This is a genomic window from Leptospira bourretii (genome assembly GCF_004770145.1).
Lineage (GTDB): Bacteria > Spirochaetota > Leptospiria > Leptospirales > Leptospiraceae > Leptospira_A > Leptospira_A bourretii.
This window is the reverse complement of the sequence record NZ_RQFW01000015.1, coordinates 1-57671: the sequence shown is the minus strand read 5'-3', so window position 1 is coordinate 57671 and position 57671 is coordinate 1. Positions and strand designations below refer to the sequence as shown.

Sequence of the window (57671 nt, the reverse complement as noted above, 5' to 3'; positions counted from 1 at the left end):
TCGATCTAACAATGATTGAAAATCATCCCTAGACTTTAACTCAATTCCAATCAAGGCAGGACCAGATTCTTTATTATTCTTTTGAATGAATTCAAATCGGACAATGTCATCGTTTGGACCAAGTATCTCATTTACAAATTGTTTTAAGGCGCCAGGTCTTTGTGCAAAACGAACAATAAAATAATGTTTTAAACCTTCGTAAAGCAGTGACCTTTCTTTGATTTCCTGCATTCGATCAATGTCGTTATTTCCACCGCTTAAGATACAAACTACTTTTTTTCCACGAATTTGATCGGCATACTGGTCCAATGCAGAAATACTCAAAGCTCCTGCCGGTTCTGCCACGATAGCATCTTCATTGTATAATTTCAAAAGAGTGGAACAAACTTTTCCTTCCTTGACGAGTAATAAATCAGAAAGAATATCTTTGCAAATGGGAAACGTGAGATCCCCTACTTTTTTTACTGCCGCACCATCTACAAATTTGTCAATTTTATCAAGTAAAACTGGTTTCCCTTGTTTGAGAGCTTCCTTCATCGAAGGTGCACCAAATGGTTCCACTCCGATGATTTTGGTGTGCGGAGATTTTTCTTTAAAATAACTACCCACTCCAGCGCATAATCCGCCTCCGCCAATAGGAACAAAAACATAATCGATTTCAGACTCTTCTTCTAAAATTTCTTTCGCAACAGTACCTTGTCCTTCCATAATTTTTATATGGTCAAAAGGAGGAACAAAGACCATTTGATGAGTTTTAGCATATTCTAAAGCAAAGGTTTGGCATTCATCGAATGTATCACCCACCAAAACAATTTCGATCTCATTGCCACCAAACATTTTAACTTGATTGATTTTCTGTTTGGGTGTGATGGCAGGCATATAAATCACACCACGCAGATTTAAAATTTTGCAGGAATAGGCGACACCTTGTGCATGGTTACCAGCACTTGCACAAACAACACCACGCTCTCTTTCCTCTAAGGTTAAACTTTGGATTAGGTTGTATGCTCCTCTAATTTTATAGGATCGAACCAATTGCAGGTCCTCTCGTTTGATAAAAATTTTAGCACCAAAACTCTCAGATAATTTGGCATGGAATTGCAATGGAGTTTTAAATACTATCGAATGGATTACATTGTATGCTGTTTCAATATCTAATTTCATCAAAGAGGACTCACCCATATATTCTAAAATACCTATTCTGTTTTTTTAGAGAATGAATTTAAATAAAAAATATAAAAAACTCAATGAAATTGGTTCAAACTGGAAAACTAGGATCATGGAAAGATTAATAAATCAACTTAGAATTGAATTTTATCTGAGAATCGAACAATCGCTGAGAGGAAGAAACTTTTTGTGAAATGTACAATTCGAGGGAGTAAAAAAGATAAAATGTTTATATTAAGTGAAGGTTTTTGAAAGGGAGAGATCGTAAAATTAAAAAAAGAATCTTAAGAAAATCGAGAAACCAAAGACGGGGCCCCAACCACCCTGCCCGGCCTTTAGTTTCTCTTATCCTATTACTGGAGCAATCTCATCACTGACTGAGACTTCATGTTTGCTTGCGCAAGCATTGATGTAGCAGCCTGAGTTAAGATTTGGTATCTCGTGAAGCTGGTCATTTGTTCAGCCATGTCAGTATCACGGATACGAGACTCAGAAGCTTGTGTGTTTTCATAAGCATTCATAAGTCCTTTCGCAGCATGCTCCATACGGTTGTAATAAGCACCAAGGTCAGCTCTTTGTTTAGAGATCACTCTTAGGGCATCATCACAAAGTCCGATTACGGAGTTTGCTTTACCTGCAGTCGAAAGAGAGATGAAAGTAAGAACCGTAGGGTTTCTTAATCCCAATGCCGCAGTGTTCATTGTTTCAATGTACACGCGCTCTCTTTGGTGCATGTTAGCTCCAATATGGAACCACATACTAGCAGTTGGGTTGAGACGAGCAAATGCTCCTGTAAGCAGTTTCATTTTGTTGAATTCTGCTTGAGAAGCAATACGATCGATCTCGTCCACTAGCTGTGAAACCTCGACTTGGATCTGTTGTCTATCTTCTTCCGAGTAGATACCGTTCGCAGCTTGCACCGCGAGTACACGAACACGTTGAACGATTTCGTGTGTTTCTTGAAGATATCCTTCCGCCGTTTGAATGAGGGACATACCATCTTCAGTATTCTGTTCTGCACGTCGAAGACCAGCAATCTGAGTTCTCATTTTCTCAGACACTGCAAGTCCAGATGCGTCATCTCCGGCTTTGTTAATACGCATACCAGAAGACAACTTTTCGATATCTTTGCTCAGGTTCGCGTCGTTAGACTTCAAAGTTCTGTGTGCAAAGATCGCACTTACGTTGTGGTTGATAATCATCCGGGTTCCTCCTTGAATCCGTTCCCTCGCCACTTAAGGTTTTCACCGAAAGCCCGAGAAATTGATGAATTTTCGAAGAGGCCATCCTTGGCCTTTTCAAGATAAGGATCGGTCATTCTGGGAGGGAGGATAATAGGGAAAATGAAATAAAAATTGAATAAAAATAGAACTTCCCCTTTTCTAAAATATGTCCTGGAAATTCTATGGAGTTGGATTGAAAGAAAAGGCAGGCCTAATTCAGTGTTAGAGACAATATATTTAGCGAACCCTCGGGGATTTTGTGCGGGAGTGAAGTATGCCATTTCCTATGTGGAAACCGCATTCCAGGAAAACCCAGAAACCCCTCTTTATGTTCGCAAGGAAATCGTCCACAACCAACGAGTTGTTGAGGAAATGAAGAAAAAAGGCATTCAATTCATCAATGAACTGAAAGAAGTTCCCGATGGTGCCACGGTTGTATTTTCTGCCCACGGAGTTTCCCCGGAAGTTGTAAAAGAAGCCACTGAACGAAAGATGAAAATTGGAGATGCCACCTGTCCCCTTGTCACTCGGGTCCATAAAAAAGCACGAAATATCAAAGATTCTCACCAAATCATCTATATTGGTCATAGGGGCCATGATGAGGCAATAGGAACCATGGGAGAGGCACAGATGTTTCTTGTGGAATCTCCAGAAGATGTGGAAAATTTACGGAACAAAATCACAAAAGACAAACCACTTACCTATCTCATGCAAACCACCCTTTCCGTGGCTGATACAAAAAACATTGTCAAAAAAATTGAAGAAGTATTTCCTTACGTAGAACATCCGCAAAAAGATGATATCTGTTATGCGACAACAGAACGCCAGGAAGCAGTTAGGTCAATGTTAGAATCAGTAGATGCAATGCTTGTGATCGGTGCAGAAAATTCTTCTAACTCTGTTAGATTATGCCAATTGGCCAAAAAAACAAGACCTGCCAGTTTCCAAATCTCACGGAAAGAAGATGTAAACCCCGATCATATTAAAAATTCGGGGATAAAAACCCTTGGTATCACCGCTGGTGCCTCAAGCCCACAAATCCTTGTGGACGAAATTGTAGGAGAGATTTTAAAATATTTTCCCGATGCCAAGGTATCTCTTTTTCCGGAAAGCAGAGAAGATACCATGAGTTTTAGATTACCGAAAGAACTGCTCAAACAGTATTAGTATGGATCTGGATCCCTGGTCATTGCTAAAGGCCTCTTTAGAGGGTGATGACTCGGGAACCGCCATTCTTTCCATTGATAGGTCGTCTAAAAAATCTGAGATCCTAATTAAAAATCAAATATTTGCATCATTAGAACCAGCCTTCGATTTAAACACCTTTCTTTGCAAAAAAATTGAGAACTCTGACTTTTCCACAGAACTCATTTATATCACAAACGGAACCATTCTGGAAACTTCCTTTGGAAAGTTTCAATTTCCAGAAGGAAAAAAAAACAAAGAATACACAAAATTCTTTATAAAAGATATTACCACCAAACAAAGACAAGAAGAAGAAATAGCCTGGAGACTTCGGTTTGAATTAGGGGTAGCCTCCTCAATTCAAATACTCATCCAACAACCTTCCATTCGAGAAGGCCTACCACATGCAATCTATCAGTTGTTATACTTTACAGAAATGGATTCTGTTTTTTTTCTCAAATATGAAACGGTAGGAAAAAAAGATTTTTTTAAAATTTGGGCCAACGAACGAAAGACTACCAAATACCCTCTATTGCCAGAACAGTGCCAAACTGAAGATTGGTATGATTTGGGTCTTGGTCGTTGGGTTCATAAACTAAAAAAAGGAAAAACCATTTATTTAGTCCCAAACAAAGCCTTACCAAGAGAAAAATGGTTCTTCGAACAAACCAAAGCTGAAACGATACTACTCATTCCTGTTCGTTTTGAAAATCGCTTTTTGGGAGTTATGGGTTTTTTCAAATACAAACAGAATTCTCCGATTGAACATGAAAATCTTTTGATTTACCAAACGGTGAGTCGATGGATGGGACTTTTTGTCCAAAGGGATTTGGACCTTACAGAACTGAATCGCTACAAATCGACATTAGAATCTTTAGTTTTAGAAAGAACTGTAGCCCTCACCAAAACGAAAGAAGAATTGGAACGTGCCTACCGAGCTAAAACCGAATTTTTAGCCCATATGAGTCACGAACTGAGAACACCCTTAAATTCCATCATTGGATTTTCGAAACTGATTCAGTTACCAGATTCAGATGAAACCGGAAAGGAATACTTAAACTATATTTATACTGGTGGAACAAGGCTCCTAAATATGATCAACGAAATCCTAAATTTGATGAAAATCGAATCGGGACAAATTCAAATCCAGTTAACATCGTTTAAACCAGAAGACATATGTCGCCAAACATTGGATTTAATCCAACCTCAAGCCAATGCAAAGGGAATGGAAATTCGATTTCGACCACCTTTACAATCAAAGGTGGTCCACTCGGACGGTGGAAAAATCCAACAAATTCTACTCAACCTACTTTCAAACGCTATCAAATACGCAAATCATCCCTATATCGAATTGGATTGTGAATGGGCTGAGGGAAATTTAGAGATTTCTGTCCGTGATTTTGGACCAGGGATCTCAGAAGAGGATCAAAACCGTATATTTCATACCTTCACCCGGTTAAACGACGATGGAAAAATCGAAGGAACGGGACTCGGTCTTTCGATTTCTCAAGGTTTGGCGAACAGACTCGGAGGTTCACTAGAACTTAAATCTCAATTAGGGCAAGGTTCCATTTTTAAACTCAAGTTACCCGAAATAATAAAATAAAGGAATTGAACCCTATAGAATTCTCCCGTAGGATTTCCGATAATCTATATGGTGGAATCGAACGTAAATCAAAGTCAGTCCTCCCAGGCTCGGGCAAAGGAACACCTAAGGCGTCCCAAAGAACCAATCCTGATCATTGAGGATAAAAAAGAAAACCAAGTCCTACTAGAAGCCATCTGCAAGCGGATTGGTATGGACGCAGATGTAGCCGAAGATGGGAAGATAGCCCTTGAGATGGCTGCAAAACGCCCATATAGTCTATATTTGGTGGATTTAATGATGCCCGTTTTGGACGGAAAATCATTCATCCGTGAACAAAAAAAATTAGAACCAAATGCCGTTTTTATGATTCAAACCGCCATCGACCAAATCGATGAAATCATAGAAATCATGAAAATGGGCGTGTATGATTATCTTTTAAAGCCTCTCCATGTCGAAATTGTTGCTGATCGTTTAGAAAAAGCATTAGAATACGTCTACTTAAAGCGAATGGAATCACTTCTCGTTGATGAAGAATCAAAAGAATTAAAGAGCCAATTGGAATGGCTAAATTACAAAGAATCACATAGAAAAACCAATGAGGTAAATTCGGAACTACACTCGATTTTAAATTTAAAAACTACTTTGATGCAAGGTTCAGGCCTTGGTGCCATCTCAACAATCATTGATTCCATCCAACAAATGAAAGTGGATCTTGGCAAAGATTATTCAATCAACAAAGAGTTTTGGGATCTTTTGTATGAAAATCACGAACACAATATTGCTATGATGAGTGGATTAGATTTGGCTGTAGACCTAATCCAAAACAATACAAATTTAGTGAGAACAAAAAGTGAAGATCTACTTGGTTTACTACCCTCTCTTGTCGAAACATTTCGAGATGAAATTATCGAACGTGAATTAAAGGTAAACTTACCAGTTGTAAAACAATCTGTTTTCCTTGACCTTGATTTAGAATCAATGAAAGTGGCCATTCATGAAATATTTACCAATGGGCTTAAATATTCCAAAAGAAAATCTCATTTTGATGTTTTTGTTACCTTTGTGGATGGTTACTTTTGTCTCTCAGCTAAAAACAACATCATCGATGATGAATATGCCAAACAACTGGCTCAGTCTGAAAAAAAACTGATCGAACCTTTTTTCAGAATCCACCCACCCGTTGAAAGTTTTTATTCAAAAGAAAAATTCAGTTTGGGATTGGGGTTAACTATGGTTGATTTTATCCTACATAGACACAATGGAATGTTTTTCATTCGAAATGCCATCGACCATACTACGGAAGTCAAAGCAGACTGCATCATTGCAGAAGTATTTTTACCAATCCAAAACGACAAATAAGGAAACAAACCATGAATAGAAAGATTTTGATCATCGATGACTCAGCAGTATTCAGAAAGATTATCTCTGTACATCTAAAGAATGCAAACTTCGATCTTATTGAAGCAGGTGATGGATTAGAAGGTTTAAAACAATTAGAAGCGAACGAAGTGGATTTGATCGTTTCAGATATGAATATGCCAAACATGGATGGGATAAGTTTTATCAAAAAAGTGAAAGAGAATCCGAAATACAAATTCACTCCCATCATCATGTTAACAACAGAATCCCAACCAGAAAAAAAACAACAAGGGATGGATGCTGGTGCCAAAGCATGGTTAACTAAACCATTTTCCCCAGAAGAATTGTTGGATACAATCTCCAAACTAGTAACGTAAAATGGAACCCGTCCAAAACCTGAAAAAAACAAACATAGGCTTTGATATCACTTGGGAAGGGTATTTAACTGTACCCTTTGTTAAGGATTGGAAAATACTATCAGAAGTTTGGACAAGCGCAAAAGGACAAGTATATTTATTGGACTTAAGTGGAATTCAACGAGTGGATTCAGCAGGGATTCAATTCTTAATGTATCTTAAAACTTTAAGTCTAAAAAATCACTTTTCCCTAAAATTAGAAAACCACTCACTACCTGTTTTGAAAGTTTTAGACCTATTGGGACTCGTTAGTTTTTTTGGTGATCGAGTGAAGGTAAAAAAAGAACACTCGAACGAAGTAGAATTTAGATATGGTACGAGGAAAACCAACTAATGGATTTAACAGAGGTTATAGATGCCTATTTAGTTGAATCCGATGAATTCCTTCGGGATATGGAGGCAATTCTCTTACGTACGGAAACATCTACCCCTAGTGATGAAGATTTGAATGCCATCTTTCGAGCGGTTCATACAATCAAAGGGACAGCAGGAATGTTTGGATTTGAATCCACAGTGAAGTTTACCCATGTTGTGGAAAACCTACTAGATCGATTGCGTTCTCATGAAATCAAATTCCAAGCTGAATTAACGGAAATTCTACTCAAAGCAAAAGACCACCTTTCCTATTTAGTCGCAGAAGAAACCAAAGGCAAAATCCCAGAGTCAAAAATCATGCAGGGAAATTCAATTTTGGATTTAATGAAACCCTTCCAAGGTTCTGAAATTGTTACCGCAGAAGAAAAACAAAACCAGAATGAAAACGAAATTGTTTTAGATAAAAAATCGAAACATTTGGTTTCTGCAGAAAATCAAACTCAAACCATCCAAAATCATAAGGATTCAATCCCTGGATATCTGATTTCATTTCGACCCAACCGTAACGTTTTTTCCCAAGGATTAGATCCTATCTCGTTTATTGGATATTTAAAAAAAATCGGGAAAATTCAATCGGTGAAAATCATTTCAGAAACCATTCCAAACACTATGGATTTTGATCCAGAATCTTGTTACTTGGGCTTTGAAATCCACTTGGATTCTGACGCCGGTTTGGATGCGGTTAGAAAAGTTTTTAACTTTATTGAAGCCGATTCTTTTTTACACATTCTTCCTCCTGATGCGAATATTGAAGATTTAGCAGACCTATCCTTCCAACTCCCAGAAGAAGAAATTTTACTTGGAAACATTTGGAGAGAAATCCAAATATTAACAGATGCTAGTCTTATTGATTATTTTGAAGAACTAAAAAAAAGAAAAACAGGGATCAGCACGAACTCAGAAGAAAATCCATCTTCCCCTCTTTCCAACTTATCTTCAGATGAGTTACGCGAAGATAAAACGCCCACCAATCAAAAACAAGACCAAAATAAATCAGCAACCATCAAGGTAGATTCAAAACGAATTGATAAATTGATCAATCGTGTGGGAGAACTTGTAGTTTCCTGTGCAAATATGAATCAACTCATTGGTTCCATAGAAGATTCCAACTTACAAGAGTCGTCTATGCTTGCGATGCGTCTTCTAAACGAAGTAAGAGAAATTTCGTTAAAACTAAGGATGGTTCCAATCGGAGATACCTTCCAGAAATATACAAGGACTGTTCGCGATTTAGGGAAAGAACTTGGAAAGGATATCAAACTTATCACCGAAGGAAACGAAACGGAACTCGACCGCAATATTGTTGATAAGTTAGGTGACCCACTCACACACTTAGTTAGAAACGCTTGTGACCACGGATTAGAAACTTCCGCAGAAAGGGAAAAAAAAGGAAAACCAAAGCAAGGTATCATCAAACTAAATGCCTTCCATGAAGCAGGAAGTGTTGTGATAGAAATCACTGATGACGGAAACGGAATTCAAAAAGAAAAGGTTTGGCAAAAGGGAATTGATAAAGGCCTTGTGTCTGGGCCACTACCCGATTCGGAAGATGAAATTTTTAAACTTCTTTTTCATCCTGGCCTATCAACAGCCTCACAAATCACCAATGTTTCCGGAAGAGGTGTGGGACTTGATGTAGTTTTACAAAATATTGAATCCCTCAGAGGTTCCATAACCGTAAAATCCACACCAAACCAAGGAAGTCGATTTATCATTCGGCTCCCACTCACACTTGCCATCATCGATGGATTTTTGGTAGAGGTTGGGAAAAACCAATTCATCATACCGATGGATATGGTATTAGAATGTTTACATTTTACAGATGATAACAAAGTAGATTCCAATCAATTCTTTGCCCTTCGAGGAAATTTAATTCCATTTCTTCGTCTGAAAGATTATTACCCGTGTGAATCGAGTGGAGAAAACTCCAGAGAAAATATCGTCATTGTTAGAAATGGAGAAAAAAAAGCAGGAATCGTAGTAGAACGACTTCTGGGCGAATACCAAACAGTCATCAAACCAATGGGATCCGTATTTCGCCATGTAAAAGGTGTTAGTGGGTCAAGCATTCTCGGAGATGGGAACGTGGCCTTGATCATTGACATCCCGTCCCTATTTGAAAGAACCATTGCAGTAGAAAACGAAAGATTATATAAATGAAGAGGATGATATGAAAAATATAAAGATAAGCACTAAGCTAATAGGCTTTTTTCTTACAGGTCTAATTTTTGTAATTTGGACTTCTGCTTATTCTTGGGGAATACTTACAGATGTAAGTCATTCGGAAGAAACAACACGGATTCATCTGCAAAAAACGGAAAACCTAACATCCATTTGGAACCTAAGTCAATCAATCCAATCCGATCTCTTCACTGTTCTCCAGTCGCAAGAAGTTGACAAAACCTATGTTGCCAAAATTAAATATGACTTAGAAAAACTGAATTCAGCTTGGGAACAAATTGTATCTCTTCCAAAATCTTCAGAAGAATCGACAATCATAAAAACAACTATCTCCCAAAAGGATGATTATTTAAACATAATAAAATCCTATGTTAACGAACCAGAGGATCTCACAAAAAAAGAAAATTTAAAGTCAAATCTTTCGGAATATTGGAAACCCTACTCTAGTTCTATCTCCAAATGGAATTCCCAACTCACAAAAGAAAGTATTTCAGAAATTTCAAAAGGTATGGTGACTCCAAAGGAAAAACTATTCCCGGTTTATATCTCAGGAATTATTTTTCTTCTCATCACTGCTAGCCTGCTATTTTTACTACTCAAACAAGTTGGGAAACCACTAAGAGATGCAATTCAGATCAAAACAGCCTTAGATTGCGTCTCTACAAACGTTATGATTGCCGACTTAGATTTGAAAGTTGTCTACATGAACAAATCAATTCACAATATGTTTGACAAATCGGAAGCAGACATCAAAACCCAAATTCGAAATTTTTCACTCAAAGATCTAATGGGAAGTAATATTGATAGTTACCATAAAGACCCAAGTCACCAACGTAGGCTTCTTGGAACCTTCACATCCGAACACAAAACTAGTATTAAAATAGGAAACAGAGAGTTTAATTTAATTGCTAACCCTATCATTACAAATTCTGGCGAACGTTTGGGCAGTGTAGTGGAATGGGCGGATGTTACGGAAGCCAATGCGAATTCGAAAGCCATTGAAAGATCACAAGCAACCATTGAATTCAGTATGGATGGAACGATCACAACAGCAAATGAAAAGTTCCTCAATTTAATGGATTACAGTCTAACTGAAATCAAAGGCCAACACCATAGAATTTTCCTCGAGTCACAAGAAGCGAATTCTGAAGCCTATCGCCAATTTTGGGCCGCTCTCAATCGAGGGGAATACCAATCATCCGAATTCAAACGGCTTGGGAAAAATGGAAAAGAAATTTGGTTACAAGCCACTTACACACCAATTCTTGATGCGAATGGTCGACCATACAAAGTCATTAAATTTGCTACCGATATCACAGAAAACAAAAAACTAGTAAGAGAATTTATTGGCCAAATCGAAGCAATTAACAAAGCACAAGCGACAATTGAATTCAACATGGACGGAACAATCATCACTGCAAATGATATCTTTTTAAAAACAATGGGTTATGGATTACAAGAAATTGTGGGCAAACACCATAGAATGTTTGTGGAACCAGCTATGGTCAACTCAGAAGAATACAGACAGTTCTGGGCAGCGCTCAACCGAAGCGAATACCAAACAGCTGAATACCGAAGGATAGGAAAAGATGGAAAAGCAGTTTGGTTGCAAGCCACCTACAATCCAATTCTTGATTTGAACGGAAAACCATATAAGGTCATTAAATTTGCCACCGACATCACAGAACAAAAGAATCTTGCAATCGAAACGGCACGTATTGTAGATGATCTCGTTGTTGGACTCTCTGCATTAGAAAAAGGTGATCTCACACAATTGATCACTAGCGAATACGAGGGAGGATTTGCTAAACTTAGAGATTCTTTCAATAATACCTCTAAAAAATTAGTTGATATCATCAACGATGTAAGAACAAACACTGATGCGCTTGTCAACGCTGCAGACGAAGTGGCATCCACTGCCAGTACACTCTCCCAAGGTGCCAGTGAACAAGCAGCTTCTGTAGAAGAAACATCAGCTTCCTTGGAAGAGATGGGAGCCTCCATTGACCAAAATGCTGAAAATGCAAAACAGACAGATACCATTGCCACAAAATCTGCTAGAGATGCAAAACAAGGTGGAGAAGCAGTCAGAAATACAGTCTCCGCAATGAAAGAGATTGCAGATAAAATTTCCATTATTGAAGACATTGCTTACCAAACCAACTTACTTGCATTAAATGCTGCAATCGAAGCAGCAAGAGCAGGAGAACATGGAAAAGGCTTTGCAGTTGTAGCCTCAGAAGTGAGAAAATTGGCAGAACGGTCACAAAAATCGGCCAATGAAATTGGAAGTTTAGCTGGAAGTTCTGTTCAAATTGCAGAGTCTGCAGGAAAACTCATTGAAGAAATTGTTCCAGCCATCAATAAAACAGCAGACCTTGTGCAAGAAATTACGGCAGCAAGTCAGGAACAATCTTCCGGAGTGAATGAAGTGAATAAAGCCATGGGTCAACTAGACCAGGTTTCCCAACAATCAGCAAGTGCATCGGAAGAACTCGCAGCCATTGCGGAGGAGTTACAAGCACAAGCAGAGAAACTACTTTCTTCTATTAGTTTTTTCAAATTGGGAAAACAATCAACACTCCAATCTGCCTTAGATTCAAAACACTCAAAACCAATGTCCAAAACTGCCACTCGACTACAAACACCAAACCCAAGAAAGGTGGACTCGTCAGATGATAATAACAAGTTCCAAAAATATTAAAAGATTAAAGTAGGATATCGATATGCAGGAACTTCAATACCTAACTTTTTTAATTTCGGAAGAACTCTTTGGGCTAGGAATTTTATATATCAAAGAGATCATTGAATTCGAATCTGTGACCCATGTGCCGATGATGCCAGAGTATATACCTGGTGTCATTAACCTAAGGGGGAATGTGGTTCCCGTGATAGATCTCAATATGAGATTTTATAGAAAAAAAACCGAAACCAACCGTAAAACTTGTATCATCATTACTGAAATCAAACTGGAAAATGAAATCATTGATGTTGGTTTACTAGTGGATGCAGTCAACGAAGTGGTAGATATTACGCCAGAGTCCATTGAAGAACCACCTAGTTTTGGTTCAAAAATCCGTTTGGATTTTATCCAAGGCCTAGGAAAATTAGAGAATAAATTTGTCATTATCCTAAAAGTAAACCAAATTCTGGAGCTTTCGGAGTTACAATCCATCCAAGAATCATCGTCCAATGTTGTGTGATGGATTCACCAAATGTAGTAACTGACCGGTTTCTAAACCCTGGAGAAATTTTCTTCGGAGGACCCGAATTTAGAGTGAGAACCTTACTTGGTTCTTGTGTTTCCATTGTCTTGTGGCATCCGGACAAACACATCGGGGGAATGTGTCATTACCTACTTCCAAGCCAAACGGATCAACATCTCGAAAAAACTCATAAATATGGAACCGATGCTATTTTGTTTTTTTTGACAGAAATAAAAAAACACCACACAAAACCTAACGAATTTTATGCAAAAATCTTCGGAGGATCCAATATGTTTTTACATGAAGAAAGGGAAATACTAAAGGACAATTCCACTTCGAACGTGGGTTCACGAAATGCTGAATTTGCAAAAAAGATTTTAAAGGAAAATGAAATTAAAATCATTTCCGAAGATACAGGCGGAACTTTATCCAGAAAAATATATTTTACTGTCTGGGACGGCGAAGTTTGGGTAGAGAAAAAATAAATTTATGAAAAAAATCAAGGTGTTTGTAATCGATGATTCAGCTGTCGTAAGACAAGTGTTAACTGAAATATTCAAATCGGATCCAACCTTTGAATTTCTGGGCAGTGCCTCCGATCCGATTTTTGCTATGGACAAAATGAATAGTCATTGGCCCGACGTGATTGTATTAGATATCGAAATGCCAAGGATGGACGGACTGTCTTTCTTGAAAAAAATTATGACAGAACGACCCACTCCTGTTGTGATTTGTTCCACTTTAACGACAGAAGGTTCCGACACAGCATTGATTGCCATGAGCTTAGGTGCCTGCGAAATCATCACAAAACCAAAAATTGGATTAAAAGATTTTTTACATGAATCCACAATAGAATTGACCGATGCAGTGATTGCAGCTGCATCCGTTTCCTTAAAAGCTCTACCCAATCCAAAAGAAAGAAAAGAATTTTCAATCAAAACGGAAAAAAACCAAGATATTTCTCAGCTACAAGCCACAGAAAAAATTGTCGCCATTGGAACTTCCACAGGAGGAACCATTGCCCTCGAAGAAGTTCTCACAAAACTCGCAAGAGACAAAACTCCAGGGATTGTGATTGTACAACACATGCCTGAAAAGTTCACTGAAACTTTTGCCAAACGATTGGATTCTATCTGCGATATTAGCGTCAGGGAAGCAAAAGATGGAGACCGAGTTGTGAGAGGGCTTGCGCTCATCGCACCAGGGAACCGCCATATGACAGTTCGGCGATCTGGCGCCCAGTATTTTGTGGATGTTGCAGATGGTCCTTTAGTGAATCGACACAAACCTTCTGTGGATGTATTATTTCGTTCTGTCGCAAGACAAGCGGGACAAAATTCCAAAGGCATCATTATGACAGGGATGGGTGATGATGGGGCATCTGGACTTTTGGAAATGAAGGAAGCTGGGGCTGATACAATTGCCCAAAATGAAGAAACATCTGTTGTTTTTGGAATGCCGAAAGAGGCAATCAAAAGAGGAGGTGTGAATCACATCCTCCCCCTCACTGAAATTTACAAAACAATTGTGGGTTACGGTTAGTTAGCCGAGACCCAATTCCTTTGTTACTTTTACTTTTCTAGAACGAATATCTTCAGGAGATTCTTCCTTTAGAATTTCATCCGGTTTGATTTTAAAGATGGGTTGTGCTTTTGTCACGATCTTTCCGTCTGAATCCACCATTAAGTTTTTCACAATGGTTCCACTGACAGGTGCCAAAATTTTGTTAAACATCTTCATCACTTCAATGATAAAGAGAGGTTGGCCCGCTTGGAAATGGTCCCCTTCATTGATGAGCATAGGAAGATTTGGTGCTTCTTTTGAGTAGAACATTCCACCCATAGGAGCCACAATTTCATCCCCAGACATTTTTGGAGGAGGGTTCAGTGTTTTGATAAACGCATCCCGTGTGTCTTTGTTTTTGAATTCATCTGGCACTACCCCATCCAAATCCGCATTCACATCCAAACCAAAGAAGTTGGATTTGATACCAATTTTTGGTAGGAGTAAAAGCGTTTCAAGACCAGCTTGGAAACCGTTATGACTTGCCACCGAAGCATTCCAAAGATCATCAGAAAGTGACTTAGATGGATTTTTACCTTTTGCAAGTGCATCCGATAGATCCTTCCAAGAACTAAGCCCTGTTCGTTTGGATAGTTCGGAATAAAATGCTTTGGCTTCGTTTAATAACGTAGCGTCATGATCCCAAATCTTTTCAGAGCTTGGCTTTTCTTCCGTTGTATCCAAATTCAAATAGTAATACAAAGAATCCAAAAATTGGATCGGGTTTTCATTGAACGCAAGATTGTTCCCATTACGAGTCCAAAGTTTTCCATCGAAATACCCAAGGAATCCACCGAGTAAATGTGGATTTGCTAGGAGACGTTCCAAAGGACGAATCACAAGGGTCATCTTTTTGTTTAGGACTTTTTTCAAATCTGGATCTGCAGCCTTGGTTTTTTCTGACCAAAGATATTCCAAATCCAAATCGTTGATGATGGATTGTAAGGAACCGATTCCAGCCAAGTAGGAAATCATAAACGCAGTGGATGGTTTGAACATCGCATCCTTACCCAAAATCCACTGGATGAGTCCATAGTGAACGAGTAAGTTGGTTTCGAGGTTTTGCCCTCTAAGTTCTGTTTTGCGAAGGATATTACCTAAAATTTCTAAGTTTTCCGTTCTTGAATTTCCATAAGAAACAAGAAGAGCCACGTTTGAGTCATAAGCTCCAGCAAGGTTGTAATGAACAAAGGCACCTGTATCGGGGTTACGAGTACAAATCCCTTGGTCATCACGAATTTCTTCAGGAAGAGCATTCGACCAGTTTTGGATGATCCCACCTGCGTGAGGTTGGAGTGCACGGTTTGTCGCATTGATCCGAACTTCTGCACCAGATACGTTTCTGACAATTCGTTCCGGCTTTGGAACTCTTGGACCGTGGATGGAAAGAACCGCCATCGCTTCCACAAGAGAGTCAATGTAGAAAAAATCATTCGGATCATTCGGGTTGGTGAACTTCATTTTGTACACCATCTCAGTCACACGGTGTTCCACCTGAATCCTTGTGTTTACTTCCATGAAGAAGAAACTATTACCTTCAACAATACATTCAAACGTAGAAACAGAATTCAAACGAATTGCCTTTCCAAACACTTCTGCTTGGTGTTCCATATCTTTTAAAGTTTGAACATCTTTGTCGAGGATGGTAGCTTTTTTGGCGTTAGAAGATCGAACAAGATCAGCTTCTTTTTGGAGTAACTCAACCGTTTGCGAAATTTCCAAAAGTTTTTGTTCGTGCATTTGCAAAGAACAATCACGACCACCAAGAGACAAGGACCATTCTCCGTTACCGATGAGCTGGATTTCGTTATGGCGTGTGTTTTCGATGTTAAGTTCAATTAAGAAGTTTCTGTTGGAACCAACGGCCGTCACTTTAGATTCCGCAAGGATTTCCATAACAGCAGCATCAATTTCTGATTTTTCACTGATGACACGTTGTCCCTTTCCACCACCACCACCGATGTATTTGAATCGGATTCGTTTGCCTGGATACTTTTTCCAAATATCTTCACAAAGGATGGAAGACTCTTTTTGTAAATCAGGGATAGAAGTGATGTCTATGGTTTTTTCATAAGAAAGTTGGAGTAAGTCTTCCGCATTGTCTTCCAATGCTTTGGAATCATTAAAAGAAAAGTTTAAGTTATTTTCTTTTGCAACTTTGAGAAGTCCATCTTTGGAATTTCCCGTTTTACGAAGTAAAGCAAGGGCAGTGATATTATCAACACCAGGAGTTACCGATACATTTAGACTTCTTGCGAGTTTTTTTGCTTCGTCTTTGGCGCCAGCACCTTTTGCCACATGGGAACTTGGTCCCATAAACGTGATCCCTGCTTTTTCAATGGCTTCAATGAATTCTGCATCTTCTGCCATAAATCCGTAACCAGCAAAGATATGAGTGTATCCATTGTCTTTGGTGATTCCAATGATTTGGTGGATGCGTTGTTCTTTCTCTTCTTTCCCAGCTCCCATATAATCGGGAACTCGGTGGATATTTTCTGGGAATCGGAAGTTACGAAGTTCCGGTGCAAGGGCCTTTGGGTAAACGATGGAGTCTTTTTCGGAAAGTAAAATTCCGTATTCCTTCACACCAATCGCATCGAAAACATCCATCGTTTCTTTACGAACAGGGCCACGGCAAACAATCAGACATTTGATCGATTCCACAGTAAAGGAACGAATCCATGCCGATTCGGATTCTTGGAACTGAATGCGTTTTAAATTCTTATCTAACATGAAAATTATTCAAACTCCCTTTGAGGACCGGACATTTCCGCCGGTTTGTATTTGGACATGAGGAAATTCAAGTTTTTCGATAATACGTTTCTTGTATAACCCGGTAAAATGATGGAGGAAACAGAACCAAGAGAAAGTGCTTCTTTTGGATTCATCAGTTCTTTTTCGTATCTTTGCCCGATTTCGAAAAGTTTTGCATCACGAGTGGCGGCTGCTTCTTTTTCACTCATTCCTTTTTTCACATTGACCAAAAATTCTTTTTGGATGGTTGTGATTTCATCTTTGTAGACGTATTCTTTTCCTGCAGGACCCATCACCGCAATCCTTGCCGTCGGAAGTGCAAACACCATCGATGCTCCCGTAAAATAGGAGTTAAATGTTGCATACGCTCCACCAAACGCGTTACGAATGATAAGAGTGAGTCTTGGAGTTCTAAGATCAATAATGGAATCCAGGAGTTTTCTACCTTCGAGAACAATCCCATTGTGTTCTTGGTCGCGTCCTGGTAAAAATCCAGTTGTATCTTCTACAAATACCATAGGGATATTGTATAAGTTACAGAATCTTACAAAACGAGTTCCTTTGCGAGAAGCTCCAATATCTATCTGACCAGAAGAGACTGCCGAGTTATTGGCAAGAAACCCCACCACGTGACCACCGATACGACCAAAAGCTGTTACAATGTTTCTTGCTCTTTGTGGTTGTAATTCAAAGAACTCACCGTGATCACAGATTTGTTGTAAGTAAAGTGTGATATCAAAAGGTGTGTTCATTCCTGTTGGGGAATTAAACGTCTTTCTAAAAAGAATGTCTTCTTCGTAAATGAACCTGTCTACTGGATCCGAAGTCGGATAGAACGGCGCAAAACTATGGTTATTGTCTGGTAAATAAGAAAGAAGACGGATGGCTGTTCGAAGCGATCCTAATTCATCGCCTGTGACTAAATCGACCACACCTGACTGGCCATGTACTTTTGGCCCACCTAAGTCTTCGGCAGAAATGTCTTCCCCAAGAACGGATTTTACCACCCCAGGTCCAGTGAGACCAAAGAAGGTTCCATCACATTGGATCATAAACGATCCTTGGCGTGGGAGGTAAGCTCCACCACCCGCATTGAAACCAAACATTAACATAACGGAAGGAACCACACCGCTGATTTTGCGAAGTGCCGTAAATGCTTCCGAATAACCGTCGAGTCCACCCACTCCCGCAGGAACATAGGCACCTGCCGAGTCGTTCATCCCGATGAGCGGGATTCCGTGGGTCCCTGCCATTTGGATGAGACGAGCGAGTTTACTTCCATTCGTGGCATCCATTGAACCCGCACGAAGGGTGAAGTCGTGTCCGTAGACTGCCACATCACGGCCTTTGATATTTAAAATTCCAGTCACAATAGAGGCACCGTCTAAGTTCGGTCCCCAGTTTTGGTAGGTGATATTTGGTTCTTCGTCAGTAAGGACTTTGATTCTCTCCCAAACCGTCATACGGTTTTTGGAGTGTTGGACGCGGATTCTATCTTCTCCGCCCCCTAGGATCGGTTTCTCAATGAGTTCCTTTCCAAGTTTGAGAGCATCATCATAAATTCCGGTTTGGGTTTCCGGAGCCTTGGATTCTTTGAACGGGTTGTTTAGGGAATACTGCTTGGTTTCCATAAGTTTTTTTCCAATGTTTTGTTTAGGATCACTTAGAAAAGTGATTTTTACTGTAGAGCAGAGTCTAAATCAGGATAAATTGTAAATAGCTGCTGCATTCCAATGATATCGAAAACTTTCTCCACTGCGGGTTGCAATCCACAGATAGAAATGCTGATTTTTTGTTCCTGGCAAAGGCGAAGTGTTGTGACGAGCAAACGTAGTCCGGCAGAAGAGATAAAGGGAACATCACTCAAATTGAAAACAACAGGTTTTCTTGCGGCATTTACGAGAGCCATCAAATCCTTTTCAATTTTATGTGTGTTGTGTACGTCCAAATTGCCTTGGACATGAACAACTACCTTGTCCCCAACCGCTTCCGAATGGATTCCAATTTTATCTTCGTTCATACAATAGTTTTCTCCAAATAGGTTATATTTTGTTTCCCGTTGAAGTCGTAGGACACTTTGTCCATCAGAGTCTCCATCAGATAAACGCCGAATCCTCCCTTCCTTTCGCCTTTTAAATTGGCCTCTACGGAAGGTTTAGGAACTTTTTTTCTATCGAAGGGTTTTCCTTCATCAATGAGTACAACTTTTAGATTGTCGCCAATCAATTCCAACTTACATTCGAAACTAGGGTGAGTTAGTTCCGTATTCTTGTAACTATGCATGACTATATTGGTCGCTGCTTCATCCAAAGATATCAGAATATCGTCGAAGGCAAAAGGTTTTGTGATTTTGCCCTCTAAATGTTCAGAAATAAAATCTCTTAAGTGAGGGATTTCATCTGGATGTGCGGGAAAAACTTTCGAAATTTCAAAGCTAGTCACTTCTGCAAATTTTAAGATCATCACAGTAAAGTCGTCATACTGTTCATCGGAACGAGAAAACTTTCGGATGTCATCGTACACAGCCTCTACGATACTTTGAGAAGACTCTAAGCGTCTTTCGATGATAAATGCAACAAATCTGTCGAGACCATACTCTTCTTCGTCTGGATTTTTTTCCTCAATGGCCCCATCCGTATAAAAAACCAAAATGTCACCAGGTTCGATTTGGATTTCGCCGCCCTGGTAATTGGTTTGGGGAACAACTCCAAGAGGAGCTCCTTTTCCTTTCAGAAGTTCAAAACTTCCATCACTACGAATCCAAATTTGGTCATTGTGTCCTGCGGACGCAAATTTTAAGGTTCTGGTTCGCCGTTGGTAGTTGACGAGAAATAATGTCACAAACATTCCCGACTGAGAATCTTCATAAATCAATTGGTTGGCGCGAAACAACAGCTCAGAAGGAGAAAGGTCAGTGGTTCTGGAAAGTGTACGAATAATGGAACTAGACATAGCCATAAATATGGCGGCTGGCAAACTTTTCCCCGATACATCTGCCACTAAAAACGAGAACTGATCTTCTCCGAAAGAATGGAAATCATAAAAATCACCTGACACTTCTTTGGCGGCAACAGACATCACCCCCAAATCAAAAAGTGGGGATTGTAACAACGAATTTGGTAAAATATTATTTTGGATTTTTCTTGTGATTTCGATTTCTTTTTCAATCGACTTCTTGGTAATGATTTCTTGGCTGAGGCGTAGGTTTTCATAGGCCTTTGCGAGTGGCGAAGAAAGAGTTTTTAACATCCGGAGGTCTGTTTCGTTAAACGAATGAGCCGATTGTTTTCCGCTGACATAAAGTGCCGCACGTAAGTTCCCTCCTCTTGGCGCAATAGGTAGGATTAGAAAGTTTTTCTTTAAAGTATAAAATTCTAATTCTAAAAAGGATTCCTCTAGTTGTGAGGAAACAACAGCCATCCTAGGATTTCCTGATTCCATGAGGCTTAAAAAAAGCCGGCTTTCTTGCATCGGAAAAAAAGATTCCCTGACAATCCCGAGTTGCCTTGCATAGACCTGAATTCGATTTTTATTTTTTTCCTCGATAATGACCATTCCCGCATCTTCGCATGACAATTCTTTGGTGAGAATGCTCAATGTTTTGGACATTAACCCCAGTTCATCATGGGATTCAAGGACTGCTTGACCCAAATCGAAAATGGATTCAAGTGTGCTTAATTTTTGTTTGAGTTCAAGGTTTGTGACATTGAGATTATCTAGTAGCCTAGTTTTTTGGATGGCAACAGCACAAGCACTAGAAAAAGACAAAAATGTATCAATATCATCCTGGCTAAAATTATTTCTGTCAATGGTGTTAATGGCCTCGATGACACCAATCACTTCATCTCCAACAATCAGTGGACTTGCCAAAATATTTCTAGTAATAAAATTAGAAGCTTTGTCTACATCCCGAAAGACACGGTTGTCATTTTGAGCATCATTGATGATCATGGGTTGTTTGGTAATCGCAACAGTTCCGGCAATCCCTTGGCCCACAGGTACTTTGATTTTTGATACCTCTTCTCTTTTTTCACCGGTGACCGTATGAAAAACAAGATATTCCTTTTTATCATCTAACAATAACAAGGAGCTGGCTTCCGTTCGAAATACTAATTTTGCGGATTCCATTACCATCACAAGAACATGTTCCAAATCGACACTGGTATTAATTAGAACAGCAACACGAATGATTTCTTCTAAAAAATACTGAAGGCGATTGTTATTGTTATGAATATTGGCGTTATCGATAAGAAGAAGAATGGACGTTGTGAGAGAATTAAAAAACTCGGGTTCTGATTCCGAAAGTACAGTGTCTTTTAATAGTGCATTTAAGTTTGCGCTAAAATAGTTGATTAAGTCCAAATCTTGTTCGGAAAAATTTTGGAAATGTTTAATTCCCTCAAGCACCAAAACTCCTAGTGCCATATCCCCTATTTCATCACCCACATAACAGGCAATATATGACTCGGATACGGGACCGTCCGAATCCTTTAAGTGAGAACCCTTTTTAATAAGAATACTTTTTCGGGTTTTAAAAACATGTTTAGCAATGGAACCTGCTGTGGATTTATCATTTATCAATCCAAACCGGCTGAGGTTTCCTCGTTGGTTTTTAAAATAAAATGCTGCTGATTTCGCCGAGACGAGTCGTTTCGCTTGACCCAGAATAAAATGATACAGGTCATCCAGTTCGGAGGAAGAAGAAAGATAGAACCCGCCTTCTTCGTTTTTTCGGATGATCGGCGGAAGAGAGCTTGGTTTCAATTGTTTAATCTTTGTTAAATTTTAATGATTCTTCTCTTAATTTTCGATTGGCATCTTCCAAAGACTTAATTTTGTCAAAGGCTGACATGAGTTCGTCCCGACTGAGATTGGAAACCATCGAACTGGCTTGCACCGTTTCCTTTGCTTCCCTGAGTTCCATCCGAGAGTAATCGATGATTTGTTCGTACATACGGATGATTTCGTCGGCGTTGGCTAATTCTTGTTCATTGAGTCTAAGAACTTTTTCATAGCCTTTGATGATATCCGATTGGATTTTCAGTTTTTTAGTCAGTTCTTCTACCGTATCTTGTCCCATAACATCTCTGGTTCCTTAGCCATTTTAGGATTCTGTTGACAGACAAACGCGGTCACCCACCTTGGATTAGCACAAGGGGACGTAGCTCAGTTGGGAGAGCGTTTGAATGGCATTCAAAAGGTCGGGGGTTCGATTCCCCTCGTCTCCAAAATCCCTCCCGGAATTTCACAGTTCAAAGCCTCCCCTGTCAAATTCTTTTTCATTTGGATAGGAGATCACTTGATCAATCAGTGACCTTTTTCAATCTATTCCATATTAGATTATGGCTGTTAGAAAAATCCTCAAGATTGGCAATCCCTTACTCCGTCAAACGAGCGAAGACGTAACTGAATCCGAAATCCAAACCAAGGATTTTAAAAAACTGATTCGAGATATGTTTGAAACCATGCGTCATGCAGAAGGTGTAGGCCTTGCTGCCCCCCAAATTGGTGTCATGAAAAAGTTGGTTGTGGTCGGCCAGGATGATGACAATGGAAGGTATCCTGGAACTCCTGAAGTTCCGAACCAAATCATTTTAAATCCAGAGATCACTCCACTCTCACCTCCGGGTGAAGGTTTTTGGGAAGGTTGTTTATCTGTTCCTGGAATGCGTGGATACGTAGAAAGACCGGATAAAATTCGAATGAAATGGCGAGATGAAAACTTTGAGGAACACGAAGAAATCATTAGTGGTTACCGTGCCATCGTATTACAACATGAATGTGACCATTTGTTCGGTGTTCTTTATGTGGATCGCCTCAAAAGTACAAAGTTATTCGGTTATAACGAAGACATCGATACTGCAGGTAAATTGTTAGATTAATTAGTTTTTTTCTCCTAAAGGAGTTTTATGGGTACATCCATCGTTCAGTATTTTCTTTCCAAGAGTTTATTCGTAAACCTTCTTACCTTTCTGATCATTCTTGTCGGTGGATTTACTGCTGCCACAATGAACCGAGAAGCATTCCCCAATATCAACTTTGATATTGTCAGTGTCACAACGGTTTATCCTGGTGCCGCACCTGCCGATGTAGAAAAATTGGTCACCAAACCTTTAGAAGATGCCATCAAAGAAGTGGATGGAATCAAAGAATTCAGATCAGCTTCTTTGGAAAACAGATCAGGTATCATCATCACCATTGATCCAAATACTAAAAACACACAAAAGGTTGTCGATGATTTAAAGTCTGCTATTGACCGCATCCAGGATCTACCAGAAGATGTGGATGATCCCATTGTTACTGAAATCACAACTGCAAGACAACCTGTGATCGAAATTCATTTATCTTCTACATCCAAAGATGGTAAACCTCTGTTAAATGCAAAAGAGCTCAGAGACCAGGCAAAAATTTTAGAAGAAAAACTAAAAGACCTACCTTCTGTTGCAAGAATTACCAAACGAGGTTGGCGAGAAAGGGAAATGAAAGTGGACCTTGATCCGGACAAACTGAGAGCCCTTTCTCTTTCCTCCACTCATGTACTCAATGCCCTTCGCTTACGAAACATCAATTTCCCTGGTGGGAATATCAACGAAAGAACAAGAGAAATCATTGTTCGCACTGTGGGAGAATTTGATACTGCCGAAGAAATTGAAAATGTTTTTGTTCGTTCGAACGATGCCGGACGTTCGGTCCGAGTTCGAGATGTAGCTCGTGTGACGGAAGGTTTCGAAGACTCGGAATATTTGGATAAATCCAATGGTGATATTGCGATTGCTCTTACAGTGATCAAAAGAGAAAAAGCAGATGCCATCACAGTTGTAGACGATTCCAAAAAAGTGGTAGAAGAATTTATAAAGTCTACAGGTGGAACCGTCAAACATGCGTTTGTCAATGACCTATCCAAATACATTCGCAGAAGATTAGGTGTTTTAACTTCTAACGCCGTATCAGGATTATTTCTTGTCACAGCGTCTTTATTTGTGTTTCTCGGCTGGCGGATGGCTCTTATGACAGCTCTTGGAATTCCGATCTCCATCGCCATGACTTTTGTTGCCATGAATTATATGGGATTAACATTAAATTTAATCTCTATGATGGGTCTTATCATTGTTGTCGGGATTTTGGTGGATGATGCCATCATCATCTGTGAAAACGTTTACCGTCATTTGGAAATGGGAGAAGAACCTTTTGAAGCAGCGATGCGTGGGACAAGCGAAGTTCTTGCACCAGTAACTGCCACAGTCACTACAACAATTGCTGCCTTCGGACCTATGTTATTTATGACAGGGATTTTTGGAAAGTTCATCCATTCCATTCCTCTCGTTGTAATTTTATCTTTATGTAGTTCCCTTTTTGAAGCCTTCTTTATGTTACCTTCTCACTTATACGATGTAAGTAAGGCAAGCGATATGAAGGGAGAAGTCAAAGAAGAATCTCACTGGTTTGTGAAATTCAAAGAAAGAACTTATTTACCTCTCCTCAGTTTTGCGCTAAAAAACCGCTGGAAAATGGTAGGACTCCTTATGGGTCTATTTGTGTTTTCGCTTGCCATTCAAATAAAATTTGGAAAATTCAAACTTTTTCCTGGGGCCATTGAAACCTTCCAAGTTCGTGTGACTGCGGAAACTGGACTAAAACTAGAAGAAACTGATCGTTTCATTCGTGTCATTGAAGATGCTGTAGGAAAACTTCCAGATGGAGAAGTAGAAAACTATATTTCACGAGTGGGGATCATTCAAAAAGACCCCAACGATCCTTTTACCAAACGGGGGAAAAATTATGCGCAAGTGATGGTGTATTTAACCCCTGATGACAATCGGGAGAGAACCACAGAAAAAATCATCGAAGTTGTCCGCCAAAACACCAAATTCATGTTAAATGAAAAAGCCCTCAAACTTTTAGAAGAAAAGTTAGCAAAAGAGAATCTTGGTAAAAAAGAAGAGGAACCTATCCCTACTTCTGAGATTCCAAAAGATTTTCTTCCCTTAAAAGGAAAACTGGTGAACCTAGAGTTTGAAAAACTAGCAGGTGGTCCACCTGTAGGAAAACCAGTCGCCATTGAAATCAAAGGAGATGATTTTAGCACCTTACTCAAAATTGGTGCCGAATACAAGGCAGCTCTTGCCAAAATCAATGGAGTCACTGACATTGGAGATGATTTTAACGAAGGAAAAGACGAGATTAGAGTTTCCGTAGATGAATCTCTTGCCTCTTTCGCTGGAGTCAGTGTTCAATCGGTATCTCTTGCCATCAATACTGCCTTACAAGGGACAGTCTCCACTAAAATCAAACGAGCTGATGAAGAAGTGGATGTCCGGGTTCGATTTCCAGAAGAATATCGTTCTTCTCTTACCCACCTAAACAAAGTGTATGTCAATAACCTAACAGGAAACTTAATCCCAGTTTCCAGGCTGACAAGTTACGATAGAAACCCAGGGCGTGCCTCGATCAATCACTTGGACGGCAAACGGTTGTTAACCGTAACTTCTAATATTGACGAAACAGTTTCTACTTCAAGGCAAGTCAACATAGAGGCCAAAAAACTTACCGAAGGAATTATATCCAAATACCCTGGGTATTCTGTACGTTTTTCAGGTGAAAACAAAGATACCGAAGAATCAATGGCATCTCTCGGAAGAGCTTTCCTTGTAGGTCTTATTATCATTTATATGATCCTTGCCTCGCTTTTCCGTTCGCTTGCCCAACCATTGATTGTGATGAGCGCCATTCCATTCGCCGTCATTGGGGTTATATTTGCTTTTTTAATCCACGGACAACCTTTTTCTTTCCTTGCTTTCCTGGGAATCATTGGACTTGCGGGGGTGGTCGTCAACGACTCCATCGTCCTTGTGGATTGTGCCAACCAATTACGACTGGAAGACCCAAGTAAATCCACATTTGAGTTATTAGTAGAAGCGGGAAGCATTCGCCTAAGAGCTGTAATGCTCACAACAGTGACAACTGTTCTTGGACTTCTCCCTACTGCTTATGGAATTGGAGGCAAGGACCCTTTCCTTGTTCCGATGGCTTTGGCATTTGGATGGGGACTTGCTTTTGCTACTTTTATCACACTCATTATGGTGCCGGTATTTTACCTCAACCTTTATATGTTTAAGGATTGGGCTGTAACAAAATTCCAATCAAGACAATCCAGAAAAAAAGGATACGTATAAGATAAAATCGATACCCCAGTTTACTGCAATATGGCTGAGCTCCATAGCGCAGTAGATCAGAAAATCTAGTTTATGAATGTCCCTTTTGGAAATGAAACAATTAAAGAACTAACAAACCTGCATTTAGAGAGAGAGACGACTTTCGTAGAATTTAAAATTCAATCCTTCTTATCGTTTAAAACTTCCGAAAGAGTCACAAACCTATATCCTTTTTCCTTCATTCGTTCAATGAATGTTGGCAGGATATAAATCAATTTATCAAATTTTCTTGGTCCACCCAAATGCATAAGGATGATAGCACCGTTCATTCCGTTCGCATCTGCTTTTTCCCAATTCTCTAAGAAAGTTAAAGTTTCCTCTCCCGTTTTATAATGAGGATTACGAACTACTTCCTTTTTGCCTTTGGACGTTTTTTTATATAGGAACTGTTTACTGATATAATCTGGTAAATCAAGCGATCCTTTTGAATTATTGGACCACATGATATGATCGGTATAACCAAGACTTGCATGTGCATCCAAAATCAATTGACTGAGTGCTCCATATGGGAGTCGGTAAAATTTTTTTAATTCTTGTTTGGTGAGAGAATGGAAGGTATCTTCTACACGTTTTAGCTCTTCTGCCATACGGGGCAGATCCAAAACCGATTTGGACAAATACTCAAGGACCAATCGTTTCTTTAACGAGGTTTCTGTGACAGACCTTTGGTAATTGAAATGGGACCAAGTGTGGTTTCCAAATTCCACCGATCCCGTTTTTGCCATTTTTTTAATAAAATCTAAATTTTGGCGAATAAAAAAGGATCCATTGATATCAGAAGGTCTCTCATTAGAAAGAAAGAGAGTCACTTTGATTTTATGATCTTTGATATAATTGTATAAAACAGGAAGTTCTTCTCCTGTTGCTAAATCAAAGGTAAGGGCAATTTCTTTTTGGGATTCATTTCCCCTTAGGATATTTCTGCCTTTGGAATTTTGACTGACTTCTTTTAAAAACTGAATGTTCTCTTCCACTTGTTTGGCAAGTTCTGTATCAGGTTCGGTGTCCCCTGCCAAAGCATATTCTTCACGAAGTTGCTCTTGGTACATAAGAGAAAAAAGAGATTGTTCCAGTTCCCGGAGATTCTTTTCTTTTTCTTTTACTTCTGTTTCGAGTTTGGTAACACTCAGACTCAAATAAAGCAAATACCCACAAAGAACAAGGACAGTGATTCCGACAAAAGCCAGAGCAGAAATCAGGGCAAACTTTCGGAGTTTTTTGGCAAACAGCCGGTCTTTCTCGATGTCCTGGGAAAGTTCATGAACGATATCTTGAATTTCCTTTTCTTCGTTTGTCGGATCGAGGGACATGCGGGTATTTGGTTTTCCTTATTTTCTAATATCGGATTTTGACCTGTCGTTCTAAAACAGGCGGCAAACCTCTTTAAGTCTTTATCTTTAAAAATTTTCCTTTCTTCCCCTGGCGGATGAGGTATTCCTTTCCCGGCTCCAAAGTGAGGCCTTGGTCAGTGATTTTTTCCTCATCCAAATACAAACCACCTGCTTGGACGAGCCGGCGCCCTTCTGAAACACTAGGAATGAATTTCAATTGGGAAAGAACATAAACCAGAAGTGGTGGTTTTTCCGAAAAATAAGAGGCATCCAAAGTTTCCGTAGGAATCTCATCTGGAAGGGCTCTGTTTTTTGTATTGTGGATGGCTGTCCACTCTTCCACTGCTTTCCTATTTTCTTCTTCTGGATGGAGTTGGTCCATTACAAGAAGAGCCAGTTCCGTTTTGACTTCTTTCGGATGGAGAGATTTGGAACGAATGCCTTCCTTTCTTTTTTCCATTTCTGAATGGGGAAGATCAGTCAAAAGTTCAAAATAATTCCACATCAGATCATCCGAGATCGACATGATCTTTCCATACATGTCGATGGGTTTTTCTGTGACTCCCACATAGTTTCCGAGAGACTTAGACATTTTTTTCACACCATCAAGTCCCACAAGTAGTGGTAAGGTAATGACAGATTGAGGTTTTTGCCCGTATTCTCTTTGTAAGTCGCGACCAACTAACATATTAAATTTTTGATCCGTTCCACCCAGTTCCACATCTGCTTTCATGGCAACCGAATCATACCCTTGTACAAGTGGGTATAAAAATTCAATCATAGAGATGGGAGTTCCGGCTTTATGACGTTTGGTAAAATCATCTCTTTCCAACATTCGAGAAACTGTATATTTGGATGTTAAAACCAATACATCTTCAAACTTCATTTCCGAACACCAATGCGAGTTATATAGGATTTTGGTTTTATTTGGATCTAAAATTTTAAAAACTTGGTTTTGGTAAGTTTTGGAATTTTCCAATACCTCTTCTTTCGAAAGACGTTTTCTTGTTTCTGATTTTCCAGTAGGGTCACCAATCATTGCGGTAAAATCACCGAGCATAAAACAAACTTCATGGCCTAGGTCTTGGAAATGTTTGAGTTTTCTTAGTAAAACAAAATGGCCTAAATGCAAATCGGGGGCTGTAGGATCAAAACCTGCTTTGATGGTAAGGGAAGGTTTGGATTTGATCTTTTCTAAAAGTTCAGCCTCACTGATGATCTCAACAGTTCCTCGGCGTATGGTATCTAATTCTTGGTTCAATTCTCTTTCAGTTTTCATAACAAATTTAAAAAATTTTCGATGGTCGAAATGGTGACTTTTGACAATACTAACCGTAGAATCTCTATAGGCAACCACCAAAGTACGTAAAAACCCTTATGAATCATTTAGATGAAAGAAAACAAACACTAAAACAATTAGAAACAACGGACTACGATGTCTTAGTATTGGGTGGAGGAGCCACTGGATCTGGGACAGCACTCGATGCTACCTTACGTGGCTACAAGGTAGCCCTTTTAGAAAAACAAGATTTTTCAGCAGGGACTAGTTCTCGTTCCACAAAACTCATCCACGGGGGAGTACGATACCTTGCCCAATTCCATTTTAAACTCATCTACGAAGCTTTGTCGGAAAGAAAACGCCTTCTTTTCAATGCACCTCATCTGGTGAAACCACTTCAGTTTGTTTTGCCTACCTATGTTTGGTGGGAAAAACCTTTTTATTCCATCGGACTCACAATGTACGATATCCTTGCGGGTAGATCCATAGTCCCTGGACATGAAAGGATCTCAAAAGCAACTGCGATTGATTATTTTGCCTCGATCAAAAAAGAAAAACTGAAAGGCGGAATTTCTTATTATGATGCCCAGTTCAATGATTCAAGACTCAATGTCACAACGGTAAGAGCTGCCAAAGAAAATGGAGCCGATGTTCTTTCAAGAATCGAAGTGGTTTCCTTTTTAAAAGATGCCAATGGAAAAATCACAGGTGTGACTGCCAAAGACTTAATCACGAAAAAGAAAATCAATATCAAGGCAAAGGTCGTTGCCAATACCACTGGAGTTTGGATTGATTCGCTTCGCAAACTAGATGATCCAAAAGTGGAAAATGTTTTAGCTCCTAGCCAAGGAATCCATCTTGTCTTCGACAAAGCGAAGTTACCTTGTCGCACCGCCATGATCATTCCGAAAACAGCAGACGGACGGGTGGTCTTTGTCATTCCTTGGGAAGGAAAAGTACTTCTGGGAACCACAGACACACCGATTCAAAAAATTGAGGAAGAACCTCTGCCTCTACAATCTGAAGTGGAATTTTTATTAAAAACGGGAAATGACTACTTAGATACCAAACTCACCAAAGCAGACATTGAATCTGTATTTTCTGGCCTTCGTCCTCTCATTTCCACCGGAGATAAAAAAGACACTAAATCCATCTCACGCGAAGAAGCCATTCTTGTTTCTGATTCTGGCCTTGTCACGATGTCAGGTGGGAAATGGTCTACCTTTCGAAAAATGGCAGAAGACCTTACAGATAAACTTATATCGGTCGGGAACCTTCCAAAAAAGATGAATTGTGTGACTGCTAATTTCGCCTTTCCTGGTGCCGATGGGTATTCCAAACATTTGGTGGCAAAAATCCAAACCATGTATGATCTTTCTTATGAAACGGCAGTTCGTTTGGTCGATGCGTTTGGTGGAGAGGTTCCTATGATTTTAGGTAAAAATCCAAAAGAAATCAAAAAGGGAACCGGATACTTTGCCGAAGAGATCAAACACTTTGTGAAGAAAGAATTTGCACTTTCTGTAACAGATGTCCTTTCGAGAAGATGGAGAGTTGTTTTTCTGGATTTAAAATTGGCTGAGTCGTTAGCCGTTCCAGTTGCCAACACTCTTGCCAAAGAACTTGGATGGAAAGAGACAGAAAAAAAATCCTCTTTAAACGAACTCACTGGTCATATCAAAGATCTAAAGAAAACGATCGCTTAACAAAAAAAGACGACACGAGTAGATTGGATGGTGATTCATCCCATCTACTTTGGTCTTGGAAGTTCATAATGATAAAATGTCCTTCCCGATTCCTTTTCTTTTAAAACAAATAGAAAATGTGTTTTGGGATTAAAAACTTCAGAAAACCTTGTTCCCAGTTTGGTTTTAAAGTTTTCATAATCTTCATCCCCCACTTCCGCACGTTTGAAAATCCAAGATATATTTCGTTCGATCCCACCCGCATCATAATAACTTAAGTTTAACTCTAGTCCCTCTTCTGAAGATTGAAGGATGGTATATGTTCCCACAATGGAAGGTAAAAATCCCAAAGGGTCTCCTTCCCCATACATCTCAGAAAAACTAAAAGTTTGGTCGGCTTTAAAGAAAACAGGAAGGATGGTTCCTTGGTCATAAAATAAAATGGTACTCTTTTCGTTGGCTAAAACCAATTGTTTGAATCCGGAATAATGCCTTTCTGCTTTCCCAAATTGTTCAATAGTTCGTTTGATTTTGTCAAAGGAGACCCAAGGAAAGGATACAAAACTATCTTTCTGAATTTCTCCAAATTGAAGTTCTGAAATACAAACTCGTCCAGTTGATCCCAAACCATGGGTTTCCAAAATTTCCAAACGAATCACATTCCCTTGGAATTTGGAATCCAAATCCAAAACTTGAAATCCCGATTTCCCGAACTTGGGTTTGTTCAATTCCAAATCCAAAGTAGAACCAATTTTCATTTTTGATTTTTGGTCATTCGTTTCCATCGCAAAGGAAGTGAGGCGAAGTTTTTTTACGGCATCATTTGTTTTTAAATCAATAGCAGACTTGTGAAATCCATTTAACATCCGCAAGGCGGAAAATTGGGAATACGAATTGAGGTATAGTGTAAATCCAGAACCAAATTCTTTGGCATTCGCACAAAAAGCTGTGGAAGTTTTATCATCCAAAGCAAACTCCGGACTGAATCGCCAGGGTTCTTCAGGATTCATCTGTCCAACACTTTGAGTGCGTCCATAGTCCAGTTGTTTTTCGGAAGCCTGGCAATTGCATAAAAGGGAAAAGAACAAAATTGGAAAAACGAGATGAATCAAATTCATACCAAAATAAGGAAGATCATCTGATGGGCGAGTCTTACGAAAAAAAAAGAGATCCATGGAATTTCAAAACCATGAATCTCTTCTAAAGACCAATCAAGCGAAAAACAAAATTGTTTAATCGATATAGTCTTTGAGTTTTTTCGAACGACTTGGGTGGCGAAGACGACGAAGTGCTTTTGCTTCGATCTGACGAATCCTTTCCCGGGTCACTTTAAATTGGTATCCCACCTCTTCGAGAGTTTGCGCATACCCATCATCCAAACCAAATCGCATCCGAATGACCTTTTGTTCCCGAGCCGGTAAGGTTTGGAGAACCTGACGGATTTGTTCAGATAGAATGGAAGACGCAGCAGAGTTCAGTGGAGAGATCACTTCCTTGTCTTCGATAAAATCTCCGAGTTCTGAATCCTCTTCTGAACCAACAGGAATCTCAAGTGAGATTGGTTCCCGCGCTACGTTTTTCACAGCCTTTACTTTCTGAACCGGCCAGCCGAGTCTTTCAGCAATTTCATCATTGGACGGGTCACGGCCAAATTCTTGGACAAAAAGACGAGTTTCTCGAATCACTTTGTTCACTTGTTCGATCATATGAACCGGAACACGGATGGTACGAGCTTGGTCAGAGATCGCACGAGTGATGGCTTGTCTAATCCACCAAGTGGCGTAAGTAGAAAATTTATAACCTTTTTTGTATTCGAACTTATCAACAGCACGGATAAGACCGATGTTTCCTTCTTGGATCAAATCAAAGAAATGCATCCCGCGGTTGGCATAACGTTTTGCAATGGAGACCACCAAACGGAGGTTTGCTCGCACAAGTTCTCTTTTAGCTTGTGCAATTTCCCTTTCTCCTTTGATGATTTTTTCACCCCAGTCTTTGATTTCCCCAACAGGAGATCCAGCTTCCTGTTCCATACGACGGAGTTTTCGTTCGTTGTTACGAATGTCTTTGATGACTTCTCTAACTTCATCAATATCGCAACCCATCATCTTTTCGATTTCATCTAGGTTTTCATTTTTTTCGATGAAACGGTTGAGGGCTTTGATTTCACGAACATCATGCCCGTATTTGGCTTTGATTTTAAGGAAATGTTTTTCGATTTCCTTAACACGAAATACCATCGATTTGATCTTTTGAGAAATCTTTTGGATTTCTTTTTGAGAAACTCCAATTTTACGAATGGCTTCATCGATTTTGCCCGTAGACATATCGATTTTTTCTTTGAGTTCTTTGAATTTCTTTGAGTTCTCAGAATACTTACGAATTCGGTTTGTGGACTCGTTTAAAACTTTTTCATCCTGTTGGATGAGTTCCATATTCTCAAAAAATACTTTTTCTAATTTGTCCGCTTGCTCTTGGTTGAGTGCGTACATTTTGTCCACTTTCACCAAGTCATAAACTTTGATTTTTTTGGACTTAATTTTCGGAATGAGTTTTGCAAAGTTTTGACGTAGGATAGAAGAACTAAGGATTGTTTCTTCAATGATTTTTTCACCCTTCTCAATCCTTTTGGCAAGAAACACTTCTGTTTCTCCAGAGATCAGGGATACTTTACCAATTTCTTTTAAATAAAGACGAATCGGATCTTCGGAACTAGAAGAAACACTGGACTCTCTTTTTTTACGTGCAGGTTTCTCTTTTGTTTCTTTAGTAGTTTCTTCCTTTGTTGTTGTGAGGGAACTAGATTCTTCCAAAGACTTTTTGGAATACTCTTCTACAATTTCAATCCCCATCTCGTGTAACAAAGTAAAGACATCATCAATTTTTTCGGAATTTAAAATTTTATCCGGAAGTATTTCATTGATTTCATCATAAGATACCTCTCGATTTGCTTTTCCGATCGAGATGATCTTTTGTACTTCTGGTAGGCTTGCTAGATTTTCCATTCTACCTCTATCCTCTTTATACTTCTAACGTTTGGATCGTTCGGAGATACACGGATCTCTTATTTTTTTCACTTTTTAAAAGTGAAAGCTCTGATAAAAGATTGTTCTTTTCTTCAATCGTTAAATCAGGTTTGGCCATCTCTTTGACAAGTTCTTCCATCCTTGCGTCATCCAACAAATCCGCATGGTAAAGAAACATCCCCTTAAATAAACCTGGTGTTGTCGATTCATCGGCCGTAAAATGTTCGGCAATCATTCCCAGGTATTCCGAAGGAATCTCTTCCCTCGAAAGAATTTCTGCAGCTGTTAGGTTCTCATTCTGCAAATATTTCGTATATAAATAGTCCCAAAGAAAAGCAGATACTTCATCTCGAAACTCCAGTGATAACAAATCATCAGCGAAACTAAATAGTTCCAAATTCTGAATGAGCATTGCGATCATCTTACGTTCACAGACCAAAATGGGGGAAGGTTTTCCCGGTTTGGCCACAGAACGTTCTTTTTTAGTATCGACCGCAGAGGGGGCCGAAGTTACACCCGGCTTGCCCCGAAAATCCTGAAAAAGCGAAGAAAATGAAAGTCCGAGCTGGCGTGCCCCCTCTTCTAAATAGACTTGTTTGTCTGTTTCCTTTTCCATTGGTTTTAGGAATTCAAAAAGTTTTTTGACACCTGCCTGTTTTTCCTCTGCCAAAGAAGAAGGCCCTGCTCCCGCAAGGATCTCACGGATCATAAATTGGGAAGCTGGTGCTGCCGATTCCAATAAATCTCTGATTTCTTGTTTGTTATGATGGAGGGAATAATCAAAAGGATCTTTTCCTTCCGGGATATGACAGACTTTTACTGAAACTCCTTCTTTCGAAAGAAGATTCACAGCACGAAAGGCACCTTTAGTTCCCGCCTTATCCGAATCCATCATTAAGTACACTTTGTCCGCCATATTCTTTAGAATTCGAACATGGCCTTCTGTAAATCCGGTTCCGAGTGGTGCGACGACAAACTCAATTCCTTTGCGGAATAGTCCGATGGCGTCAAACACACCTTCCACGATGACCGCTTCTCTTGTTTTTCGAATGCTATCTTGGGCTAAATTCAAATTATAAAACGTACGACTTTTATCATAAATGAGAGAGTTCGGACTATTGATGTATTTTGCTTCTTCTGATTCACCGAGGATCCTACCGGAAAAGGCAATCACTCTCCCTCTTGTATCAATCACAGGAAACATGATGCGGTTACGAAAAAAATCATAAGGATCTTTGTTTTGGTCCTGTCTTTTGAGTAGTCCTAACTGTTCTCCCAGTTTCACTTCCGTCTCGGTTTTAAAGAGTTCCGCACGCAAATTTCCAAAACCGGGAAGGCCAAATCCAATTTTAAAAACTTTTAAATCTTCTGAATACATCCCACGTGATTCCAAATACTTAAGGGCAATTTCGCCGCTTTGCGTATTTAAATTCTTTTGAAAGTATTCCAATGCTTTTTGGGAAACTTGGTAAAGGGCTTCTTTTTTTCGCTCTGATTCCTCTTCTTCTTTTGTTCTTTCGACAAGAGGAATTCCTGAATAATCAGAAAGGATTTCTAAAGATTTGAGAAAGTCTACCTTTTGGTAGTCCATCACAAATCGAAACAAATCACCGGATGCTTTGCATCCAAAACAGTGGTAGAACCCACCTTCTGCGTTTACATTAAAAGATGGAGTTTTTTCGTTATGGAATGGGCAGATTCCAACAAGATTTCTTCCCATACGGCGCAAAGGAACAAACCGGTTGATATAAGAATCAATGGAGACTTCTCTGCGAACTCTTTCTTTAAAACTTTGGTAAGGATTCACAGTATAACAGTATTAACTGGCGCTAAGTGCTTGTTTTGCGAGAGAGGATACCTTGGAGCCGTCTATATTTTGCCCTTTAAATTTTGCCATTACTTTACCCATCACCTTTCCCATATCCTGGGCTCCGTTCGCATTCAATTCCGCAATGGCTTCGTTCACTGCTCGAGAGATTTCTTCTTCGGAGACTTCTTTTGGAATATAACGTGAGATGACTTCTGCTTCCTGAATTTCTTTGCTCGATAAATCGGGACGGTTGGCTTTGTCATATTCGACAGCCGTGTCCTTTCTACGTTTGAAATTGGATTTTAAAATCTGCATCACTGCAGTATCCGTTAATTCGGAAGCACCGGTTTTGGTTAACTCATATTGAATTTCTGCTTTGATGAGACGCAAAGTGCCGAGGACTGTTTCATCCTTGGCCTTTAATGCCGTTTTTAGATCGGTACTAATCGTCTCTTGCAGGGTCATTGGATCACCGGCTTAAAGATTACAGTTTATCTTTTTTAGCAAATAGTCTTTTCTTTTTGTCTCGTTTGCGTTTCGCTGCTTCGACTGCCTTTTTTTTGACAACACTCGGCTTTTCGAAGTATTCACGGCGTTTGATTTCGCTCATAATACCAGCATTCGCACAATCTCTTTTGAATCTACGAAGCGCCGCCTCGATAGATTCCCCTTCTTTTAAATAAATCCCTACTTGTGGGGTCATAGACAAACAACTGTCCTTTTGTAAAAATGGTCTAGTTTTGACGGTATCGGAAACCGCCCTGATTTGTCAATTCAGCCGAAAAACTAATCAGAAATTTTCGATGAAAATAGAAGAAAACCTCGAATCATCCGCTAAAATCTCCCTGTCAATGGGGAAAATCTTGAGTTTGTAGTCCAAAATCAAATGTTTGGAGGGAAAATAAAGGGATCCAAACCTATGATTGGCACCATCCAGAGTTTCTCCCGGACAAAAAAGGAAATAGGACCTTGGGTTCAATTGGAAATTGAATTCGTTTTCTTTCGTTTCTTTGTGCAGGGTGGCGGTCACCTCCCGTAAGATCTCTTGGCTTTTGACCACACCCAAAGGTTTGAAAAAGGGAGAGAGGTCCTGGAGGTGAAAAAATGCAATCACTCCCGCGGGCTGATCCTTTGTGAGAGATCGATCGATTTTTTTTCGGATTGGCTCGATGATCGTTGGAAAATCGAGAAGGTTCTTTTCCCGAAGGGAAATCCCTGTAGCACAAAAAGTCAAAACTTGGTTTGATAGATCTTCCCAATTTCGTTTTGAAAGTTCTGGTTCAATTTCCTGGACGACAAGGGCAAAAACAGGAACTTCACCTTCAGGAAGGCGCATGATATTGATCTTCAAATCCCTTCCCCCTTCTGAAAAAGTCCCAAGGGATTTTGGTTCCATAAATTCCAGGTCCCGGACGAGGGTCGCCATTTGACCGGACACAAGACTTCTTAGCCATTCCTCTTTTTCCGTCCTACCAAATTCATAAACGATTTCACCGGCTAGGTAAACCCAACCCAAATGGGCGCCGACACTGGCAAAACTAATGCCAAGCCTACGGGAATGGTAGTCTGTCATTTGCATGGAGGGGGATGGACTTACATGAGTTGGATCTATCATTGGAATCTGGTTTTAGTATCGGCGCGGGCCTGACCAATCAAAAGGAGAAAGGATTGCCCCTGGCGTTACGCTCCCAAAATGGAGTAAAAACAACTCGGGGAACCTGTGAACGCAACACCGAAACAAAAAAAACTCATCTCTCTATCGCAATTCATTCTAGAAGAGCAACTCAAAATCCCTCATGCCTCCGGAGAATTTACAGCCCTACTCAGCCATCTCGTTTATGCGGCCAAAATTGTTGGTCGTGAAGTGAGAAAGGCAGGACTTTTGGATGATATCCTTGGTGCTACGGACGATACCAATGTCCAAGGCGAAACCCAAATGAAATTGGACCAATACGCGGACAATGCCTTCAACCAGTCCCTTAAAATTTGTGGGCACCTTTGTGTCCTTGCCAGTGAAGAACACGAACACATCATCCCGATTCCTGGCGGATACAATATCGGAAAGTACACCATGGCCATTGATCCCCTAGATGGATCTTCCAATATTGACACTAACGTCTCCATCGGAACGATTTTTTCCATCCACCAAAGACTGGAACCCAATTCCAAAGAACCTGGGAACGAAAAAGATTTATTACAACAAGGCCATTTACAACGCTGCGCAGGTTATATCATTTATGGTTCTTCCACGATGCTTGTCCTCTCCACAGGAAAGGGTGTTTCTGGGTTTACTTTAGATCCAAGTGTAGGTGAATTTTTACTCTCCCATCCGAATATGCAAATGCCTGAGTCTGGGGATATTTATTCTGCCAATGAAGGAAACGCATCCTATTGGTCTCCGGAAGTACAAGCTTATCTCCAAAAGATCAAATCCATAGAAGGTGGAAAAAAACCAAAAACAGCTCGTTATATTGGATCCCTTGTTGCGGATTTCCATAGAAACCTTTTGAAGGGAGGGATTTTCCTCTATCCAAATGATACAAAATCTTCCAAGTATCCGAATGGAAAACTTCGTTTGTTGTATGAAGCTGCCCCGATGGCGTATATCGCAGAACAAGCTGGTGGAATGGCGGTTACTGTTAAGGGTGAGAGAATCCTTGACCTAACCCCTAAAGACCTTCATGAAAGAACAACGCTCATTATTGGTAGCAAAAAGGAAGTAGAAGAATTCCTTACGTTTGTTCCTAAGTCATAATTTTCCAAACCATTGAAAGAAATTTCTTTCAATGGAAATGATATTCTAGTAGTTTTGGCAGAATTAAAAGATTTTAGGAGAGAACTTTCAATGAATAAAAAACTACTCGTTTTAATTCTTGGTGTGACTATGGCTTCTGGACTTGCATTCTGCAAAAAAGAAGAGCCGGTTGTTGAAGAAAAAATCGAATCTGTTGAAGATGCAGCGAAAAAAGTAACTACAGAAGTAGAGAAAAAAGTAGATGCAGCAGTGAAAACTGCAGAAGCAGAAGCTAAAAAAGCAGCAACAGGCGCGATCAAAGACGCTACAAAAGACATTAAAAAACCAGCAGGTTTCTAATCATCTTTTTCTGTAAAAGAAAACCAACCGAAGTTTCGGTTGGTTTTTTTATTTTCTAACTATCTGTATACTTGATCTTAGCATGCAGTTCTTCCTCTAAAGCACATTTCGGATAAGTTCCCACATCAAGAGAAGTCCCAATATGACCAAAAGGGTCCTGGGGAGAAATGATTCTTAAGTCCCAACCGTTCACAATCCAAGGGCATTGGTAGTTTTTGTCTCGGCAAAGAATTTGTGCTGCTTTTGGTTTAGGATAAGCCCAGGCTGAAGTTTGGAATTTACATTTGTTTTCGATTTCTGCAATGGTACGGATGCGTTTGATGGCTTGGTCAAATTCTTTAAACCTGCTTGTCATCGGATCAGCAAGGTCTTTTCGAAAGAGTCCTTTCTCTGCATTGTAAGTAAACATCACTAACAATTTTTCAGACACATGTTCCTTTTCAGTGGATACCTTTAAATTTTCCATGATGTAACGAGCAATTTTTAATGCATCTAATGTGACTTCGGCAGTGTCATCAGCATACTCACCTGCTTCTTCTTCATCATCGCTGGCATCATCTTCCATCCCGCTTCCAGCCAAAAGATCCTGATTCAATTGGTGTTTGCGAAGGTCTTCTACGTTTACTGTGGCAGGAACCACTCCAGGGATTTCAAATCCATTCGAACCATGGTTGTTAATCGCACTGATGACTTCTTCTGGTAGATTCAGTTTTCTTGCAATTTCCAAAGAAAGATTTACCGCAGAAGAAAGTGAAGACCCGAAAAAACTTTGTTTGTACAAACCTTCCTTCGACACTGCTATGTCAGCACAAAGACCAGCTAAAAAACTGAATCGGTTGACCATCTTAAATCCATATTGTTTTTGGATCACCGATCCTAAACTCAAAAGACCAAAGTCAGCAAGATGGTTAAAAAACTCTTTGTGATTGAGAAGAACACGAAAAAAAGATAAAGCAAGTGACTTGGAATAAAATGAATTTTGAATGATCCCCTTAAGACTTGCCATTCGTTCCGCATTTTGTTCATAAAGATGAAAAATAAACTCATTGGATCTGTCTTCAATTCGACTGAGGATTGCTTTCGAAAGTACCATCCGAAGCATCCGCATCAAATCTTTGGACATTGCTAACTTAAATGAAGGGATATAGTTTCCCTCCATACCTTCTAGTTTCTTTAAAATATTTTCCTTGATCGCCACTTTTTCTTTGATGAGGATACTACCGTTTTTATCAACGACTGGTTCACTGAGAGAAACAGAACCTAACAAATCATAATCAACAGCAAAATTTTTAAATTCATTGAATTCTAAGAATTCGATTCCAGCGTTCGTAATTTTCATAAAGGTCCTAAGGAAACTGTCTTTTACGATCCTTCTGAGAGCAAGATTTTTGCTTTCCTTCTGCGTCTAAATAGTGTAGTTTTTTAGTCGTTTTGGAGGTTCTCGTTGGTTTCTTCTATCCCAAAAGACTCACAATCTGTGAGCGAGTTGAAAGAGTTCTACAGACAAATGGTACTTATACGAAAGTTTGAGGAAGCCGCTGCCAAAGCCTATAGTGTAGGAAAAATTGGTGGGTTTTTACATTTGTACATCGGCCAAGAGGCAGTGGGTGTTGGATCGATCGCTGCCCTCACACCCAAAGACTACATTGTTTCCACCTATAGAGACCACGGCCATGCTTTGGCCAGGGGACTTAGTCCCAAACCTCTTATGGCAGAGTTATTTGGAAAAGGAACAGGGATTTCAAAAGGTAACGGCGGTTCGATGCATTTTTTTGATCGTAACGCACATTTTATGGGTGGGCACGGAATTGTGGGAGGTCATATCTCACTAGCGGCAGGAATTGCCTTTGCTTCTAAATTTAAAAAAGAAGATTCTGTTACCATTTGTTTTTTTGGAGAAGGTGCTGCCAATATTGGATCGTTCCATGAGGGTTTAAACCTTGCTGCCATTTGGAAACTTCCCGTCGTTTTCATTTGCGAGAACAACCATTATGCGATGGGAACTCCGGAATACCGAGCTCTTGCTGTCAAAGATGTTTCTGTCAGAGCTTATGCTTATGACATTGCTCGCGATCATATAGAAGGAGATGAAGTGAGAAAGGTCAGAGACCATGTCCAAGTGGCTGTGGAACGAGCGCGTCGCGGCGAAGGACCAACACTCATCGAAGTTTCCACTTACCGGTTTCGTGGCCACTCTATGTCCGATCCTGCCAAATACAGAACCAAAGAAGAATTGGAAGCCTATAAAAAGAAAGATCCACTCATGCGAGCAAGACACGAGCTAGAGTTAGGTGGGATTAAAACAGAAGAATTAGATAAAATGGATTTGGAAATCCAAACCCAAATTGATGAGGCCTACCAATATGCAGAGACCTCACCAGAACCTCCCCTTTCCCAACTACACAAATACGTGTATGCGGAGGATAAATAAATGGCCATCTTAACTTACAGAGAAGCATTAAACCGGGCCATGGTAGAAGAAATGGAAAAAGATCCACTCATTTACCTGATGGGAGAAGAAGTGGGACATTACCAAGGGGCTTATAAAGTTTCCCAAGGAATGCTCGATAAATTTGGCGAAGAACGAGTGATTGATACCCCCATTTCTGAAAATGGATTTGCAGGGATTGGAGTAGGTTCTGCGATGGTGGGTCTACGTCCCATCATTGAATTTATGACTTGGAACTTTTCTCTTGTTGCCATCGACCAAATCATCAACTCCGCTGCCAAAATGAATTATATGAGTGGGGGCCAGTTCCCTATGCCGATTGTCTTTCGTGGTGCGGGAGGTGTGGGAGGAAGGCTTGGTGCCCAACACTCCCAAGCCTTCGAATCTTGGTATGCCCATTGCCCAGGACTCAAAGTAGTTTGTCCTGCCACACCAAAAGATGCTTATGGCCTACTCAAATCTTCCATTAGAGATAATAACCCAACGATATTCATCGAATCAGAAGTGTTATACGGTTCCAAAGGAGATGTCCCCGAACAGGAATACACCATTCCTTTGGGCCTCGGCGAAATCAAACGCAAAGGTACAGACATCACACTTGTGACTTGGTCAAGGGCTCTCGGGTTTGCAGAAGAAGCAGCGGTCCTTCTCGAAAAAGAAGGGATTTCAGTCGAAATTGTGGATCTACGCAGTTTACGCCCGTTAGATGAAAACCTAATCTACGAATCGGTTAAAAAAACAAACAGGGCACTTGTTGTCGAAGAAGGATGGCCTGTGGCCGGATTTGGAGCACAAATTGCTTATCTCATCCAAAAAAATGCCTTCGCTTATTTGGATCATCCAGTGGAACGAGTCACACAAATGGATGTTCCTATGTCTTACGCTGCCAACTTAGAAAGAATGAGTTTGCCAAACGCAACAAGAGTTGCCGATACCATCCGCGAGATGTTACAGTAGGAGAACCTAAAATGGCAAAAATTCAAGAAATGACCCAACTTTCCCCTACAATGGAAGAAGGAACCATTGTGAAATGGTTAAAAAAGGAAGGAGATTCGATCTCTCCTGGTGACATCATAGCAGAAGTAGAAACAGACAAAGCCGTGATGGAAATGGAAGCTTATGATTCCGGTGTGATTTTAAAGATCATCGAAGGAGAAGGATCCAAGTTAAAAGTGGGACAGGCCATGGCTGTGATTGGAAAACCCGGGGAAGATGTGGCATCTCTTTTAGCAGGGATTCCCGCGACTTCACCTAACCAAAACAAAACGGAGACGACCCCTACTCCTACAAAGGAAGTAGAAATCCAAACAGCAAAACCTGTTGTTCCAGAACCTGTAGCAACTGCAATCTCACAGAAAGAATCAAACCCAAAACCTTCCCCGCAATCGAAAGATCAGACTTCGGGTTCGCCAGCCAATGCCAATCGAGGAGGACTTCGTGTCCTTGCTTCTCCTCTCGCCAAATCCATTGCCATCGAAAATGGTGTTGATTTACACACTGTGATCGGAACAGGACCTGAAGGAAGGATCACTAAAAAAGATGTTTTGGATACTTTAAACCAAGGTTCTGGTACAAGTCAATACGCAAGTAAAGCAGCAACGCGCGCAGATGAAGTTGTGACTTTGAATGGAATGCGAAAAACCATAGCCAAACGTCTGACCGAATCCAAACAAAATCTCCCCCACTTTTATTTGAATGTGGATGTAAATGCAAAAGCCATGGAGACATTTCGTCTGGAACTTTCCGAATTCCAAAAACATTTAGATCCGGAACTCCAAATGAAGGTCAGCTTAAACGATATCATCGTCAAAGCAACTGCTACCGCCCTGAGGCTTCATCCCAAAGTCAATGCGAGTTTCCAAGGAGATTCCATTTTACAATTTGGTCGAGTGGATGTAGGGATTGCTGTTTCTCTTGATGGAGGACTATTAACACCAGTTATCCGAAATGCGGATGGAAAATCTATACTTGAGATTTCGAAAGAAGTGAAAGAACTGGCAAAACGTGCCCGGGATCGCAAACTAAAACCTGAAGAATTTTCAGGTGGAACTTTTACCATTTCTAATCTAGGAATGTATGGAATCAGTCGGTTCACAGCCATCATCAACGAACCAGAAAGTGGGATCTTGGCTGTTGGTTCTGTGGAAGACAAACCTGTTGTGGAAAACGGGGCCGTGGTAGCTGGCCGGGTTTTGTCTCTCACGTTGTCTTGCGACCACCGAGTGATCGATGGTGCGGTTGGAGCCGAATTCTTAAGGACTCTCAAGAGTCTTTTAGAACAACCGAGCCTTATGGCCGGTGTGATCTGACTCTTGTAGTTGATTCGTGATGTTTAAGGTTTATGCGGCAAAAAAATCGGCACTTTGAATGTCAGCGACGGGAATGCGAACCACACCACTAGCTAAGTTCCCGATCACTACATCGTCCATCATTTGGCGATTTTTATCGAGTTCAATGCTTTGTCCGTCTTTGAGGTGGAGAACGATATCAATTCCTCGGTAGTGGATGTATCTTTCGAGTGTACTTTTGAATTTGTGTGCTTTGTCCATCTGGTTTTGTTTCCCTTATCTTTGTAACTTACAAAGGGTATCGTACGAATTTATGAGACCTTTAGAAAATTTTGTCTCATTACGTAAGTTTTTTTTGACAGTATCAGGAAACCGGGAGAATTATGTCACATGAAGCCTGAGAACAGTACATCCGCCACTCCTGGCGTACGAAAAGCCGCCCTCCTCCTTTTATCCCTTGGCAAAGAAAGAGCTGCCGATGTTCTGAAACACCTCGATGACACCATGCTCGAAGCAGTGATTTTGGAAATGTCCAAAATCAGATCTATCTCGAAAGAAGAAAGAGAAGTCATCTTAAAGGAATTTCATAATACCATTGAAGATTTGAATGAAACCACCTCCGGTGGCCTCTCCACTGCCAAATCTCTTTTGGAACATACAGTGGGCGCTGAAAAAGCCAATGTAATCTTAAAGAAAATCCATAAAGAAGAAACCAAAAACGATTTTGAATTTTTGAACCAAGTGGAACCGGGAGTTTTACAGGGGATGCTTGGCACCGAATCCCCACAAATCATCGCAGTCACCTTATCGCATCTGGATCCAAAAAAGGCAGCCGATGTTTTAAAACTTTTTCCGAAACCAGAACAGGCAAAAATTGCGGTAAGACTAGCAACCACATCCAAAACCCATCCAGATGTGATCCAAAACATTGCAAGGATTCTCAAAAAACGATACGAAGAAAGGGACAAACAGGAATACTCCGAAGCTGGTGGAGCTCATGTCCTTGCGAACATTTTGAACTTTATGGAAAAAGGGGCAGAGGAAACGATTCTATCCGAACTCGAAGAATCTTCTCCCGATGTGGCAGACCAAGTCCGTGAAAAACTTTATACTTTTGAAGACATCCTTTCTTTGGATAACAAAGAAATGCGAATCCTTATCAACCGTTTGGCTGATGACTCGTCCATCTCTCTTGCCATCCGTGGTGCCGGAGATGAAATCAGGAAAAAATTCCTAAACAATATGAGCCAAAACAGGTCAGAAGATATTTTAGATGCCCTGGACATGAAACCACGAGTCACCTTACGAGAGATAAACGAAGCAAGAAGTAAAATTGTACAAGTGGCAAGAGTTTTAGAAGAAGAAAATCAGATTCTTTTTAAGAAAGAAAAAGAAGAATATATTGAGTGAAAGGGAAAAATAAAGAATCCGATGGCGGAGTTGACGGGGCTCGAACCCGCGACATCCTGCGTGACAGGCAGGCACTCTAACCAACTGAGCTACAACTCCATCGGAATAAAAACCAAACTATAGAATCGACTCCGAGAGTCAACACAGTTTTCATTTGTTTTCTTGCCTTTCGTTAGAATTTTTAGAATCTGGTACTGGTTCTATGCAAATCGAAGAAAAAAAAGCCAAAGACCTTTTCCAGGATCGTATCTTTACCCTATCCAATTTTTTATCTGTGTTTCGGGTGTTGTTACTCCCCTTTTTTTTCCAAAGCACTTATGCTTATGCACATGATCCAGCGAACTTACGTGCTTTTTCTGCATCGATCTTTTATGCACTGGCTGCTGTTGTCAGTGATTACCTCGACGGACTCTTTGCTCGTCTCCTCCACCAAGAAACCACTCTCGGTAGATACTTAGATCCAGTCTGTGATAAACTCGTTACCCTCGGTGGACTCTTTGTTGTTACCATTCATTTTGATTTTCCAAGTTGGATTCTTATCGTATATTTTATTAGAGAGATCCTCGGCGTTTGGCTTGGTGGCTATTTGTATTTAAAACGAGGTTTACAAGGTCGACCTAACTGGTGGGGAAAATTTGGTGTGGGAATTGTGGCAGTATCTGTGATTTGGTATATGTCACTGCCTTACTTTTTAAAGTTTGGTGCTCCTTATTCTTTTTTACTCCATCCTGTGATCTCTGCTTATGTTTTACTTTTTGTACTGACTGCAGGTGTTGTTGCCTATGTGGTTAGGTATTGGAATATTGTTTTCCATCCAGAAGCCATTGAGTTAGATCCAGAAAACAAAAAACAGGCTAAGAAGTATCAAAAAATTTAAGATCAGAAGTCTCAATCTCTTTGTTTTAAAATCGAAACGAATGCTAGTAATGGCACTTGTTGTTGTTTGATGATTGGATTTTGGGATAATAGAATCAATCCGGCATTCAGAACAAAAATCCGAATGGATCTTTCTATTATCCCAAAGGGAATTAACGTCTTTTTTTCTTTCTTGCGACTTTTTTCTTCGCTGCTCTTTTCTTAGCAGTTTTCTTTTTCGCAGGTCTCTTTTTAGAGAGAACTTTCTTAGTTTTTTTCTTTGCTACTTTTTTCTTTTTAGCAGCCTTCTTCTTTTTAGGAGCCGCTTTTTTGGCTTTTTTCTTCGCTGCTTTCTTTTTTGCGGCTTTTTTCTTCTTAGGAGCTGCTTTTTTAACCACAACTGCTACTTCCGGAGCAGGTTCTTCTTGGATTTGCGGTATTTCTATTGTTTCGTTTTCTTCCATACATGTAACCTTATGAAGATAGTATCAAATCTTCCTTCTGGAAACGATAACAAAGCTTGGATTATTAAAAGTAAATTCATTTTTATGATGAAGCATCACACAAAACTAATTTATTTAAAAATGATTCTATTTTAGTGAGAATGTTTGTAAAATTTCTTTCACGTCACCCATAAAGTTAGGTAAACAAATTCACCTAACCCCTAAGATACGAGTTGGACCACCAACTTTGGCTCAATTACTTCTGTGATTTTGTAAACGTAGGATTTCTTTTTGGTATTCTTCTGCTTTGTCTGGTCGTTTTGACTTTCGATACAGTCGACTGAGAATCTTAATGACTGGGATTACCTCCGGTTTCCTACTGTAGATCCTTTCGGCCATGTCAATGGCATCATCAATCAAACTTGCTTTTGCATATTGGATGGCACCGTCAAAGATCATTTGAAGTCCGGAAGGGTGAAGATTAGAAAAATTCTCAGCAGCACGGCCAGCTTCAGCCGGTTTCTCCAGTTTACGATACACTCGGTGCAATAATTTCCATACGGTTGGGTCAAAGGGATGGAGATCAGCATACCGGATGAGCAAAGGGAGGGCTTCCTTGTCCTGATTTTTCTTGTGAAGCCTGATTGGCTCTTCTAAATTCTCATTTCTCTCTCTGAAATTCCATTGGGTTTGGGGGTGGAACCTTATACTCAGTAAAGAAAGATCATCTGTTAATTCTCCGATCTTTTGGAGAATTTCTCCCAAAGTTTCAATATTCCCAAGACTTGCTTCCGCATGTAACAAAATTGATGTATGGTCCATATTGATCACTCGGTTGGAATCGGTTGGATTCCCCATACTTAGATCATCTCGCCCATCCGATCCAATGATGATGGTATCCCCTGGACGAATCCAACAGGTTTCAATCCTTGCTTTGTCCTTTTGCATTCCCAATTTAAAATTGGTGGCTTCTTCCGATAAAAAACTAGCCTTTCCATCTCTCAATCGAATCGGGAAGGGATGTTCCGCATTCAGGTAATATAAAAATCCATTTTCTTCATCCACTAAACCAAGGAGAAGCGACATGGACATCGAACCATCAAATCCTTCAAACACATCATTTAAATCATTGAGTGCAGTGTGTAACCATCGTTCGGGATAATATCCAGAAAGGATTCCTTCTCTATGAGTTCGTTCTACCAAAGCACGAAAGGCAGTCCCAAACACAAGAACTCCCCCTGCCCCCTGCATGGATTTACCCATTGCATCCCCATTGGCAAAAACAAGATAACTGCGTCCACGAAGAACAATCTGGTCTGCCACACAGATATCTCCTCCCAGTTCATATTCTCTATTTTTAAATTGGAATGATTTCTTTTGTTTGATATAGGTTTGAAACTGAACCGTTTTCGAACGGATGCGAATCCCGGAAAGAGGACGAGTGAGAAGGGAAGTAAGATAATAATCTCCATCTTGTTGGTATTTCAAACGACTCACTTCTCCTATGGCATCTTCATAAGAACGATTGAGAGTTCGTAACATCAGTCCAAGTAAAAATAAAATGGAAACTCCTGTGATGAGAAAGTCTTCACTGCGAGCTTTCTCAGAAGAATAATCAAAAAACCATTCAGGATGAACTGTCTGGATGTAATTCACTCCAAAGAGAGCTCCGACAAAAAATACAATGGCCATCCAATCAAACTTCTTTCCAAGGATGAGCATATTCAATACAAGGATCGGAGCCAGTAACATCACATTGGCGCTGACAATCCCACCACTGTATTTGATTTGCAAAAAGGAAGTCAGTGAACTGATGATAAAGGTAGGAAGGATGAGGATTTGAAATTTGTTTTTAAACCGAGCTAAATAATAAAAAAGACAAGCAAATCCAAAAGCAACCCAAAGAGAAATAAGGCCACCTATTTCAAATCCTTCACGAAAGAATTCGGAGGTTAGTCCCACCCCCATCGCAATGATGCCAGCAAAGAGTGTTCCATTTAAGATTCGATGCCTCATCACAAACCGATCGGTTGGTCCAAGAACAAAAGAAACGAATTGGATTAGAATATGATTCCATTTTCGAACCAATGAATGGAATGGACCTATCATCATCTCGGACTCTCCTATGCGAAAAGGCATTTACGATCAAAAGAAATGAACCAATTAGTCCCCATCAAAATCTTTTTGAGACTAGTCCTTCCCCAAAGACGTAAGAGGTAATCTTACAAAAAACAAACAATTGTCGATTGTTTTTTCTGGATTTGGGAAAATCAAAGAGCGAAAGGAAAAAGAATTTATTTCCGGTCTTTTAGATATTCAGGTAAGTAGGATCGTAAATAGGCAACTGCTGCCCTTCCCGCTTCGCTCACCATTTCTTCTGTGATTTCCCCACCTTCACGATACGAAAACCGAAAGACGGAATCAATGATCGAGACGGCAATCCCCACCTTTCGTGCTGCCTCCGGCCAATCAGGAAGTACAAATCGTTCTGCCACTTGAGACAAAGCAAGTGCTGCGATTCTGTCATCCAAAGCCTTTCCAATGTACATGGTTTCTTCGTTTCGAACTCCATAAACAACTCGAACCAAAGCCGGGTCTTCTCGTACTACTGCGGCTGCTTCTTTTGCTAAAAAATGTACGTAGTCTTGCCAAGAACCAAAAACGGAAGTATCCACCTGGGCCAGCCGTTCGGAGACCAATTCCGAATGCACCAAACGCAGTCCCAAATAGAGCGCTCCCAGATTGGGGAAAAAATGATAAGCAGAAGCACGCGGAATCCGAGCCCTTTCGCAAACCTTGGCGTAGGTAATGGATTCCGGTGATTCGGTTCGCAAAAGCTCTCGCAAAGCTTGGACAAGGATCGCAGGCCGCCGCCCAAGGTCCTCTGCCTTCTCCGAAAGATTTTTGGTTTGTTTTCGCATTCTTACCGACAAGTGCCGAGTTTTTGTCCTTATTCAAGCAAAAAATGACGATAAATTGAAAAAATAGTCGACAAACGCCCGAATCATCATAAATTCTAACCGACAAGAGTCGGGTAATCATTCGGCCCGAGACAGGAGACGAAAGCAATGAAAGATTCCAAAATTGAAACCGTAAGAAAGGCGATGCTTTCCGCCTGTATCAAGTTAGCTGATCTTGGTTTTTTAGCAGGGGTCGGTGGAAATTTAGCAGTTCGGATTGATTCGGAACTGATGGCAGTCACTCCTTCTGCAACAGATTATTATACAATGAAACCAGAAGACCTTTGTATTTTACAAATCAAAGATCTAAAGATGGTAGATGGCACCAAACAACCAACAACGGAAAGCGGAATTCATGCTTCTTTTTTTAGTCTGAGACCAGAAATCCAAGTGAGTTTACACACACACCAACCACTTGCGAGCGCTGTATCTTTACTTGGTTTGGACATGGACATTGAATCCCAAGAAGGAAAAAAAAATATAGGAAATTTTGTACGAATTGTATCTTATGCTCCCTCTGGCACTTCCTTTCTTGTCAAAGCATTTCGTAAAAGAATTATCAAAGAGACCAATGCTTATCTTTTGCGTAATCATGGTTTGGTTTGCGGAGCCATGACTTTGGAACAAGCAATCGCAAGTGTAAAGTTATTAGAAAAAGAAGCGGCACGTTTTTTAAAAACAAGAATCGAAAAAAATCCAGATTTATCCCATATGCCAAAAGAAATGAAAACCCAGTTAGTCGAAGCTCTCTAAATGCAATTTGATGCAATTTGAGAATTCGATCAAAGGAAAAAAATGAAATCATCTACTACCAAAAAACAAAACCCAAAATCAGAAACACAAACTGATGCAGAAGAATTAAATCATTTGTGGCACCGCTTAGATACAAAAGGTTTATTACAATCTCATAAAGCTGACCTATCCTTTCGTCTTCCGGGCAAAGGAAGTTTTCTTCTCATCCATAGAGGTGAGGGCAAAAAATCAAAAGTGGAAATTGGCGAATTCCCAATCGAAAATCCAACCGCAGCGATCAAAATCCAGTCCAAGGACGAAGTGACTCTCAATCAAATTCGCTTCCATGCAAGTTTATATTCTTTAAGGTCTGATATTGGAGCCATTGCTTCGTTTCAGCCGGAATGGAGTTCTTTACTAAAGACACTAGACCATCCTCTCCCATTAGTATTCGATGAACAGTGCCGCCAATTAGGGGTACCAGTCTTTCCCATTCCCAAACGAATTGATGGAACTGTAGAGACAAGTTCCATTGTCCTCGGTGGAGCCAACGCCTTTTTGGATGAAGAGGCAGTGGTCATCACGAGTGTCACTCGAGAGAAAGCTATATACAACTGTGAATTGATTGAAAAATGTTCGAAAGCTTATCTTTTGGCTCACTCCACAGGAAGTCCGATCAGAAACATTCCTTGGTGGGTACGTTTCATTGCAAAAAGTAGACTACTCAAAGATGAAAAAAAAGCAAGTGCGGCTTACGCCCGTGGTGAAAGACCAACGGGATTTAAGGCCTACTAACACTAGTTCCACTAAAAAGACTGACTAACGAATTCCTAAGTAAATATCAAACTGGGAATGGTTGGGGTCTTTCGCATTGGTACCGTAAATTTCCAAATCTGTTTTGTAAGATCGATTTTTGCGGTATGATTCTTCTGACCAAATTTTTTTCCAGGTAGTAAGTCCAATTTCAGAAATTGGGCCCCACTCAGTGGGAACTTGGAGATAATCAGATTCTAAAACATTTACGGTTGTTAAGTGAGATGGAAGGGAATTCACTGAGCTGACCTTCGTGCCAATTAAAATGGTATATTCCCCGTTTTCATCTGTTTCAAATTCCGTATAAGCCACAACGATTTCGGAAGGAACCAAAGGATTTGGAATTTGGGAAAGAATCCCCTCTTCCCAAAACCTTTGCCAAAGGGCGGCAATTTTTCCTTTTCCAGACATTTCTTTCGCATTGCAGGTTCGTGTTGTAATCCCGACAAGGACCATCGGTCCTAAATGAATTTTCTGAGTTGAAGTTTGTTTCATAAATAGATCCTAACGCAAACTGGATTTGGGTTCTTGACTATTTGTGCTTTTCTGAAAAACTAATGGAAAAAATGAATTTATTTAATAGGGATATAAATTTCTGATTCTGGATTTGTATTTGATTGGAACCGGTCATCAAACAAATCAAAATCATCACTAAATTCTCTTTCATACCCAGTGTTTGGCATCCAAGTTCCATAGATATATTTCCAACCATTGAGGATGTCTTGGTTTTGGTTTCCGGGAACTGTAAAAACCATATACTTAGCTGGTTTTAAAGTATGTGCGACAAATCCAGCAGGAATTTTTGTCTCTTTTGTGACTTGTGCCCCAATCATCACATCAAAATTCTCAGCATAATCCCAGTTTGTGTAAATTCCAATTAGAGATTGGTTCATTCGGTTGGGAATTGGTTCCATAAAACCACCACCAAAAAAATCTCCCCAGAATTTAGGAATATCGATTTCATTTTGGCATTTCTGCATGGTGGTTCGGTATGTTTTTCCAATAAAAGTGATTTCGTTTTTTGTCACTATCTGTGTTTTGATTTTTGATCCATCAATCCGAATCCCATCTCGTAATAAATCCACCTCCAATTTAGAAAAATTTTTATGTTCTAACTGATTTCGATATTCTGATGGATTGAATCCATATTCGGATCGAAAAGCACGAAGAAAAGATTCTGGAGTTGTATAATGGTATTTTAATGCAATGTCAATGATCTTATCTTTTCCTAAAATTAAATCATTCCCTGCCTCGGTAAGACGTCTTTTTTTTATATAGGTATAAACAGAATAACCAGTCACATAACGAAACACCCGTTGGAAATGCCATCTGGACTGAAAGGCATTTTTGGATACATCTTCTGCACTAATATCTTCTCTTAGATTTTTTTCAATAAACTCAATGGCTTGTTTGATATGGTCATAATAATCCATTTCATTTTACATCATTTCAAATCTTGGTTTTTCTGGATTTCCATTTCTTCTGGCCATTGGTTTTTGATCTCAAGAATTTTTGGCAATACTGTAATGAATTTTTGGACTAAAACAGGATCAAAATGTTTCCCCGATTCTTGTTTGAGAAACTCAATGGCCGCATCCACTTCCCATGCTTTTTTATATGGCCTTACCGTTGTTAAAGCATCAAATACATCTGCGATTGCTATGATTCTCCCTTCCAAAGGAATATTTTCTCCTTTTAATTGGTATGGATATCCTGTTCCGTCGAACTTTTCATGATGGGTAATGGCAATGGATCTAGCTAATTTTAAAAGAGTCGAATGATGATCTCCAATGATTTCTGCTCCGATCTCTGGATGACGTTTCATAATTTCCCATTCTTCTGGACTTAGTTTCCCAGGCTTTTGAATGATAAAATCAGGAATTCCAATTTTACCAACATCGTGCATAGGTGCTGCATTCAGAATTTCTTCTGCTTGTTCCGAGCTGTAACCAAAAGCAAGAGCGAGGGTTTGTGAATAATGACTCATACGAATCACATGCATTCCCGTTTCATTGTCTTTATATTCAGATGCCATACCCAAACGTTGAACAATCTGTAATCGGGTCTTTTTTACTTCATTGACATTGACAAGCGAAAGATGATTTTTGATCCGAGCTTTTACTATGGGAGGGCTTACCGGTTTTGTGATATAATCAACGGCACCTAACTGAAATCCTTTTTCTTCATCTTCAATATCACTTAGCGCAGTGACAAAAATCACAGGGATATATTTTGTTTTTTCATTTGATTTTAGAATTTTGCATACATCATGACCAGTCATCTCTGGCATCATCACATCAAGCAAAATGAGTTCCGGTTCTTCAGAAATCGTAAGTTCGATACCTTTGTTTCCATCTTTGGCAAATAAAAGCTGGTAGTCTTTTTGTAAAATTTCATTGAGTATTTGTAAGTTTGTCGCTTCATCATCAATAATCAAAACTTTCGGTTTATGATTTATTTCCACTCTAACCTTCTCCCATAATGCGAAGTTTTAAATTTTTTAAATTTCGGATCGTGTTTTCAAAATCAAATTGTTGGATAAAAGAATCAATTTCTGAAACGATCTCAGAAAATTTTGTATCCGTTAACGAATTATATAAATACTTCCATTCAGTTTGGTCAACAGCGCCTTTAGAAAAAGATTCGATCAAATTCTCTATTGCAGAATCCAAACGGTCTTTCGATTCCAAAGGAATCTTTCTGAAAACTAGAGGTGGTTCTTTTTTGATTTTTAATTCTACTGCAAACTCTGTTACAAATTTTTTGTAAGACTCTTCAAAGATTAGTTTTAGATTTTTAAAATCTAGCTTTGTCAATGTTTCCTTTTGTAATTTTGTTTCTAAATTAAGCGTGTGTTCAGTTATGGAATTGATTCCTAAATTCGATGAAACACCTTTGATTCGGTGTAGAAATGCTCTTTTGTCACCAAGTTCACTAGGGAACTCATTTAGTTTATCAAACTCTCTTAGGAAATCAGAAAAAAATCCATCTAACATCGAAACATATTTTTCCAAAGAACCAAACAGGCGGATACCTCTCCTTGTTTGAAAAAAATCTAACTCTTTTGGATCTGAAATCGTATTACCGGTGAAATTTCTTGTGTTCCCAAAAACTTTCTCAATTTCAGAAAACAAATCTTGGAGATCAATCGGTTTGGAAACAAACCCATCCATACCCGCATTTTTTGCCGAAATCTTATCTTCATCAAATACACTTGCGGATAGTGCGATGATCGGAATGTGTGAAGAATCTTTTTTCTCATACGCCCTAATTTGCCTTGTGGCTTCCAATCCATCCATTTCTGGCATTTGGATGTCCATTAAGATCAAATCAAATGGTTTGGTTAAAAATAAATCCAATGCTTCCTTTCCGTTTCTTGCAATCTCCACCTCATGCCCGTTCGATGTCATGAGAAGTTGGATGAGTTCTACGTTTTGTTTTACATCATCAACAATGAGGATTTTGGAACTTGGTAAATCCAATTGAATTTTTTCATTTAACTCGAAAACCGGAACTCCCTTCTCCAAAGGAAGCGAAAAATAAAAATCTGTCCCAACACCAAGTTTACTTTCGACCCAAATTTTTCCTTTCATCAGTTCAACTAATTGTTTCGAAATTGTGGTTCCAAGTCCAGTCCCACCAAATTTTCGACTCATGGAAACATCGGCTTGGGTAAAAGGTTCAAAAATTTTTTCCATCCGATCCTCTGCAATCCCAATGCCTGAATCTTGGATGTGGAATAACACCTCGGAATCTTTTTTGGTAATTTCCAGTTGGATTTGTCCTTCTTTTGTAAACTTAATCGCATTGCCAAGTAAGTTCGTTAAAATTTGACGGATACGCAAACTATCACCTTTATAATAATCTTCTAGATTGGGATCGAGATGAGATTGAAACTCCAAACCTTTTTTTCTAGCTTCCATTCCCATTGCGGAACAGACTTGATCAACAAGCGAATAAAGAGAAAAATCGATTGTTTCTAGTTCGACTGCGCCACGATCTAATTTAGCTGAATTTAAAACATCGTTTAACAGACGCAATAATGACTTAGCAGAATTTTTTACAGTTTCTAAATGGTTTTTCTGATTTCCTAACAAATCACCGGCAAGTAAGACTTCAGTAAAACCAATGATGGCATTCATCGGAGTTCGAATTTCATGACTCATATTTGCCAAAAACGTAGTTTTGGTAATGGCAGCCATCTCTGCTTTCTCTTTGGATTCAATAAGAGCTTCTTCAATCATCCTTCGGTCTGTGTTATCTAAAATCACGCCATCCAAATATTTAACTTTTTTTTCTTCATCGAATACAAGACCGCCGTATTCCAAAACCCAACGAATGTCCCCAGACTTCTGAATGATACGATAGTTTAAAACAAATGTATCTGAGGTATCGATGGCGTTTTGAATGAGATTAAAAACATGGCTTCTATCTTCAGGATGAATGATTTCGGAAAAATTACGGATCCGTTTAGGTTCTAAAAAATCTTCTGCAGGATATCCAGATAAAGTAAAAATGGCATCACTCATAAAAATAGAAGTCCAATGTTCATCTGCAAAACACCGATACACAACACCTGGAATATTTTGAATAAAAGACTTTAGTTGTTCTTCATTTTCTTTTAAAGCATTTTCGATAATGATTCGTTCTGAAATATCACTGATCAAACCTACAAAAACATCATCTTGTGGAAGTTTGGTATGGCCAATCGCCAAACGAATCGGAAAGGTGGTTCCGTCTTTTCGAATGGCAATGGTTTCCCTACCAACACCGATGATTTTAGCTTCCCCTGTTTTCAAATAATTGGTAAGATAATTGTCATGTTCTCTTTGAAAAGGGTTCGGCATCAAAATCTTTACATTTTTACCTATAATCTCTTTTGCTTTCCAACCAAACATTTGTTCGGCTGTTATATTAAACTCTTGGATGATTCCTTTGGTATTGATCATCACAATGGCATCGGCAGCAGTTTCAATAATCGCTCGTAACCTGGATTCACTTTTTAAAAGGTTTTGAAAAAGATCTTTATAACTAATAAAGGCAATGGTAACAACAGCAGATCCAATGACAAAAATACTACCAAATCCAACAAGAGCTGCCAAAAAAAGCTGATCTGAATTTGTTTGATCTAATACCTGACCTGGTTCTAAGACAAATCGAGCAGCGGCCATTCCCGTATAGTGCATCCCCGAGATAGCACTACCCATCACAATCCCACTCATCAATGTTAAATATTTAGTTTTTATTTTTAACTTTGATTCTTTTAAACGAAACTGAATCAAAATGGAAAGAATCGCAAGAGAGATGGCAACTACCAGAGAAACAAAAAACAAATAAGGATCATACATGAGCTTTGGTCGCATTTCCATTGCGGCCATTCCCATATAGTGCATAAATCCAATCCCTGCTCCGACTAAAATCCCCACAGAAACTAATTCTTTGCGGGTGATTTTCTTTTTATTTAACGTTTGCAATGCGAAGTAGGAAGCAAAAAAGCTGGGAAGGATGGAAAGAATTGTTACTGATTTATGGTATGTGACTTTTGTACATAAGTCAAAAGACATCATCCCGATAAAGTGCATCGACCATACCGCTCCGCCCATCGATAAACTAGATGTAAATAGAATGGCTAACCGAGAGAATTTGTTCTCAACGTTTGAAAAACGGCTGAGCATATAAAGAGAAATCCAAGAGGCAAAAATAGAAATCAAAATGGAAAGAGAAACCAACCAATAATTATAAGTACCTTCGACAAAGAAAAATTGATCCGCATCTAAGATAAAAAAATGTTTTAGAAATTCGATCCCCATTTTTGTTTCCTCACGCCATCTAAATCCTATCATTTATTTAAGGATTCTTTGGATACTAGGTAAATTAGATAGATTCTAAAAAATAAGTTTTATTTTCAGTACTATCACTAACGAAGAAAGGAATAACCTGAAACCTGGGAGCAAGTTGTCGTATTTTTTACTATAAATCGAAAAGAAGCAAAAACCAAGTTTTCAGTCGAAAAGAAATTATAATAGTTTATTCAAATATAAATATTTTCTAATTTAATAAGTCCCTAATCGCACCAATTCTATTTTTTAGAAAAAAAAGATCAGCAAATCCTCAACTGTGATTTGACTTTTTCTTTTCAGCAAACATTGCAAATAGAAATAAAGCCTTATCTTCAATTCATTTATTTTATTTGTAAGAATTTTATATAAAAAAAATAAACCAATCAGTCTACTTTTTAACGATTTCATCTAACAATGATTTATATTTTTTATTGCTTCTACTGCTCTCCTAAATATGTTTTGGTTATGGAATTAATATTAAAAAATAAAAATGCAATTGTGACTGGTGGTGCACTCGGAATTGGGAGGGAAACCTGTTTGTTACTGGCAAAAAAAGGAGCTCACGTCGTTGTTTCCGATATCAATGTAGAAGAAGGCTCTCGCCTTGCCGGTGAAATTGAACATTTAGGTGGGTCAGCGGAATTTATCAAATGTGATGTCACAAACGAAGAAGAAATCATCTCCCTAGTGGAAACATTCAAATCTCGCAACCAGAGATTGGATATTATGGTAAACAATGCGGGGATTGCCAATAAACCTACCTTTATGTATAAAGTGACCACTGAAGTATGGAACCGTTTGATTTTAATGGATTTAACAAGTGTATTCTGGTGTCAAAAGTATGCCACAAAACTGATGCTTGGTGACCGTATCGGAGGATCCATTGTGAATGTTGCTTCGATCGCAGGGCTTGGTGCCTCGCCTTCTCTCGGGCCGTACTGTGTGGCCAAAGCCGGAGTGGTTGAACTAACCACAACAGGAGCATTGGAGGTGGCAAGGTTTGGTGTTCGGATCAATGCGGTCTGTCCCGGTTGGACAGAAACTGCCATCTTAGATGTAGCTGGCGAAAGAGGAAAGGATGCAATGGAAAAAAATATTCCCATGGGAAGGCTTGGCAAACCATCGGAAGTGGCAAACCTCATAGCCTTTTTAGCATCCGAAGAATCGAGTTTCATTACAGGATCGGTGTATCGTGTGGATGGGGGAACAAGAAGTTAGGAGTTTGTGCATCCATTCCTCTGTGAAAGGGATACGAAGGGCTTGGTCTGACGGATGTCAGACGGGAGCGTTAGCGCACCCCGGAGTAGCCCGGTCCCCGAAACTCTTTCGGGGATTCACCCCCAAAAAAACTAATCTCTCCATACCAATCCGCACAAATCCCGTAATTCCCCCTCAGAACCTAACACCTGTGACCCAAAATTAAGCTC

The 57671-nt window shown here is 39.6% G+C and carries 47 protein-coding genes and 2 tRNA genes (1 of these 49 running past the window's edge); 24 read left to right on the top strand and 25 right to left on the bottom strand.

The window, feature by feature from the left end; genetic code table 11:
• Nucleotides 1–1164, bottom strand: the 5' portion of a protein-coding gene (ilvA, locus tag EHQ47_RS09835) for a threonine ammonia-lyase IlvA (protein ID WP_135777104.1). The gene continues 69 nt to the left of window position 1, outside the view; only the first 1164 of its 1233 coding nucleotides appear in the window; it begins with the start codon at nt 1162–1164; its stop codon lies off the left edge, out of view.
• 356 nt (nt 1165–1520) lie between these two features.
• A complete protein-coding gene (locus EHQ47_RS09830; RefSeq protein WP_002974229.1) occupies nt 1521–2369 on the bottom strand; it encodes a flagellin N-terminal helical domain-containing protein in 849 nt (282 codons plus the stop codon).
• 240 nt (nt 2370–2609) lie between these two features.
• Between EHQ47_RS09830 and ispH the strand changes: the two genes are divergently transcribed.
• From ispH to EHQ47_RS09780, 10 genes are read left to right on the top strand one after another with little or no spacing between them, the layout of a single operon-like run.
• Nucleotides 2610–3557 (top strand): 4-hydroxy-3-methylbut-2-enyl diphosphate reductase, encoded by a 948-nt coding sequence (ispH, locus tag EHQ47_RS09825; RefSeq protein ID WP_135749596.1) that lies wholly within the window; start codon nt 2610–2612, stop codon nt 3555–3557.
• 1 nt (nt 3558) lies between these two features.
• Entirely contained in the window at nt 3559–5181 is a 1623-nt protein-coding gene (locus EHQ47_RS09820; protein WP_135749595.1) for a sensor histidine kinase, read from the top strand.
• A gap of 48 nt (nt 5182–5229) precedes the next feature.
• Nucleotides 5230–6522 (top strand): ATP-binding response regulator, encoded by a 1293-nt coding sequence (locus EHQ47_RS09815; protein ID WP_135749594.1) that lies wholly within the window; start codon nt 5230–5232, stop codon nt 6520–6522.
• Nucleotides 6523–6533: 11 nt separating this feature from the next.
• Nucleotides 6534–6899, top strand: a complete 366-nt coding sequence (locus EHQ47_RS09810) for a response regulator (protein WP_020777841.1) — start codon at nt 6534–6536, stop codon at nt 6897–6899.
• A gap of 1 nt (nt 6900) precedes the next feature.
• Entirely contained in the window at nt 6901–7272 is a 372-nt protein-coding gene (locus EHQ47_RS09805) for an STAS domain-containing protein (RefSeq protein ID WP_135749593.1), read from the top strand.
• Complete coding sequence (locus EHQ47_RS09800; protein ID WP_135777103.1) at nt 7272–9473, top strand: chemotaxis protein CheA; 2202 nt, start codon at nt 7272–7274, stop codon at nt 9471–9473. Before EHQ47_RS09805 ends, EHQ47_RS09800 begins: the two co-directional genes overlap by 1 nt.
• 10 nt (nt 9474–9483) lie before the next feature.
• Nucleotides 9484–12198: a methyl-accepting chemotaxis protein gene (locus EHQ47_RS09795; protein WP_135777102.1), complete on the top strand. Its 2715-nt coding sequence runs from the start codon at nt 9484–9486 to the stop codon at nt 12196–12198.
• A gap of 22 nt (nt 12199–12220) precedes the next feature.
• Nucleotides 12221–12697 carry a chemotaxis protein CheW gene (locus EHQ47_RS09790; RefSeq protein WP_135749590.1) on the top strand — a complete coding sequence of 159 codons (477 nt, stop codon included), beginning with the start codon at nt 12221–12223 and terminating at the stop codon, nt 12695–12697.
• Complete coding sequence (locus EHQ47_RS09785; protein ID WP_135777101.1) at nt 12697–13185, top strand: chemotaxis protein CheD; 489 nt, start codon at nt 12697–12699, stop codon at nt 13183–13185. Before EHQ47_RS09790 ends, EHQ47_RS09785 begins: the two co-directional genes overlap by 1 nt.
• A 4-nt stretch (nt 13186–13189) precedes the next feature.
• Complete coding sequence (locus EHQ47_RS09780; protein ID WP_135777100.1) at nt 13190–14242, top strand: protein-glutamate methylesterase/protein-glutamine glutaminase; 1053 nt, start codon at nt 13190–13192, stop codon at nt 14240–14242.
• On the opposite strand, the gene EHQ47_RS09775 is transcribed toward EHQ47_RS09780, so the two are convergent.
• From EHQ47_RS09775 to EHQ47_RS09755, 5 genes are read right to left on the bottom strand one after another with little or no spacing between them, the layout of a single operon-like run.
• Complete coding sequence (locus tag EHQ47_RS09775; protein ID WP_135777099.1) at nt 14243–16996, bottom strand: ATP-binding protein; 2754 nt, start codon at nt 16994–16996, stop codon at nt 14243–14245.
• Nucleotides 16997–17001: 5 nt separating this feature from the next.
• Complete coding sequence (locus EHQ47_RS09770) at nt 17002–18648, bottom strand: acyl-CoA carboxylase subunit beta (RefSeq protein ID WP_135777098.1); 1647 nt, start codon at nt 18646–18648, stop codon at nt 17002–17004.
• Between the two features lie 47 nt (nt 18649–18695).
• Complete coding sequence (locus tag EHQ47_RS09765; RefSeq protein ID WP_135749585.1) at nt 18696–19037, bottom strand: STAS domain-containing protein; 342 nt, start codon at nt 19035–19037, stop codon at nt 18696–18698.
• Complete coding sequence (locus EHQ47_RS09760; protein ID WP_135749584.1) at nt 19034–21781, bottom strand: SpoIIE family protein phosphatase; 2748 nt, start codon at nt 21779–21781, stop codon at nt 19034–19036. The genes EHQ47_RS09765 and EHQ47_RS09760 overlap by 4 nt, the downstream gene beginning before the upstream one ends.
• A gap of 4 nt (nt 21782–21785) precedes the next feature.
• Nucleotides 21786–22097 carry a hypothetical protein gene (locus tag EHQ47_RS09755; protein ID WP_004788640.1) on the bottom strand — a complete coding sequence of 104 codons (312 nt, stop codon included), beginning with the start codon at nt 22095–22097 and terminating at the stop codon, nt 21786–21788.
• Nucleotides 22098–22172: 75 nt separating this feature from the next.
• Here EHQ47_RS09755 and EHQ47_RS09750 point away from each other — a divergent pair.
• From EHQ47_RS09750 to EHQ47_RS09740, 3 genes are all read left to right on the top strand, one after another.
• Nucleotides 22173–22245: transfer RNA gene (locus EHQ47_RS09750), tRNA-Ala, on the top strand.
• Between the two features lie 114 nt (nt 22246–22359).
• On the top strand, nt 22360–22899 hold the full coding sequence (gene def / locus EHQ47_RS09745; RefSeq protein WP_135777097.1) for a peptide deformylase: 540 nt from the start codon (nt 22360–22362) through the stop codon (nt 22897–22899).
• 27 nt (nt 22900–22926) lie between these two features.
• Nucleotides 22927–26190 (top strand): efflux RND transporter permease subunit, encoded by a 3264-nt coding sequence (locus EHQ47_RS09740; protein ID WP_135777096.1) that lies wholly within the window; start codon nt 22927–22929, stop codon nt 26188–26190.
• A gap of 158 nt (nt 26191–26348) precedes the next feature.
• On the opposite strand, the gene EHQ47_RS09735 is transcribed toward EHQ47_RS09740, so the two are convergent.
• Entirely contained in the window at nt 26349–27539 is a 1191-nt protein-coding gene (locus tag EHQ47_RS09735; RefSeq protein ID WP_135777095.1) for a polysaccharide deacetylase family protein, read from the bottom strand.
• Between the two features lie 73 nt (nt 27540–27612).
• Nucleotides 27613–28839 (bottom strand): tyrosine--tRNA ligase, encoded by a 1227-nt coding sequence (tyrS, locus tag EHQ47_RS09730; protein ID WP_135749580.1) that lies wholly within the window; start codon nt 28837–28839, stop codon nt 27613–27615.
• A gap of 98 nt (nt 28840–28937) precedes the next feature.
• On the opposite strand from tyrS, the gene EHQ47_RS09725 reads away from it, so the two are divergent.
• The gene (locus tag EHQ47_RS09725; protein WP_135777094.1) at nt 28938–30545 is read left to right on the top strand and encodes a glycerol-3-phosphate dehydrogenase/oxidase; all 1608 of its coding nucleotides are present in this window, start codon (nt 28938–28940) and stop codon (nt 30543–30545) included.
• 44 nt (nt 30546–30589) lie between these two features.
• Here EHQ47_RS09725 and EHQ47_RS09720 read toward each other — a convergent pair whose 3' ends face one another.
• The 6 genes from EHQ47_RS09720 to EHQ47_RS09695 all read right to left on the bottom strand — a co-directional run bounded on the left by EHQ47_RS09720 (nt 30590) and on the right by EHQ47_RS09695 (nt 36975).
• Nucleotides 30590–31642, bottom strand: coding sequence for an NADase-type glycan-binding domain-containing protein (locus tag EHQ47_RS09720; protein ID WP_425269570.1), 1053 nt, complete (start codon nt 31640–31642; stop codon nt 30590–30592).
• 114 nt (nt 31643–31756) lie between these two features.
• Nucleotides 31757–33529, bottom strand: a complete 1773-nt coding sequence (gene rpoD, locus EHQ47_RS09715) for an RNA polymerase sigma factor RpoD (RefSeq protein ID WP_100718534.1) — start codon at nt 33527–33529, stop codon at nt 31757–31759.
• Nucleotides 33530–33545: 16 nt separating this feature from the next.
• A complete protein-coding gene (dnaG, locus tag EHQ47_RS09710; RefSeq protein ID WP_135749577.1) occupies nt 33546–35357 on the bottom strand; it encodes a DNA primase in 1812 nt (603 codons plus the stop codon).
• A 12-nt stretch (nt 35358–35369) separates the two neighbouring features.
• The gene (locus EHQ47_RS09705; protein WP_135693163.1) at nt 35370–35825 is read right to left on the bottom strand and encodes a GatB/YqeY domain-containing protein; all 456 of its coding nucleotides are present in this window, start codon (nt 35823–35825) and stop codon (nt 35370–35372) included.
• Between the two features lie 19 nt (nt 35826–35844).
• Nucleotides 35845–36063 carry a 30S ribosomal protein S21 gene (gene rpsU, locus EHQ47_RS09700; RefSeq protein WP_002973784.1) on the bottom strand — a complete coding sequence of 73 codons (219 nt, stop codon included), beginning with the start codon at nt 36061–36063 and terminating at the stop codon, nt 35845–35847.
• 87 nt (nt 36064–36150) lie between these two features.
• A complete protein-coding gene (locus tag EHQ47_RS09695; protein ID WP_135749576.1) occupies nt 36151–36975 on the bottom strand; it encodes a hypothetical protein in 825 nt (274 codons plus the stop codon).
• Nucleotides 36976–37080: 105 nt separating this feature from the next.
• Between EHQ47_RS09695 and fbp the strand changes: the two genes are divergently transcribed.
• Both fbp and EHQ47_RS09685 read left to right on the top strand, forming a co-directional pair.
• Nucleotides 37081–38115, top strand: a complete 1035-nt coding sequence (gene fbp, locus EHQ47_RS09690; RefSeq protein WP_135777092.1) for a class 1 fructose-bisphosphatase — start codon at nt 37081–37083, stop codon at nt 38113–38115.
• Between the two features lie 12 nt (nt 38116–38127).
• Nucleotides 38128–38454, top strand: a complete 327-nt coding sequence (locus tag EHQ47_RS09685) for a hypothetical protein (protein WP_244290292.1) — start codon at nt 38128–38130, stop codon at nt 38452–38454.
• 55 nt (nt 38455–38509) lie between these two features.
• Here the strand turns inward: EHQ47_RS09685 and EHQ47_RS09680 are convergent, their stop codons facing one another.
• The gene (locus tag EHQ47_RS09680; RefSeq protein ID WP_135749574.1) at nt 38510–39793 is read right to left on the bottom strand and encodes a hypothetical protein; all 1284 of its coding nucleotides are present in this window, start codon (nt 39791–39793) and stop codon (nt 38510–38512) included.
• Between the two features lie 105 nt (nt 39794–39898).
• On the opposite strand from EHQ47_RS09680, the gene pdhA reads away from it, so the two are divergent.
• The 3 genes from pdhA to EHQ47_RS09665 are packed head-to-tail and all read left to right on the top strand — an operon-like array spanning nt 39899 to nt 43212.
• The gene (gene pdhA / locus EHQ47_RS09675; RefSeq protein ID WP_135749573.1) at nt 39899–40885 is read left to right on the top strand and encodes a pyruvate dehydrogenase (acetyl-transferring) E1 component subunit alpha; all 987 of its coding nucleotides are present in this window, start codon (nt 39899–39901) and stop codon (nt 40883–40885) included.
• Nucleotides 40886–41860 carry a pyruvate dehydrogenase complex E1 component subunit beta gene (locus EHQ47_RS09670; protein WP_135777091.1) on the top strand — a complete coding sequence of 325 codons (975 nt, stop codon included), beginning with the start codon at nt 40886–40888 and terminating at the stop codon, nt 41858–41860.
• 11 nt (nt 41861–41871) lie between these two features.
• The gene (locus EHQ47_RS09665) at nt 41872–43212 is read left to right on the top strand and encodes a pyruvate dehydrogenase complex dihydrolipoamide acetyltransferase (RefSeq protein WP_135777090.1); all 1341 of its coding nucleotides are present in this window, start codon (nt 41872–41874) and stop codon (nt 43210–43212) included.
• 30 nt (nt 43213–43242) lie between these two features.
• Here EHQ47_RS09665 and EHQ47_RS09660 read toward each other — a convergent pair whose 3' ends face one another.
• Complete coding sequence (locus tag EHQ47_RS09660; RefSeq protein WP_004788926.1) at nt 43243–43452, bottom strand: hypothetical protein; 210 nt, start codon at nt 43450–43452, stop codon at nt 43243–43245.
• Between the two features lie 129 nt (nt 43453–43581).
• On the opposite strand from EHQ47_RS09660, the gene fliG reads away from it, so the two are divergent.
• On the top strand, nt 43582–44601 hold the full coding sequence (gene fliG / locus EHQ47_RS09655; protein ID WP_135749570.1) for a flagellar motor switch protein FliG: 1020 nt from the start codon (nt 43582–43584) through the stop codon (nt 44599–44601).
• 22 nt (nt 44602–44623) lie between these two features.
• Here the strand turns inward: fliG and EHQ47_RS09650 are convergent.
• A tRNA-Asp gene (locus tag EHQ47_RS09650) sits at nt 44624–44700 on the bottom strand.
• A 103-nt stretch (nt 44701–44803) separates the two neighbouring features.
• On the opposite strand from EHQ47_RS09650, the gene EHQ47_RS09645 reads away from it, so the two are divergent.
• Nucleotides 44804–45478, top strand: a complete 675-nt coding sequence (locus EHQ47_RS09645; RefSeq protein ID WP_135749678.1) for a CDP-alcohol phosphatidyltransferase family protein — start codon at nt 44804–44806, stop codon at nt 45476–45478.
• A gap of 151 nt (nt 45479–45629) precedes the next feature.
• Here the strand turns inward: EHQ47_RS09645 and EHQ47_RS09640 are convergent, their stop codons facing one another.
• The 3 genes from EHQ47_RS09640 to EHQ47_RS09630 all read right to left on the bottom strand — a co-directional run bounded on the left by EHQ47_RS09640 (nt 45630) and on the right by EHQ47_RS09630 (nt 48820).
• Entirely contained in the window at nt 45630–45920 is a 291-nt protein-coding gene (locus EHQ47_RS09640) for a hypothetical protein (RefSeq protein WP_135777089.1), read from the bottom strand.
• 231 nt (nt 45921–46151) lie between these two features.
• Nucleotides 46152–48008: a PP2C family protein-serine/threonine phosphatase gene (locus EHQ47_RS09635; protein ID WP_244290300.1), complete on the bottom strand. Its 1857-nt coding sequence runs from the start codon at nt 48006–48008 to the stop codon at nt 46152–46154.
• Between the two features lie 185 nt (nt 48009–48193).
• Nucleotides 48194–48820 (bottom strand): TetR/AcrR family transcriptional regulator, encoded by a 627-nt coding sequence (locus EHQ47_RS09630; protein ID WP_135777088.1) that lies wholly within the window; start codon nt 48818–48820, stop codon nt 48194–48196.
• Nucleotides 48821–48967: 147 nt separating this feature from the next.
• On the opposite strand from EHQ47_RS09630, the gene EHQ47_RS09625 reads away from it, so the two are divergent.
• Together EHQ47_RS09625 and EHQ47_RS09620 are read left to right on the top strand one after the other, a co-directional pair.
• A complete protein-coding gene (locus EHQ47_RS09625; protein WP_135777087.1) occupies nt 48968–49612 on the top strand; it encodes a class II aldolase/adducin family protein in 645 nt (214 codons plus the stop codon).
• 42 nt (nt 49613–49654) lie between these two features.
• On the top strand, nt 49655–50386 hold the full coding sequence (locus tag EHQ47_RS09620; protein ID WP_135777086.1) for a class II aldolase/adducin family protein: 732 nt from the start codon (nt 49655–49657) through the stop codon (nt 50384–50386).
• Between the two features lie 24 nt (nt 50387–50410).
• On the opposite strand, the gene EHQ47_RS09615 is transcribed toward EHQ47_RS09620, so the two are convergent.
• The 4 genes from EHQ47_RS09615 to EHQ47_RS09600 form a co-directional block, all read right to left on the bottom strand.
• Nucleotides 50411–50899: a GyrI-like domain-containing protein gene (locus EHQ47_RS09615; RefSeq protein WP_135777085.1), complete on the bottom strand. Its 489-nt coding sequence runs from the start codon at nt 50897–50899 to the stop codon at nt 50411–50413.
• A 77-nt stretch (nt 50900–50976) separates the two neighbouring features.
• On the bottom strand, nt 50977–51837 hold the full coding sequence (locus EHQ47_RS09610; protein WP_135777084.1) for an AraC family transcriptional regulator: 861 nt from the start codon (nt 51835–51837) through the stop codon (nt 50977–50979).
• Between the two features lie 11 nt (nt 51838–51848).
• Nucleotides 51849–52868 (bottom strand): HD domain-containing phosphohydrolase, encoded by a 1020-nt coding sequence (locus EHQ47_RS09605; RefSeq protein ID WP_135749564.1) that lies wholly within the window; start codon nt 52866–52868, stop codon nt 51849–51851.
• 1 nt (nt 52869) lies between these two features.
• Nucleotides 52870–56214 carry an MHYT domain-containing protein gene (locus tag EHQ47_RS09600; RefSeq protein WP_135749563.1) on the bottom strand — a complete coding sequence of 1115 codons (3345 nt, stop codon included), beginning with the start codon at nt 56212–56214 and terminating at the stop codon, nt 52870–52872.
• Between the two features lie 495 nt (nt 56215–56709).
• Here EHQ47_RS09600 and EHQ47_RS09595 point away from each other — a divergent pair, with 495 nt between their 5' ends.
• A complete protein-coding gene (locus EHQ47_RS09595; RefSeq protein WP_135777083.1) occupies nt 56710–57462 on the top strand; it encodes an SDR family NAD(P)-dependent oxidoreductase in 753 nt (250 codons plus the stop codon).
• The last annotated feature ends 209 nt before the right edge of the window (nt 57463–57671 follow it).

Coding starts and splice junctions, on each gene's coding strand:
- EHQ47_RS09800 (WP_135777103.1), top strand. CDS start 7,272: ATGGATTTAACAGAGGTTATAGATGCCTATTTAGTTGAATCCGATGAA.
- EHQ47_RS09805 (WP_135749593.1), top strand. CDS start 6,901: ATGGAACCCGTCCAAAACCTGAAAAAAACAAACATAGGCTTTGATATC.
- tyrS (WP_135749580.1), bottom strand. CDS start 28,839: ATGAAAACTGAAAGAGAATTGAACCAAGAATTAGATACCATACGCCGA.
- EHQ47_RS09705 (WP_135693163.1), bottom strand. CDS start 35,825: ATGACCCTGCAAGAGACGATTAGTACCGATCTAAAAACGGCATTAAAG.
- rpoD (WP_100718534.1), bottom strand. CDS start 33,529: ATGGAAAATCTAGCAAGCCTACCAGAAGTACAAAAGATCATCTCGATC.
- EHQ47_RS09660 (WP_004788926.1), bottom strand. CDS start 43,452: ATGGACAAAGCACACAAATTCAAAAGTACACTCGAAAGATACATCCAC.
- EHQ47_RS09820 (WP_135749595.1), top strand. CDS start 3,559: ATGGATCTGGATCCCTGGTCATTGCTAAAGGCCTCTTTAGAGGGTGAT.
- EHQ47_RS09785 (WP_135777101.1), top strand. CDS start 12,697: ATGGATTCACCAAATGTAGTAACTGACCGGTTTCTAAACCCTGGAGAA.
- EHQ47_RS09635 (WP_244290300.1), bottom strand. CDS start 48,008: ATGATAGGTCCATTCCATTCATTGGTTCGAAAATGGAATCATATTCTA.
- EHQ47_RS09790 (WP_135749590.1), top strand. CDS start 12,221: ATGCAGGAACTTCAATACCTAACTTTTTTAATTTCGGAAGAACTCTTT.
- EHQ47_RS09640 (WP_135777089.1), bottom strand. CDS start 45,920: ATGGAAGAAAACGAAACAATAGAAATACCGCAAATCCAAGAAGAACCT.
- EHQ47_RS09815 (WP_135749594.1), top strand. CDS start 5,230: ATGGTGGAATCGAACGTAAATCAAAGTCAGTCCTCCCAGGCTCGGGCA.
- EHQ47_RS09830 (WP_002974229.1), bottom strand. CDS start 2,369: ATGATTATCAACCACAACGTAAGTGCGATCTTTGCACACAGAACTTTG.
- EHQ47_RS09595 (WP_135777083.1), top strand. CDS start 56,710: ATGGAATTAATATTAAAAAATAAAAATGCAATTGTGACTGGTGGTGCA.
- def (WP_135777097.1), top strand. CDS start 22,360: ATGGCTGTTAGAAAAATCCTCAAGATTGGCAATCCCTTACTCCGTCAA.
- EHQ47_RS09780 (WP_135777100.1), top strand. CDS start 13,190: ATGAAAAAAATCAAGGTGTTTGTAATCGATGATTCAGCTGTCGTAAGA.
- EHQ47_RS09775 (WP_135777099.1), bottom strand. CDS start 16,996: ATGTTAGATAAGAATTTAAAACGCATTCAGTTCCAAGAATCCGAATCG.
- EHQ47_RS09610 (WP_135777084.1), bottom strand. CDS start 51,837: ATGGATTATTATGACCATATCAAACAAGCCATTGAGTTTATTGAAAAA.
- EHQ47_RS09645 (WP_135749678.1), top strand. CDS start 44,804: ATGCAAATCGAAGAAAAAAAAGCCAAAGACCTTTTCCAGGATCGTATC.
- EHQ47_RS09770 (WP_135777098.1), bottom strand. CDS start 18,648: ATGGAAACCAAGCAGTATTCCCTAAACAACCCGTTCAAAGAATCCAAG.
- EHQ47_RS09670 (WP_135777091.1), top strand. CDS start 40,886: ATGGCCATCTTAACTTACAGAGAAGCATTAAACCGGGCCATGGTAGAA.
- fliG (WP_135749570.1), top strand. CDS start 43,582: ATGAAGCCTGAGAACAGTACATCCGCCACTCCTGGCGTACGAAAAGCC.
- EHQ47_RS09630 (WP_135777088.1), bottom strand. CDS start 48,820: ATGCGAAAACAAACCAAAAATCTTTCGGAGAAGGCAGAGGACCTTGGG.
- EHQ47_RS09615 (WP_135777085.1), bottom strand. CDS start 50,899: ATGAAACAAACTTCAACTCAGAAAATTCATTTAGGACCGATGGTCCTT.
- EHQ47_RS09665 (WP_135777090.1), top strand. CDS start 41,872: ATGGCAAAAATTCAAGAAATGACCCAACTTTCCCCTACAATGGAAGAA.
- rpsU (WP_002973784.1), bottom strand. CDS start 36,063: ATGACCCCACAAGTAGGGATTTATTTAAAAGAAGGGGAATCTATCGAG.
- EHQ47_RS09725 (WP_135777094.1), top strand. CDS start 28,938: ATGAATCATTTAGATGAAAGAAAACAAACACTAAAACAATTAGAAACA.
- EHQ47_RS09810 (WP_020777841.1), top strand. CDS start 6,534: ATGAATAGAAAGATTTTGATCATCGATGACTCAGCAGTATTCAGAAAG.
- EHQ47_RS09625 (WP_135777087.1), top strand. CDS start 48,968: ATGAAAGATTCCAAAATTGAAACCGTAAGAAAGGCGATGCTTTCCGCC.
- EHQ47_RS09765 (WP_135749585.1), bottom strand. CDS start 19,037: ATGAACGAAGATAAAATTGGAATCCATTCGGAAGCGGTTGGGGACAAG.
- EHQ47_RS09620 (WP_135777086.1), top strand. CDS start 49,655: ATGAAATCATCTACTACCAAAAAACAAAACCCAAAATCAGAAACACAA.
- EHQ47_RS09755 (WP_004788640.1), bottom strand. CDS start 22,097: ATGGGACAAGATACGGTAGAAGAACTGACTAAAAAACTGAAAATCCAA.
- EHQ47_RS09680 (WP_135749574.1), bottom strand. CDS start 39,793: ATGAAAATTACGAACGCTGGAATCGAATTCTTAGAATTCAATGAATTT.
- EHQ47_RS09695 (WP_135749576.1), bottom strand. CDS start 36,975: ATGATAGATCCAACTCATGTAAGTCCATCCCCCTCCATGCAAATGACA.
- EHQ47_RS09600 (WP_135749563.1), bottom strand. CDS start 56,214: ATGGGGATCGAATTTCTAAAACATTTTTTTATCTTAGATGCGGATCAA.
- EHQ47_RS09740 (WP_135777096.1), top strand. CDS start 22,927: ATGGGTACATCCATCGTTCAGTATTTTCTTTCCAAGAGTTTATTCGTA.
- EHQ47_RS09795 (WP_135777102.1), top strand. CDS start 9,484: ATGAAAAATATAAAGATAAGCACTAAGCTAATAGGCTTTTTTCTTACA.
- EHQ47_RS09720 (WP_425269570.1), bottom strand. CDS start 31,642: ATGAATTTGATTCATCTCGTTTTTCCAATTTTGTTCTTTTCCCTTTTA.
- EHQ47_RS09735 (WP_135777095.1), bottom strand. CDS start 27,539: ATGTCCCTCGATCCGACAAACGAAGAAAAGGAAATTCAAGATATCGTT.